The following is a 57671-nucleotide window of genomic DNA, read 5'->3' as shown; positions in this document are numbered from 1 at the left end:
AGCAGATAGATGTCCCACCAGAGTGCGACGATTGCACGATCTCATACACCTCCGGAACGACCGGGCGACCGAAGGGCGTGATCACCACGCAAGCGAATTATATCGTTGCGAACGGATTCTTGAACGCGACGTATTGGCGAGTGTCCGCCGACGATCGTATCTTGGTCACGACCCCGTTGGCGCATCGAACTGCCTTTGCGCGGGTTGGCAATATGGCCGTCCTGGGCGCGACCCTCTACATCATGCCCCGTTTCGATGCGGAGGAGGCGACCAGGATCATTGAGGCTGAGCAGATCACGCTCATCTCCATCGTTCCGACCGTCGGCCGAATGATGCTGCCGTCCATTGAAGCCAGTTCGGACCGGTATCGCTCCCTCCGCGTCCTTGTGGCGACGGGGGAGGCGTTTCCTGTCGAGGCCAAGCGACGATTGATGGCGGCGCTTCCGCACCTTCAAATCTTTTCTTTCTTTGCGATGACGGAGGCGGGCGCGCTGGCAATGCTCCAGCCGCACGATCAACTCAAGTACAGCAGCTCTGTCGGGCGCGTCACGCCAGGGGTGGAGCTTCGGCTAGTCAACGAAGCGGGCGAGCCAGTGCGAACGGGTGAGGCCGGAGAAATATGGGTGCGGTCGGGACTCCCGGGCCAATATCTTCTATTCAGGACATACTTCAGACAGCCGGACGCGATACGCGACGCGTTTCAAAATGGCTGGTTCAAGACAGGAGATATCGGCCGTTTTGATGAGGAGGGGTATCTCTACATCGTCGATCGAAAGAAGGACATGGTCCTTTCCGGCGGATATAACGTGTATTCCAAAGAGGTCGAACTGGTCCTTCTGCGTCATCCGGGAGTGGCGGACGCCGCAGTGATCGGTGTGCCCGACGAAATCTATGGGGAATCCGTCGCGGCGTTTGTAGAGCTCGATCCCGGAGCCGCCGTATCGGCCGATGCGCTGATTCAGCGTTGCGCGGAGGAACTCGCGAGCTATAAGAAGCCGAAGCACGTCGTGTTCGTGCGTGAACTACCCAAAAACAGCACGGGTAAGGTCTTGAAGACTGAACTACGCAGCGCTTTCAAAAAGCCTCAGATCGTTTAGACAATCCACATCGCCGACATGCCAGAAAACTCCGCAGCAACGAAGCAAGGTTCCTCCACTGTCGAAAGTAGAGGAAAGCTTCAGCAAAGGCACATCGCTGGCGTCGTTTACGACCTGATCGCGGAGCGGGGCATTGAAAACGTAACAATGCGGCAGATTGCCGATGCGGCAAATGTCAGTCTTGGCACGATCACCTATCATTTTCGGTCAAAAGAAGAGCTGATCGCGACGGCGCTCGAGTCAGGTTATGCGTTGCCTGACGACTGGGATCAGTACAAGGGCTCGCCGGCTGCCCAGCTTCGTCGCATCGCATTGTCGTATATTGAGCAGATGCCCGCGAACCGATGGTGGCGCTTCTGGATCAACTCGGTCGCGATGAGTACCCGAAATGCCGAGCTTCAGACGATTCAATCCAAACGCTTCGACAAGCAAAGGCGTTTCTGGATCAAGCTGATTGCGGAGGGGCAAAAGGCTGGCGAGATCAGATCGGATCTTGCCGTTGAAGAGACTGCTGATCGGATGCTCGTCGAGGTTCACGGCCGCATCATTCTTCAACTCGTGAAGCCCGGCTCCAAAATGAGAAATGCTGCGCGCGACGCGATCAATAAAATGATCGATGACGTTCTGACAAACGCATAACTCGCACGCTTTCATTAATCGGCTAGGACGAAAACCGTGCGCTCGCGCGTCTATGCCTGCGCGGATCATATTGTCGCACGCTGGTACGATATGTCGTACAACCGTACGATTTTGCATTGACAGGAGGTTTTCTCCCCGTACGCTAAGGGGATCAATCGCGATCAGCCGTTCAGGAAGTGCGGTATCGGTTGGCGGTCTTGGTCGTTGTTTGAATCTGGGCAGATGCGCTCTTACCAAGCGGGGACAAACATGACCAAATCGTACGCGATATTCGTCGCGATCATGCTTGCGTTGTCTGTAAGTGCAGAAAGAAGCTTGGCTGCGGAGAAAGTTCGAGCGCTCATTCCTGTGCGCAACATCGATGAATCTCTCGCTCCGTTTCCGGTGGCCAAGTATCTGGGCTACTACGCGCAAGAAGGTCTCGACGTCGATTTGCTTGCTGTCGGCGGGTCGAATGAAGTTGCTATTCAGATAGCTGCTGGGAACGGCGACGTCGGGGAAGCAACTCCCGCGCAAGCGGTGATTGGGATGCAACAGAACGCAAGCGCGCCGCTCGACTTGCGGTACTTCTACAACGCGGGCTATCGGAATATTTGGTCGATCTCCGTGCCCGCGGACAGTCCAGTAAAAACGATTGCTGATTTGCGCGGCAAACAGATTGGAGTGACCGCGTTAGGAAGCGCCGGCACCACGTATGGAAAAGCTTACATAAGATCTGGGGGACTGAATCCAGATACTGATGTGACGTTTGTACCAATAGGGGCGGGTCCCCAGGCTGCGACCGCGATCCAACAGAAAGTGGTAGATGCAATCGTCTTCTGGGACGCCGCCAATGTGCGTTTCGAACTGAGCGGGATTAACCTGCGGCCGCTCAAGCTCGACGCCAAGCTCGAGGCGCTGCCGGATGTTTCGATCCTGGCGCGTAACGATGTTATTCGCGACAAGCCAAAAATGCTGGTCGGTTTCGCGAGAGCTGTCTCCAAGGCGCTCGATTTTACATTGGCAAACCCGGCCGCGGCGGTCTTGATCACTTGGAAGATGTATCCGGAAAGTCGACCAAAAGAGAAAGATCCTCAAAAGGCCTTGGCCCAAGGCCTGAAGATTAGTCAGTTGAGAATGGCCGGGTGGACCAATTCAAAGACAGGCGGCAAGAATGGTCTCTTTTTGGAGGACGATTGGAAGAACCTCGGTGCCTTTTTGCTGAGAGAAAAACAGATCACTCAACCGGTGCCGACATCGCGCATGTACACCAACGACTTTATCGACGAGATCAACAAATACGACAGAGCGGCCGTTGTACGGCAAGCAAAAGAATTCGATCTGAAATCGGTCCAACAATAAACCGCCGCGAAGGAGCAGGGCGCCTGCCGACAGGAACAGTCGGCCGGCGTATTTACTTCCAGCCTGTGGGCGAATGCCGGTTACTCGCATCCAGCAACCAGAGCGTTGACTTCTTGGAATTGTGTAAGCCGGTATATCGCTTCGTGTGAGTATTCGGCCCATTACGGTCAAGCGGCGTGAGCACCGCGGTGAGCTGCTTTCCATTGCGCTCAATTTTGGGCGCTAAGCTACAGATCGTTCCGTACGCGCGTCTTTCTGTTGACTGAATAGTCAACTTAAGATAACAATTGATTAGCCAACGAGGATCGTCAGATGACCCGTCATGGGCGGCGGTGTCCACGTTAGGCTCGCGGCGCCGATGCTCTGCGTCTCGAGCCGCAATCAGATCATTAGGAGAGTTAAATGGCTGTCGCACGTCACCCTCGTCCCAAGGAATTAGAGTCAGCCTCCCTTGAGGCAATTATGGACCGTTTTGTCGCTCGTTACGCGGACCGGCGCGCTGACTGGGCGGCTTTTGAAGACGCCAAGATCGAGGGCTTCAAGCGTGCGCAGCATCGATTTATCGGTGCAGGCGGTTCCGGCAAGCACGGAGACAAATCGGCGATCCCTCCGGGAAACTTCACGCTCTCAATCATGTTTGTGCCTCCAGGGCAGGGAAATGCGGCGCATACGCATGAGGTGGAAGAGGTCTTCTTCGTTCTGCAGGGGCATCTCGATGTCTTCGTTCAAGATGAAGACGGCCGCAAAATCGAGAAGCGTCTTGGACCATGGGAGTGCCTTGCCTGCCCGGCTGGCGTCATTCACGGCTACCACAACAATAGCCTCGAACCGGTTTATTTCCAGGTGATGCTTGGCCGCGGCCGGCCTGAAACGATGGGCTATGCCGACGACGAACTGTATAAGCGTCGTGATGCTCACCTGGCGGCGTCCTAACTGAGGCTCCTGATTGGAGGCTTCTGCTGACGTGTCCTTACGCAGCAGACGCCTTTCAAGTGATGGCGGACCGTACTTGGTACAGCACGGATGGTCGTGCAAACTGCGGTTGGAATCGCGACCACAGTATCTTCAGCCTCCTGACATCCGGCGTCCGGGTTGAGAAGGCAGAGCAATCATGTGACGCGAGACGCACATGAGCCGCATTGAGCATGATTTTCTCGGTCAGCGCGAGATTGCTGACGACCTCTACTATGGCGTTCAGACCGTCAGAGGTTTTGAAAACTTCAACATTACCGGCGTTCCGATGAGCCATGAGCCCTTCTTTGTGAAGGCTTTTGGTTACGTCAAGGCTGCAGCGATGGCAAATCGAGATCTTGGGGTCTTGGCGCCGGATATTGCCGCAGCGATCCTGGAAGCCTGCGACCGGCTCACCAACGGAACCGTGAACGATCAGTTCATCACCGACCTTGTGCAAGGCGGTGCCGGCACTTCAACCAACATGAATGCTAACGAGGTGATCGCCAATCTCGCGCTGGAAACGCTGGGCCGGGAGAAGGGCGAGTATCAGTATGTCAGCCCGAACGATCATGTGAACTATGGTCAGTCGACCAATGATACTTATCCTACAGCGCTTCGTCTGGCGCTGATCATGCGGCTTGAGCCGTATCTTGCTGCACTGGGAAAGCTGCAAGATGCGTTCTTTGACAAGGGAAAGGAATTTTCACGCGTCCTGAAGATGGGCCGGACCCACCTTCAGGATGCCGTGCCCATGTCTCTGGGTTCGGAGTTTCGGGGCTGGGGAACGACCATTGGAGAGGAGATTGACCGTACACGAGAGGTTCAAAAGCTGCTCCGAGAGATAAATCTTGGAGCGACTGCGATCGGTACGTCCGTCACCGCTGTCCGCGGCTATCCTCCCCTGGCGGTGAGACATCTAAGCGATCTGACGGGCCTTCAGTTCGTGCTCGCGAACGATCTCGTTGAAGCGACGTCGGATACGGGAGCTTATGTGCAGCTCTCGGGCGCTCTGAAGCGAACAGCGAGCAAACTGACAAAGATATGCAACGATATCCGGTTGCTGAGTTCAGGGCCACGCTGCGGATTGAATGAAATAAACCTGCCTCAGCTGCAACCCGGTTCTTCAATCATGCCCTGGGAAGGTCAATCCGGTCATTCCCGAAGTCGTGAACCAGGTCAGTTTCCTGGTCATCGGTCTCGACACCACAATTTCGCTCGCGGCCTCGGCGGGACAATTGCAGCTCAATGTGATGGAGCCGGTGATCGCTTTTTCGCTATTCTTTTCCATTCGCACCATGGAACGAGCGGTGACGAGCCTTCGCGATCGTTGCATCGGTGGAATAACGGCCAACGAGGAACATGCGAAAAATCTGGTTCTGAACTCTTTAGGCATCGTCACGGCATTGAAGCCCTTGTTCGGCTATCGCGTTTGTGCCGAAATCGCCCGGACGAGCTATTTGGAAGGAAAGTCGCTTCACCAGCTAGTCGTGGTGGAGCGAAAGCTCATGTCTCAACAGCAATGGGATGAAATGCTGAACTTTGAACGATTGGTCAATCTAGACTTTTCATAGCTTGACACGCGCAGAAATCATGCCTGTTTGACGGCTTCTGCAAATCTTTCGAAGAATTGATCAGCAAGCTTTTTTGCCGTGCCGTTGATGAGGCGCTGTCCGAGCTGAGCCAGCTTCCCGCCGATTTGCGTCTCAACCTCATAGGAGAGCAACGTGTTTTCGCCGTGATCGGCGAGGCGAACCGAGGCAGCCCCCTTGGCGAAGCCCGCGATGCCGCCGTCCCCGGTACCGGAAATCCGGTATCCTTCCATGGGCGAAATATCAGACAACGTCACTCGACCTTTGAACTTCGCCTTCACAGGGCCGATCCGATTGATCGCGACCGCCTCAAACTCGTGCTCGGACAGGAGATTAAGCTCCTCGCAACCCGGGATGCACGATTTGAGCGTGTCGGGGTCGTTAAGCTTATTCCACACTGTCGCGCGGGAAGCCGCCAGCTCAATTGTCCCGCTCATCGTCATCGGCATTATCAAGGTCCTTGTTTAAGTGAGGGACGGTGGCGTCGAACACCGCACTAAGAAATGGGCACGCCGCGGATGTAAGCTCAAGCGAGCTGAAGTTCGACGGTGGTTCGATCCGTGTCATTACGCAGGGATCAACCCACTTCGCTTTTTAATAGTTTGAACCAGGCTAAAAGGAGCGAGGACTGAGGTCTTGGGGTTGGCTTCAAGCGTCTTCGATCGAATTGTCGTGGAGAGTTCTCCGAATTCTCCGCGCGCAACGTATGAATGTAGATTGCCTTCAGCGTTCGGATCGACGATCAAACGGACGCGTGTCTTGTCAAAGCCTAGTCCTGCCAGCGCGATAGCGGCCACGACATTTGCATTTTGCGGAAATATCAGTGCAGCTGTCCGAGCTTCGCAATCAATAATGGTATGAGGCTCAGTCACTCTGTCCAACTGCACGATCTTCTCGGCAGCCGTTCCCTTCCACGCCGCGGGGGCGTTTCGTCCAATGTATTCGACAGATGAGAGGCCTGCCTCTCGCGCAGTGCTGAGCGCGTCTATTCCACCGAGAGCTCCGCCGGGAATCAGCAGCTTGCCGCCGCTTGAACTGGCAGACCGAAGCGCTGCCTCCAGTTCAGGATCAGCCAGCGCACCAACGGACACGACGAGCAGATCAGTTCCGCGGCGCAGGACGGTTTCGCCGAAAGTTCGCAGTGCGCCATGACCGGCGCATTCCACCACGAGATCTGGTCGTGCCGATAGTAGTCCCTCGATATCGTCGACCACTGGCTTGGAGCAAATGTCGGCTCGGGGCAACGAAAGGATTGCACAAGTCTCGATTTCCGGCTCGGAGTTCAATTGCGAGATGAGAAATCGTCCGATCGCTCCATATCCGATAACTGCAATCCTCAAGGGGAAACTCCACGGTCGAGGTCAGCTATATGTTGACGATACAGTCAACATGATGTCAAGCTCTCAAGTCAGATGTCGAGCGCTCGCCAGTCGTGCGCATGAGAGAGCAGGAATATAGGAATGAAGATGGCTGAGAGTTCTGTGCGCGCGCCTGTAACGAAGGACGGTCGCTTCTCGGTTATCGATCCCTGGACTCAAGTAGCTGCATTTGATGTGCAGCCGGGCGGAAACGAGGCGGTTGATCGGACGGCAAAATCCGCGCGGTCAGCTTTCCAGGCATCTATCAAGGCATCTGCTCATCAGCGTGCATCCTGGCTGGTCGCTGCAGCCAAGGTCCTCGAGGGCGAGTTCGATCGCCTTGTGGCAATGACAATCTCGCACATCGGCAAGCCGCGCCGGGCCGCGGAAATGGAGGTGAAGCGCAGCATCGCGTTTATTCAGGCGTGCGCGCAGCATATCCACAGCATTGGCGGCGAGGTCATCCCGCTTGATGCTGTCCCTGCAGGCAAGGGATTGTTCGGATTTGCGCGGCGCGTGCCGTACGGCGTCGTGGCCGCGGTCACGCCGTTCAATGCGCCGTCCAATTTGCTGGTTCAGAAAGTCGCGCCGGCGCTCGTGACTGGAAACGCCGTCATCATCAAGCCAAGTCTTGAAGGCACGCAGATCGCGGAAGTGATTGCGAAGGCATTTGTCCAGGCGGGTCTTCCGGAAGGGCTCATTCACGTCATTCCGGGCGACCGTGACGAGGCGCTTGCACTTGCCGCGCATCCGGACGTGGATGTCGTTACCCTGACGGGAGGAACTGCGGCGGGGGACGCTTTAGCGCGCGCGGCAGGCGCGAAGCGCTTCCTCGGCGAACTTGGCGGAAATTCAGCGAACATGGTGGCCGCAGATGCGAATCTCGAGGACGCCGTTGCGCGCCTCATTCCATCATCTTTCGAAGCAAGCGGTCAGCAGTGCATCTCGACCCAGCGGATCATCGCGGAGACGTCGATTTTCGATAAGTTTCTCGAGCGCTTCGTCGAGGCGTCCAAGCGGCTCAAACTGGGGGATCCCAGACTGCCCGAGACCGATCTGGGGCCTGTTGTAAATGCGCGCGCTGCAGCCCGAATAACCTCTATGCTCGATGATGCGCGGGCACTTGGTTGCAGCATCGTGAGCACTGGTGAAAGCGCTGGATGCCTCATTCCGCCAACGATCGTCGTCGATCCTCCTCCAGAGGCGCGACTGGTTCGCGAAGAGGTTTTTGGTCCGGTGGTGGTTGTCATGCGGGCTGACAGCCTCGACCATGCAATTAAGATCGCCAACGAATGCGAGTTCGGACTGCAGGCGTCGTGTTTCACGACGAGCCTGGCGTCGGCAATGCGGGTTTCGGAGGAGTTGAGGGCGGGTTCCGTCTGGATCAACGAAGCAAGCCGCTTCCGTCTCGATAACTATCCCTTCGGAGGCGTTGGCAGGTCAGGCGTGGGCCGCGAGGGGCTCCCATACGCCCTTGAAGAATACACGCAGCCGAAGTTTACCGGCGTCAGGATTGCCTGACGCTGGATCAACGAGCCCAGGACGGCGGTGTTTCCTGCATAAATTGAAGGCAGGCGCGACCTAGTTCGTCCCGGGCAGTGTTGAAGTGGGCAATGATCGATGTGTGATTATGCCCCTTCATCCACTTGAACGGCGGAGCGCGTCCCTTCGTGGCGGCTAAGCGGTGGGCGAGCTCGAAACAGTAAACGTCAATGAGAGGATTCTCAAACTCGGCGCAGGCCACGAAGGTGGGCGGGCTTTGAGCGTCGATATGCGAGACCGGCGATAGATCATCGTAAATTGATGTATCCGGACCGTAATAGGCCATGACGCGTTTGGCGTTCGGATTATCGTCTCGCGCATCAGCGCGGACTCTCCCGCTGACGATCAGAACACCGGCAAGGCCGTGGCCAGCAGTTGGTTGCAGCCTTTTATCGTAGGCATAGCTCCCGACATGAGCGCCTCCCGCGGAATGGCCCATGAGGAATATGCGCTTCGGATTGACGTTAATCCGGCTGGCGTTGGCCCGAACCCAGCTCACGACTTTCGCGATGTCGAACGTTGCTTCTGGATACTGAATCTCGGGCGCAAGGCGATAGCCGACATTAACGCCGACGACGCCGTGCCGGGCGAAGTAATACAGCACGTTGGCGTAGATCTCAGAGCTGCGATGCCGGCTGCCCTCGGTGAAAGCCCCGCCGTGCACGAAAATGAGAGCGGGTCGTTTTCCGACGGCGCCTCTCGAGGGAGTAAACATCTCAAATTTCTGCCTCTCATGCTCCCCATAGGAGATAGTCTCGACAGCGATGTTGTCCTTCGGCGACCACTTGAGCACGTCGGTGAACTTGTCGATCATCAACTGAATGTGGCCCTTTGTGTCGGAGGCCCAAACCGGGCCGACCTTTGCCATGAGGTCGGACAATTCAGACGGTATCGTCGGCAGCACAGTCATTCTGCACTCACAGCTTCAGAAGTTTTCGCGCGTTTTCCCCGACGAGTTTACGTTTGTCGTCCGGCGATAGTTGAAGTTGATTGATCCACTCCATGCCATCCTGGTTCGCGACGTAGGGGTAATCGACGGCGAACATGATCCGGTTGATGCCAAGCTCGAGCATTGTGCACATGAGCGCGGGCGTGGAAAAAAATCCGCTCGTCGTCACGTGGAAATGTTCACAAAACGTCTTGCGGAAATCGAGCGGCCTCTGGCCGGGGCGGGCGAGCGCCTGATTGATGCGCCATAGGAGGAATGGCAGCGTCTCTCCAAGGTGCCCGAGGATGATCTGGAGCTTTGAGTATTTCTCAAGCGCTCTGCTCAAGATGAGCCGGATGGCAACGGTCGCCGTCTCGACTGTGAATCCCCAAGCCGGGCGGATAACGGTCGGAAATTCATTCGCGTAGTCGTCGTAGTAAAGTTTGGTGACGTCCGAATTTGGAACCGAGGGATGCAGATAAATCGGAACGTCAAGTTTTTCCGCGACCTCAAAGATTGGCCAGAACCGCTTATCGTCGATGAACAGGCCGTTTGTTAAGCCGTGAATCATCGCCCCCTTAAAGCCCAGTTCCCTGACGCATCTCTCCAGCTCCAACGTCGCCTGTTCTGGAACCGGAGTCGGAAGGGCTGCAAATGCTGCAAAGCGGGATGGATATTTGGCGCAAGCCTCGGCGAGGCGATCATTCGTTCGCTTTGTCAGGTCGACGGCGATCTCTGGCGGTAATTTTTGTGCAGCCGGTGCGCCGTGGGAAAGCACCTGGATATCGATTCCGGCCTCATCCATCGAACGGAGTCGAACGTCGCCGATCTCCGTCAATAGATCCTGGACGTGCGACTTGTTCTCGCCACTGGGAAAATGCCTTGCCAATTCAGCATCCCAATAGTGCTCTTCAATGGCAATGACTGGCGCATTGTTATGCATTGCAAAATCCCACTTTTATGCTCTCATGCGGTTTGACGCAGGCTACCCATGTGTTGACCGAATAGTCAACAATCCATATAATGATCTGGGATTGCCTGGTCACTAACAGCCGTCAGCTTAGGTAGGCGCTGGTGTATCACTTTGAGGAGGCCGTAAGCCGATGGTTGTTTTTCGCTGGGGGGCACAATGAAGCCGCCGATTCTGGAGTATGCCGCGCCCACTTCTGTCGACGAAGCTGTGAAGTTGCTGGCATCAAGCGATGGGAACGCGAAGGTCATTTCCGGCGGACAAAGCCTGATGCCAATGTTGGCCTACCGTCTCGCGTCGCCGAACCTCCTCGTTGATCTCAAGCATCTCAAAAATCTGAACGAAATTACCATCGATGAAGATGGAGTGCGATTGGGCGCGAAAGTGCGCTGGTGCGATATCGAGGCAGACAGGCGACTTTCTGTCAGTCATCCTCTGCTTGCAGAGGCGATCAAGCACGTTGCGCATTACCAGGTTCGGAATCGGGGAACGGTCGGTGGATCTGTCGCTCATGCGGATCCTTCGGCTGAAATGCCGGGAATCGCGCTCACGTGCGAAGCGCAAATGACCATTGTTGGTCCGTCGGGCACGCGGACTGAGGAGGTCGCCGATTTCTTTGTGGGGCCGCTGCAAACGACTCTCGAGCCGGATGAAATTTTGACAGAGATTCGGCTCCCAGCCTGGAATGCGAAGCGAAAGTGGGCGTTTCTAGAGTTCGCCCGGAGGAAGGGCGATTTCGCCATGGCGGGAGTCGCTCTCTATTACGATCTCGACGAAAAGAATCAGATCGTTGGCGCTCATGTGGGGGCCATCGGCATTGCGGATCGGCCGATTCGTTTAAACGAAGTCGAGGCTTTGCTGAACGGAAATCCTCTGACCGAAGGCCTAATCGCCGCGGCCTCTGCGAAGGCAAGACAAACCGTCGATCCGCCATCCGACATTCACGCGCCGAGCGAGTATCGAGCGGCCCTTGTCTCGACACTTCTGGCGCGTGGCCTGAAGAAAACGGCGATTTAGGAGTTGGTTATGCAAATCGAATTCGATCTCAACGGCAACTCCGTAAAAGCCAATGTCGAGCCGCGCACGACACTTGCCGACTGCATCCGAAACAATCTTGGGCAAACCGGAACGCATCTCGCGTGCGAGCACGGTGTGTGTGGAGCGTGCACGGTGCTGGTCAACGGTGAGGCTGTACGCTCGTGTCTGATGCTGGCCGTTCAAGTCCAGAACGACAGCGTGGTTACCATAGAAGGGCTCTCGGGTGACGAATTGTCGCCGCTGCAAGCCGCATTCCGCAAGCACCACGCGCTGCAATGTGGGTTCTGCACACCAGGCTTCATCACGACAGCGCACGCGCTGCTCAGCCACGAGCCGGACGTCGATGAAGAGCGAATTCGTGATGTCCTCTCCGGCAATCTCTGCCGGTGTTCGGGATATATCCCCATTGTCGAGGCCGTCTTGGAGGCGCGCAGCTCATACCGGAATGCAGGTGGCAAGTCATGAAAGTATCAAATTCCTACATCGGCCGCCCGATGGAGCGCGTTGAGGACTTCCGCTTGGTGCGGGGCGCTGGCACTTACGTCGCTGACGTCAACAGGCCACACCAGCTCTATGCGGTAATTTTGCGAAGCTCCACTGCTCACGGGATTATCGAGTCGATCGATACTCAAGCCGCTCTCGCACTCGAAGGCGTTCACGCCATCCTGACGGCTAAGGATTTCGGAAATACGGTTCCGCGGATTCCGTTGAGGTTGCAGCCATTGCCGCAGCTTGAGACCTTTCATCAACCTGTGATTGCCGACGGCAAGGTTCGCTATGTCGGTGAGCCGGTCGCCGTGGTGGTTGCTGAAAGCCAGGCCATTGCCGAGGACGCGCTTGAATACGTTCGCTTGGACATTGAACCGCTGGCCCCTGTCGCCAATCGTGCTCATGCAGAAGCTAAAAAGTCACTGCTTTTCGAAGAACACGGTTCGAACGTTGCCATCACCTGGAAGGCCTTCCGCGGCAATGCGGACCAGGCCTTTAAGACTGCCGATTACGTTCGGCGTGAACGGTTCAAGGTACAACGGCACGCTGCGATGTTCATGGAGCCACGTGGCTTTGTGGCAGAGTGGGACAATGCGGCCGGCAAATTGACCGTATGGGGAGCGGCGAAGACCGCTTGGTATAACCGCCGTACTCTCGCTGCCCAAATGGGCCTCGATCTAGAGGCGGTTGATCTGATCGAGGTGGATGTCGGCGGCGGTTTCGGATCTCGCGGAGAATTCTATCCGGAAGACTTCCTTATCCCGGCCGCAGCGAAGATCGTCGGCCGGCCCGTTAAGTGGGTGGAAGATCGGCGCGAGCACATGATGAGCGCTAATCACGCGCGCGATGTGGAGTGCGAAGTCGAGTTCGCCGCAACACGCGACGGCAAGTTCATTGGGCTGCGAGGAGAGGCGTGGTGCGATACCGGAGCTTATGTCCGGACGAACGGTTCGGTCGGGCCGCGCAACATCGCGCAATACATGAGCGGTCCGTATTGTTTTGAGCACATCGATATCAAAAGCTCGATGTTGACCACAAACAAGACGCCCTGCGGAACGTACCGAGGCCCGGGCCGCTATGAAACAGATTTCATTCGCGAGAGGATGATTGATTTGGCCGCTCAAGACCTGAACATCGACCGTGTCGAAATACGCCGGCGAAATCTGGTGGCGGATGCTCAGATGCCTTATCCGCTTGCGTCGATTACCCCCTACGACAGTTCGACGGATCTCGACAGCGGTGACTATCAGGCGGTCTTTGATCGCTGCTTGCGCGAATTCAAATGGGAAGAGAAATCCAAGCTTCGCGGGCAGCTTATCGATGGCTACTATCACGGCCTGGCCGTGGGAAGCTTCATTGAGGGGGGCGCGGCAGGCCCCAAGGAAGAAGTTCGACTGGTGTTGGAGCCCGGTGGATTGCTGACGGTCTACATGGGATCGTCTTCGGTCGGGCAGGGGCTGGAAACCATCATGGCGCAGATCGCTGCGGATGCGATGGAGATCTCATACGAGAAAATTACGATCCTTCACGGCTCCACGAGCTACGTGAAGGATGGCTATGGAGCCTATCATTCTCGCTCAACCGTGATGGGAGGATCTGCAATCCTCGTTGGTGCTGAGAAGTTAAAGGACCTCATCCGAGAAAAGGCGGCCGCTCGTTTTGGATGTGCGCCAACTGAAGTGTCGCTCGTTGAAGAGCGGGCAACTTTCCGACAATCCAGCATACCGTTCGGTGAGCTTTCGGAAGAGCCGCTGGAGATCGAAGCCGAATTCCTCAACAAGAAGTACACATGGGCTTACGGCACCCAGGCCGCCCACGTCGGGGTCGATCCTGGCACCGGTCACGTCAAGGTCCTTGACTACATGTCGGTCGAAGACGTGGGGCGCATGATCAACCCATTGACCCTTCACGGACAGGCCATCGGCTCCATTGTTCAAGGTCTCGGCGGCGCCTTCCTCGAACATCTCGTTTACGACGATGAAGGGCAGCTTCTGACGGGTTCCTTCGCCGATTACCTCATGCCAACGGCGTCCGATTTCCCCAAGATCCAATCGATCACGGTTGAACTGAAACCCTGCCCAAATAATCCCTTGGGCGCCAAGGGCGCGGGAGAGGGGGGCCTTATCCCTGTGGGCGGCTTGATGGCAAATGCTATTGCCGACGCGCTGTCCCATCTCAACGTGCAGCCTATGGAATTGCCGCTGTCGCCGCCGAACGTCTGGCAGTTAGCTGAGAATGCGAGTGCGGGTGTTTCGCTGGCTTAGAGCGTTTTTGTTTGATTTTCGCGAGCGTTTACGCTCTCTCGTCTTATGGTGAGGGCACGCTCGCGTCCAAAGAGGCATATAGGCCTTAGGATACGGAGGAGTTTTCACTTCAGCTATCGAAGATAAGGGAGACCGTCTTGGCGCGTCGAAGTAGCGATCCAGCTCGTGTTCGAGAAAAGATTCTGAAGCTCGCCATGGAGGAATTCGGTCGTATTGGATTCGAAGGGGCGCGCGTTGATCGGATTGCTGAGCGGTGCAATCTCAGCAAGAACATGCTGTACTACTATTTCAAGTCCAAGGAGGGATTGTTCGTCGCTTCGCTTGAAAAGATGTACGAAGCGTTTCGTGATCAGCAGCGGGATTTATCCATCCGCGCAAGCGATCCAATGTTCGCAGTGGAGCAGCTGATCGAGCACACGTTTGTTGCTCTCGAAAGCAATCCGAATCTTATTCGGCTGCTCAACGAAGAAAATAAGCATCGCGGCAAATACATTCGAAAGTCGAAGCGGATTCGGGATCTGTACAATCCGCTTGTCGAGACCCTCAGTTTCATTCTCGATCGCGGGCGGAAGGATAAGATATTCCGGGCGGATCTCGATCCCACGCTGGTTTATCTGACGCTGTCGTCGCTATGCTATCACTATCTCTCAAATCAATACACCTTGGAAATTGCCCTTGGCCGTGATCTCAGTTCTGTCAGTTCGCGCCAGCACTGGGTCCGTCACGTGACAAACGTTGTCCTGCAATTCTGCATCTTCGATCCCGAAGATATGTTGCGCCAAAAAGCTGGAATGAAATCTCTCGAAATCGATGCGCGCGAACGACGCAAGGTCGAGTCTTGAAAAATAAGACTGTGCGCGCAGCACAAATCGAGTGCAGTGCACGCCATTCCGAGAGCTGCGCTCCGTTCCGCTAACATCCGCATTTATGATTGAAGGCCAACTGGTTAGATGAGGTGACGACAGAGAATTCTGTCGCCTCTCGCTACATTTGGTCGTGTCGAATTTGCAGAAGCTACAACAATTAGGCAATTCGCGTTGCGTGTTGCCTGAATGCTTTGCAGCAAAAGACATTTGTAGCTAGACAAATCCTAGAAATCCCAGTTAACTTCCTGGTCAACAGAGACCAAATCGTCGCGTATGTGGCGCGACAGATTAAGGCGAAGTGGATTAGGGATGATTGGTTCGAGCGCCCAGCTGAAAAACAGGGATGGTGAACGCGTTGCTGATATTCCCGGGAAGCCGGCAATGATCAGAATCGCTAATTTGGAAAAGCGATTTAATACGCGCTCAGGTGAGACGGTAAATGCGCTGACGAAGGTCAATCTCGACATTCGCGAGGGCGAATTCATTTCGGTCGTGGGGCCGAGCGGATGCGGCAAGACGACGCTGCTGCGCATTTTGGCGGGACTGGAGCAGGCGACGTCGGGCGTGGCGGAATGCGCGGGCGCGCAGATTACCGAGCCGCGTCCCGATGTAGGAGTCGTCTTTCAGCAGGCGACGTTGTTGCCATGGAATACAGTGCTCGAGAACGTTCTGCTTCCCGCAAGGCTCCGGCACGATAAATCTGAAGCTGTTGTTACGCGCGCTCGAGGACTCTTGTCCTTCATGGGCCTGCAGGATTTTGCGGAAAAATATCCGTTTGAACTGTCAGGCGGCATGCAGCAGCGCGTGTCGATTTGCCGCGCTTTGATGCGCGAACCGCGCATCTTGCTCATGGATGAGCCGTTTGGTGCGCTCGATGCAATGACCCGCGAAGCCATGAACATGGAGCTGATGCGAGTTTGGTCGGAAGAGAAGAAGACCGTCGTCTTCATCACCCATAGCATTCCGGAAGCCGTCCTGCTTGGCGATCGCGTCGTTGTCATGTCCCCGCGGCCGGGAAGAATATCGGAAGTCATCGACGTTGATGTCGGTCGTCCCCGCAGCCTCCAAACGATGGCGACGCCGCGGTTTGGCGAGCTCTGCGATCACATCCGTACAATCTTCGGTGCACAATCAATGACGGCGACCTCGCTATGAGCAAAACCTCATCAAACAAAAACCGGCTTCAATCGATTGTGCTCGCGGTTGTGCTTTTAGCCGTCTGGGAAGGTGCATGTCGCCTGTTTGATATCTCGCCGATCGTCCTGCCGGCGCCGAGTTCGACCGTTGTGCGCCTCTACGCTTTGTTTGAAAGCGGTACGATCTGGCCTCATCTCTGGGCAACGCTTTTCGAAATCTTGCTAGGGTTTGTGCTCGGCTGTATCGTCGGCCTAGTCGTCGGCGCGATGATATCCCTAATCCCGGCGTTCGAGCGGCTCGTCTATCCCTATCTGGTTGCTCTTCAGACGCTGCCCAAAATTGCCATAGCGCCACTCTTCATCATTTGGTTCGGCTATGGATTGACTTCGAAAGTCGTCATTACGGCTCTTGTCTGCTTCTTTCCTGTCCTCGTCAGCGTCATCGCCGGATTCCATTCACCGGATAACGATCAGTTGGACATGATGAAGGCGTTCGGCGCGACGAAGTGGCAGGTTCTCGTTCGCCTGAGAATTCCTTCAGCGTTGGTTTTGATCTTTGCCGGATTGGAGATTGCTGCAGTGCTCGCAGTCATCGGTGCGATCGTGGGAGAGTTCGTTGGTGCGCAAGTTGGATTGGGGTATCTCGTTGTTACGCTGAATTTCAGCATGGATGTTCCGGGCGTCTTTGCAGTTCTCGTCGTCCTGTCGGTGATCGGTTTGGCGATGCATGGCCTCATGCGCTACGCGGCTCGTCGTTACATTTTCTGGATCCGTCGTAGCGAAGCGCCGGTAATGACTTAAGCGATCCTAAAAGGAGTCGGATATGCCGATTAGACGTTCCCTGCGGCGCCTGTTTCTTTCATCGATGATCGTTGCTGCTGCTGTGTGTGACTTCAGCGCCGCAAACGCACTCGAGAAAGTCCGGGTACTGATCCCAGTCCGCAATATCGATGAGGCTTTTTCACCATTCGTCGTCGCGAAGGAAAGGGGGTATTTCGCTTCCGAAGGTTACGACGTTACGTTGATCGCCGTCGGTGGCTCCAACGAATCGGCAATCCAGGTCTCGGCGGGAAATGCGGAAGTCGGCGCCGCCTCTCCAGGCGAAGCTCTGGTTGGGGTTCAGTCCGGAAAGCTCGACATTCGGTACTTCTACGGGCTCTACTACTCGAATATCTGGTCGGTCGCCGTGCTACCTGATAGCCCAATCAAAGCGCTCAGCGACCTGAAAGGCAAGAAGCTGGGCGTCCAATCAATGGGAAGCGCTGGCACGACCTTTGGCCGCGCGTTTGTACAGGCCGCCGGCCTGAATCCCGACAAGGATATTTCCTTTCTGCCGATAGGTGTGGGAGCGCAAGCCGTTACGTCGATCCGTGAGAAATTCGTTGACGGCCTCGTCTACTGGGATGCCGCGCTAGCCAAGTTCAAGTTCTCAGGCCTCGACCTTCGCGAACTACCGGTAGCGGAAAATCTGCGCTCGCTACCGGATGTCGGATTGCTGGCCCGCAGGCAGACGATCGAGAGCAATCCGAAGATGCTAACGGGAATTGGACGGGCCGTTGCAAAGGGCTACGACTACTCAATGGCAAATCCGGAAGCGGCGGTTCTGATAACTTGGAAAGCGTATCCCGAGGCCGCATCCAAAAACCCAGATAGGGCCGCAGCGCTTAAGGAAGGGGTAATCGTCAATCAGGCGCGGCTCGGCATTTGGAATACGCCTAAGATTGGTGACAAGCACGGCACGTTAGTCCCTGACGATTGGAATCGGCTAATCAACTTCTTCGTCGACCAGAAGGTCTTACCGGCTCCCCTGCCTATCGATCACGTTCTAACGAACAAGTTTATAGATGGTATCAACAACTACGATAGAGCGGCCATTATCAACGATGCGAAGAAGGAAGACAGCTTCAAGCTTCAGGGCGGTTGAGGATCGTCACGCTCGGCCATGTTAAAATCTGGCGTGGTCTTCAGGCCCGGTGGGGTGCAGTTGGTTTCGCTATCCCATCATGACGAACGGCAGGATCGCCGCCGCACCAGCAATCGCGTGCCAAGGCGGCTAATCGCCAGAGCGCGGGGTAGCGCGCCGATCGCATAGCCGATCTAGGCGCCGCGCAAAGACCCGCACCGTGCGACGCCGTGCCCTTCGTTGGCCAGAACCGGTGCACGATCTCCTCGCCAAGCTTTTGCAGGTTTCCGGTTATGAGAACGCGGTTGAGCAACACCCCGTTGAAACGGTTGGCGCCGGAGTTCTGCAGTCCCAGGCCGAGGGCGAGAATGATCGGGCCTGAGGCGACGTCCGCGAAATTGCAAAGTTCGCTAACAGCATCGCGATGACAGCCAGCACCATCCATATCCGCGTGCCCGCGCGATCCGCGAGCCATGCCAAAACGACTCCAGTGAGGAACACAAGGACGATAAGTCGCGACTTCAATGCCGAGAAAGATCGTGTTGCCAATCATGGGGCCGGCAAAGGCATTGAAGTCGATATGTCCGATGGCGTCGGCATATCTGGGCGGTGAGGAAGAGAGGGATCGCCCGAAGCATTGGACGCTCAAAGCCGGTCGGACGCCAGAAGGCGGTCCAATAGGACACTGTGAGCGATTTGACGACCCAATTCATCATCGCGAGGTCGGCCGCGAAGCTGACCGTTCTGAGGCGGCCCAAACGCGGCTAAGTGTCTCGTATTCCGAGACGCCCATCGGGTGATCGATAGGCGGATATTGAGCTAGGTTGCGCTGCAACGCTTCCAGCTGCCCGACCAGCCCGCCGCGCAGTGTCTCAAATACTCGCCCGAATTTTTGAAAAGTCATCTAGTGTCTCCGAAGCAATATTCCCAATGGCTGCGGCTCGGGTCAGTTCGTTGACGGTTTTGGCGAAGGGACTGTCCAACGGTCACACAGCAAACTGCCTTCGTTCTGACCGCAGATTTCGCTGCTCCCAATTCAGGTAAGCGAGGGTCTCCCCCTCGGAACCGCGCGACCCATATATTGCTAGATCATGTTGACGGGATCCAGCCTGACCACCTGCTTCATTCCAAGGCCAGGCAGCACAACAGCCCAACGTTAGGTGGTCAATTTTGGACGCCGATCTCGCGGCTTAGGGGGTCAATAGAGGTGTATCAGCCGCGCCCGCGCCGTCGCCGCAACCCTGACCAGCTCCGACCGCGCGAGCGCCACACTGTGCCGTGGGCAAGCTCAGAAAGGTAAGCTTGACAACAAACCGCAATTAAAGGGCCGAATGACATCCTCGGACAGCCAACAGCGCGATGCCCATGACCCACATTGGCGCCACGGGCGGTATGAATCACCCGATGACCCCGCCGGTCGCGGCGATGCGGGCCAGATGGAAATCGGTGTCACCGAGCTGGTGATCGATCATAGTCAGCCGCTTGAAGTAGTGGCCGATGCGATATTCCATGGTAACCCCAATGCCACCATGCAGATGAACACCGCTCTGGCCTACGAAGCGCGCGGAGCGGCCGATCTGCACCTTGGCCGCCGCGACCGTCTTGGCGCGCTCGTCGAGATCGATGAAGCTCGACGCCATCGAGGCCAGGTAAGACATGCTGCGCGCGGACTCCAGCGCGGTGAACATGTCGGCGGCGCGGTGCTGCAGCGCCTGGAACGAGCCGATGGCGACACCGAACTGCTTGCGTTCCTTGATATATTCGACAGTGATCTTCAAAGCCTCCTCCATCGCGCCGACCGCCTCGGCGCACAGCGCGATGCGGGCGTCATCGACCACTTGGTCGACGATGGGCAGACCGTCCTCGGCATCGCCGATCGCCGCATCAGCGCCAACCTTGACATTGTCGAGCTTGATGTCGGCGGCGCGGCTGCCGTCCTGGGTCTCGTAGCCGCGGATATCGACGCCCTTGGCATTGGCGGGCACCAGGAACACGCCGACGCCCTTGGCGTCGCGCTGGCCGCCGGCGGTGCGGGCGGTGACGATAATGGTGCCGGCGGTGTCGCCATGACCGGCGACGAATTTCTCGCCGTTGAGCACATAGCCCGAGCCGCTCTTCTTCGCCGATGTGGTGACATCGCCGAGATCGTAGCGCGAATCGCGCTCCAGCTGGGCGAAGGCCAAGGTCTTGGAGCCGTCAATGATCCCCGGCAGATGGGCTGCGCGCTGCTCGCCTGACCCACGGCGCAAGAAGCCGCCGCCGAGCACTACCGTGTCGAGATAAGGCTCGATCACCAGATTGCGGCCGAGCGCCTCCATCACGATCATGGTCTCGATCGCGCCGGCACCGAAGCCGCCGTCATCCTCCGAGAACGGCAGGCCGAGCAGGCCCTGTTCAGCGAACTTGCCCCAGATCGTTTTGCTGTAGCCCCCCTTCTCGGCGCGATATTTCTTGCGGGCCTCGAAGTCATAGGACGATTTCAGCAGCCCGTCGATGCTGTCCTTGAGGAGGCGCTGCTCCTCGGAAAGATCAAAATCCATTTTCTTTTCTTTCGGATCGCGCGTGACGCGCGTGGTGAGTGCTTGAAGTCGCAATTGCGAGGCGCTCTTGCGCTAGATCAATCCAGTCTTCGCTCGCGGCCTCTGGGTTGCTTCGTCGCTGCGCTCCTCGCAACGACGTCGTTTCGCCAGATCACAGTCCCAGCACCGCCTTCGCGATGATGTTGCGCTGGATCTCGTTGGAGCCGCCATAGATCGACACCTTGCGGTAGTTGAAATAGGTCGGCGCGATCGGCGACGCCCAGTCGTCATTTGTGCTGCGCGCATTGTCTTGCACGAATGGCAGCGCGAACGGACCGGTGACCTCGAGCAGCAACTCGGTCAACGTCTGCTGGATTTCCGAGCCCTTGATCTTCAGGATCGACGAGGCCGGATCGGGCTTGCCCTTGCCATGTTTGCCCTCGGCAGCGACCACCCGCATCTGCGTCAGTTCCAGCGCCTTCAGCTCGATCTCGGTGGAGGCGAGCTTTTGCCGGAACAGGGGATTCTCGATCAGTGGTCTGCCGCCGGCCATGGTCTGAGAGGCCAGCTCCTTGATGCGGCCGATCCGCGCCTTGGAGATGCCGACGCGGGCGATGTTGACGCGTTCGTGGCCGAGCAGGAATTTGGCGTAGTCCCAGCCCTTGTTCTCCTCGCCGACGAGGTTCTCGGCTGGCACCACCACGTCATCGAAGAAGACCTCGTTGATCTCTACCCCACCATCAATCATCTGGATCGGGCGTACGGTAACGCCCTTCGCCTTCATGTCGATGAGGATGAAGGAAATGCCCGACTGCTTCTTGGCGCGGGGATCGGTGCGGCAGAGGCAGAAGATCCAGTCGGCATGCTGCGCCAGCGTGGTCCAGGTCTTCTGACCGTTGACGATATAGCTGTCGCCCTTCCTGTTTGCCAAAGTCTTCAGCGAAGCCAGGTCCGAGCCGGCCCCGGGCTCGGAAAAACCCTGGCACCACCAGTCATCCATGTTGGCGATGCGCGGCAGATAATGCTTCTTCTGCGCCTCGTTTCCAAACGTGTAGATGACAGGGCCGACCATGTTGACGCCGAACGGCAGCGGCGCCGGCGCGGGATATTTCTGCAGCTCCTCAAGGAAGATATATTGCTTCACCGCATCCCAACCGGTGCCGCCATATTCCACCGGCCAATGCGCTACGCCCCAGCCCTTTTTGTTGAGCGTTCGCTGCCAGCTCACCTGCTCATCCTTTGTGATGTGCCGGGTTTCCAACAGCTTCTGGCGCACCGCAGGGTCGACATTGTCCCTGAAGAAGGCACGCACTTCGTCGCGAAACGCGACTTCCTCGGGAGTGAAGCTCAAGTCCATCGTGAAACGACTCCAGATTAGGCAAACGAATATTTGTCCGCATCGCCGCACTTGCCCCATCTCGGCGAGGCGGGAGTGAGGCTCTGCGCCTCTTGTCGATGCGCGATGACAGTCTTAGTGCGGCATCACCGCCACTGGCTCCCGCCGGATCCAGAAGATGTATCGCCGGCCCGCGAAGCGCGTGATGCTGTGCAGCGTCATACCGATTGCCGAAAGGATGATCAGAACGGCGAATACGCCGGTGATGTCCAGATTGAAATTATAAGTCATGATCAGGTAACCGAGGCCCGCCTGCGCGCCGACAAACTCACCGACGATGGTGCCGATCACCGCCAGCACTGAGGCGATCTCAAGACCGGCGAAGATCAGCACCAGCGCGGATGGAATCCGCAGGCGCACCAAGGTCTGCAGCATCGTTGCCCCGTAGGCCTTCATCATGTCCAATTGATCCCGATCGGTGGCATGAAAACCGGAGATCACGCTCACAAGGATCGGGAAGAAGCAGATCAAGGCAGTGATGACGACTTTCGAGGTCAGGCCGTACCCGAACCAGATGACCAGAAGCGGCGCGACCGCCACTTTCGGGACCGTCTGCAACGCCACGAGATAGGGATACACGAGCTTCTCGACCGCTGGCACCAGCGACACCAGCGCCCCCACCACGAGCCCTGACGCGATGCCGACGCCAAACCCGATCAGAACTTCGGTCAGGGTGACCATGAGGTGCGGCCACACCGATCCTTCGGCGAACATTCCGTACAAGCGAACCACAATGCCGCTCGGCGCCGGCAACACCAGCGGCGAGACGTGGCCGTAGCGGCAGATGCCTTCCCAGACCGCGAGCAGGACGACCGCGAGGCCAAACACCTGATAGCTGGGGGACATCAGATTCAGACGCGCGTTCTTCATAGCGAGGTCACCATCGGAGCTTCGGAACCGAAAATGGTTCGGATCTGGTCGCAGATTTCACCGAACCGCTTGTTTGCCATTGTCTTCAGACTTCGCGGCCGTGCGATATCGACGTCGATGATCTCGGAGATTCGGCCAGGCCGGGGCGACATGACGACCACGCGGTCTCCGAGCAGAACTGCCTCGGGAATGCTGTGCGTGATGAAGAGAACCGTCTTCTTCTCCTCGGAGCAGACACGCATCAGTTCGACATTGAGCGATTCACGCGTCATGGCATCGAGCGCGCCGAACGGCTCGTCCATCAGCAGAACCTTCGGTTCGCGCATCAGCGCACGACAGATCGCAACGCGCTGCTGCATGCCACCCGACAATTCGAACGGATATTTTCTGGCGAAATCGGTGAGCCCCATGAAGGTCAGCAATTCTTCCGCACGGCGCTGCGTTTTCTCGGAGCGATCGTTCTTCAAGTGAGGCGACAGCAGAACATTGTCGAGCACCGTATTCCAGGGCAGCAGCAGCGCCTGTTGGAAGACGATACCGGCATCGGATCGGGGACCGCGAAGGCGATCGCCGTCGAATCTCACTTCGCCCGAGGTGACCGACGACAGGCCGGCGAGAATGCGAAGCAGGGTCGTCTTGCCGCACCCGCTCGGTCCGACAACCGAGACGAACTCGTTTTCCTTGATGTCGAGATTGACCTTGGCCAATGCCGTCACGACGTCACGCGAATGCGTGACGAACTTTTTTTCGACGTTCTCGATCGTGATGAGCGTCCGGCTGCGGCTCTGCACCGGCTCATCGGACGCGCTTAGGGGCGAAGTCAACATGAATGAATCTCGTCACTGATTGATGGTCCTGCACGCTGTTGTCTCGACCGGGAGCTGCGATCGAAGGGCGGCTCACTGCAGCGACTTCAGATCGAACTCTTTCGCCTGTTTCACGATCGCTGCACGGTCGTAATTGTTGATCTCGCCGACGAATTCAGCGGTAAACATGCGCGATGCGGGCACTGGCTTCGCGATCTGCCCGCCCTGCAGCAGGAAGTCGCTGAGATCGTTCCAACGAGATTCGATGAATTCACCGCGCCTGTCGCCCAGTTTGGCATCGGTCCAGCCGTCCCACGTCGTCGTCATTTTCAGACCGCGCTCGAGCTTCTGCTCTGGAGTGCCTTCCGCGGGCTTGCTCTCGGGATAGATTTTCCAGGTCATCAACACGCACGCCGGACGATTGGCGAGGCAGAAATCCAGGCCCTTCGCCAAAGCGCGGGCGAAGCCGACGAGAAGCTTGGGATTCTTTTTGATGGTTTCGTTCGTGGCCAGCAGCGATACGTCGGGCAATGTCGCGAGCTTCTGTTCGATCGGCAGTTGTCGGACCGGCGATCCGGCGATGCCGAACGTGATGTTCGCAGTTTCCCAGAAGACGATGGCGTCGATCACCTTCTGCTTCATGGCGGTGATCGCCTGGCCGCCCGCCCCGATGGGGATGAAGGTGACGTCGCGATCGGCATTGAGACCGGCCGCCCGCAGATACGCCTTTCCGTAGTTCATACCGGCGCTGCCCAGCGCCGTCACGCCGATGCGCTTCCCCTTCAGTTCGGCCACCGAATTGACAGGGCTGTCGGCCGGCACCGAAATCGACCAGATGTTGCGATATTCGACTGCGGAAAAATATCGCAGATCCAGCGGCGCGGCGCCGGCGCCATCCTGCATACCGATCACCGCCTGCGCCGGGCTGGCCCAGCCGATCGGTGCGTTTCCGGTCGCAACCTGGATCGCCACCTCGTTCGAACCCGCAGCCAGCACGTAGGAAGTGTCGATCCCCTCCTGTTCGAGATAGCCGAGATATTTTGCCGCGATGAAAGGCGCGATCGCCTCATTGGCGTTTCGCTGCGGCAGCAGGACATTGATCTTTTCAGCGGCTGCGGCGCTCCCGGCCACGACGCAGGTGAAAAGCGTAAGGAAAAGCGCGCCAAGCTTATTCATGTTCTGAAATCCTCCCAAGCTGCATTGGTTGACATTTCGCAGAACGCTAAACGGGAAATCGCTCGTACACAAGCGCTATGCTCTCCTACAAGTGCAAAACCTTTATCCAGAACGATGTGACATTTTGTGCAGGCAGCAGCTGCTGTTGTGGAACTGGTTGCTCGCCCGGTCGGGGGGCGAGCAAACACGGCATGCTGTCGCCGGCTGTGACCGGTCAGCCGGCGGTCCTTGCCACATTCAGCGAAGCAAAAGAGGCGCCCTCGCTGGCGAGGCTCGCAAGCAGCGCGGTGGGTTTCAAGGCCGGCTCGTTCAAGCTCTGCGCGTAGAATTCGAGGCGCTCGACGATCGTCTTGAGGCCGACGAGATCCGCATAGAACATCGGACCACCGCGATGGATCGGCCAACCGTAGCCGTACAGCCAGATCACATCTATATCGCCTGGGCGGGCGGCGATGTTCTCTTCGAGAATACGCGTGCCTTCATTGATCATCGGATAGATCATGCGCTCCAGGATTTCCTGATCGCCGATGGCGCGGCGGGTCAGGCCGAGGCGCTTGCACGTTTCCTCGATCAGCTTTTCGACCTCGGGATCCGGAATCGGGGCGCGCGATCCCGGCTCGTACCGGTAATAGCCCTTGGAGGTCTTCTGCCCAAGGCGACCGGACTCGCAGATGGCGTCGGCAATATCCCAGCGAATGCCGCGGTCCTGGCGCGATCGCCAGCCGATATCGAGCCCAGCGAGATCGCCCATGGCGAAGGGGCCCATCGGAAGGCCGAACCGCGTGAGCACGGCGTCCACCTGGTCCGGAAGCGCGCCGCTCTTGAGCAAGGCCTCTCCCTGCAAGCCGCGAACGGCCAGCATACGGTTGCCGACGAAGCCATGGCAGACACCGACCACGACCGGCGTCTTGCGGATCCGGTTAGCCATTGTCGTTGCGGTGAGCAGCGCATCCGGGGCCGTCCTTTCCGCGCGCACGACCTCACAGAGCTTCATGACGTTGGCCGGCGAGAAGAAGTGCATGCCCAGCACGTCCTGGGGGCGTTCCGTGACAGCGGCGATCTCATTGATGTCGAGATAGGAGGTGTTGGTGGCCAGCACCGCGCCAGGTTTGGCATGGGCATCGATGGCGGTGAAGACCTCCTTCTTGATCGCCATCGTCTCGAATACCGCTTCGATCACAAGGTCCGCGTCCCTGACATTGTCGAGGCCGATCTTGCCGTCGATCAGCGCCATGCGCTTGGCCGGCTCGTCCGGCGCAATGCCGCCCCGCGCTGCCGTTGCCTCCCAGTTTTTCTGCATCATGGCAAGGCCACGGGTCAGTTGCGCTTCCCCGGTCTCGATCAGGGTCACCGGAATGCCGGCATTGGCAAAGGACATGGCGATGCCGCCGCCCATGGTGCCGGCGCCGACAATGGCCACGCGCTCGACCGGCCGCGGCTTGACGCCCTTCGGCAGACCCCGAACCTTGACTGCTTCGCGCTCCGCAAAGAAGGCATGGCGCTGCGCCTTCGACTGGTCGTCATTGACCAGTCTCAGGAACGTCTCGCGCTCCTTCTTCAGCGCGTCGTCGAACGGCGTATCGAGCGTCCAGCTCACTGCTTCCGCGCAAGCCAGCGGCGCATTCACGCCGCGGTTCTTCTTGGTGGCCGCTGCAGCGGCGGCAGTAAAGAGCGAGCGATCCGCCCTTGCGGCAACCAGCTTGGAATCGTCATTGCGCAGCAGCCGCAGCGGGCGCTGTTCCGCCACAACCTTCTTCGCGAATGCGATCGCGCCGTCCGTCGGGCCCTCGACGATCTCGTCGACCAGGCCATGCTCGAGCGCTTCCGATGCGCTGATCGGCTCGCCGCTCACGATCATCTTGACCCCGAATTCCGGACCGACCGCGCGCGGCAGCCGCTGCGTGCCGCCAGCGCCTGGCAGCAGGCCGAGCTTGACCTCGGGCAGGCCGAGCTTGGCGTCCGCCACGGCGACACGGAAATGACCGCCGAGTGCGAGTTCGAGGCCGCCGCCGAGTGCAGTGCCATGGATGGCCGCGATCACCGGCTTGGCGCAGCCTTCGATAGCCTCGATCACCTCGTTGAGAGCCGGCGGCTGCGGTGGCTTGCCGAATTCGGTGATATCGGCGCCGGCAATGAAGGTGCGACCCGCGCAGGCGATCACGATGGCCTGAACCGCGCTATCCGCATTCGCGGCCATGACGTTCTCGAGGATGCCACGACGAACAGCCGCGCTCAGCGCATTCACCGGTGGCGCATCGATGGTGATCACCGCGCAATGACCGGTCACCGCAAGTTTGACGACTTCGCTCAATTCAAGTCTCCCATCAGAACTCAACAGGCGCAAGCTTGGGAGCCCGGTCCTGATGACCGGGCCTCGCTTCGCCACGATTTTCTCAGCGCTCGGATCAGTGGATGATCTCGAACAAGCCGGCGGTTCCCATGCCGCCACCGACGCACATGGTGGCGACGCCATACTTGGCCTTGCGGCGACGTCCCTCGATGAGAAGATGACCGGCCAGCCGGGCGCCGCTCATGCCATAGGGATGGCCCATGGAAATGGCGCCACCATTGACGTTCAGCCTGGCAGGATCAATTCCAAGCTTGTCCCGGCAGTAAAGCACCTGAACGGCGAAGGCTTCGTTCAGCTCCCACAGGTCGATGTCGTCGATGCGCAGACCGTGACGCGCGAGGAGCCGCGGCACGGCATAAATGGGACCGATCCCCATTTCGTCCGGCTCGCAACCGGCTGACACGAAGCCCCGGAAAATGCCGAGCGGCTTCAAGCCACGCTTGGCGGCTTCCTTGTCGCTCATGATCACCATCGCGCTCGCGCCGTCCGAGAGCTGGCTGGCATTCCCGGCCGTGATGCTGCCGCCCTCGCGCACAGGCTTCAGCTTGGCGAGCCCTTCCAGCGTCGTATCCGGACGAGGTCCCTCATCCTGAGCGAGCGAGACGTCCTTCAGGCTGGTTTCCTTCGTCTCTTTGTTGGTGATCGACATCGTGGCCGATAGCGACACGATCTCATCGCCGAACTTTCCGCTCGTCTGGGCCGATGCGGTCCGCATTTGGCTATCGAAGGAATATTCGTCCTGACGATCTCGCGAGATTGCATAACGCTTTGCGACCACCTCGGCGGTGTCGAGCATCGGCATATAGACGTCAGGCTTCATCTGCATCAGCACGGGATCGACCGCGCGATAGGTATTGGCGTGCTCGTTCTGCACCAGGCTGATCGATTGGCCGCCACCGCCGACGGCGATCTGGACACCGTCATGGATCACCGACCGTGCGGCGATGGCGATGGCCTGCAGTCCTGATGCACACAGGCGATCGACGGTCGTGCCCGACACCGAGACCGGCAGGCCTGCGCGCAACAGCGCTTTGCGGGCGATATTGCCGCCGGTCGTGCCCTGCTGCATCGCCGCTCCCATGACAACGTCTTCGATGTCGCCAGGATCGACCTCGGCTCGCGCCACTGCCGCCTTGATGGCCGCACCCAGCAGGGTGGCACCATCGGTGTTGTTGAGCGCGCCACGATAGGCCTTCCCGATCGGGGTACGCGCAGTGGATACGATAACAGCATCAGCCATAGAATGATTTCCAGTTTAAGCAGAACGAGATGAGAGTTGATCGCGCAGCGCTTGCCGAGACAGCTTGCCGACATTGGTACGGGGCAGTTCGTCGATGAACTCGAGCGCCGCCGGCAATTCGTGCTTGCCGATCTTGCCGGTCAGGAAGGCGCGCAGGTCATCGATGCTGAAGCCCGCGGCGTCCGGCCGGAGCGTGATATAGGCCTTGGCCGCCTCTCCGCGATATTCATCGGGAATGCCGATAACCAGCACTTCCTTGACATCAGGATGGGTGTAGATCGCCTGTTCGATCAGCTGCGGATAGACGTTGAACCCACCCGAGATGATGAGATCCTTCTTGCGATCGACGAGATAGAACCAGCCATCCGCATCCATGTAGCCGATGTCGCCGGTGAGGAAGCGATCGCCGATGAACCATTCGGAGCGCCCTTCGTGCCGGTTCCAGTAGCCACGCGTTACGTTCGGCCCGCGGATACGCAATTCGCCGACCTCGCCGACGGGCAAGACGCGATGAGGGTCGTCATGCGCCACGATGTCGATCTCGATGCCCGGCAGCATCAGCCCGATCGAGCCGGGCTTATCCGGCCCATTCGACGGATGCGTCGTGCCGGGTGACGCGGTTTCCGTCATGCCCCAGCCGCTCCGCAGCCGGAGGCCGGTCTTACGCTCGAAGATCGCGGCGACCTCGACCGGAAGCGGCGCCCCGCCGGAACTGCAATAGACCAGCGACGACAGATCGCGGCGGTCCAGATCAGGCAGGCTGGTGATGGCGATCCACATGGTCGGCACACCCGGAAACACCGTCGCGCGCTTGACCTCGATATCCCGCATGATCTCCTCGAGATCGAAACGCTGATGCAGGGAAATCAGATCGCCGTAACGCAGCCGCTTCATCAGGATGAGCGTCAGGGCATAGATATGGAACAATGGAAGCGCACAGATGACACGCTCGGCAACATTCCGCTTCGCCCGGAATGATCGCGTCCAGACTTCCCGGATCGAGACCGCGGCGGTCAGATTGCGATGCGTAAGCATCGCACCTTTCGGCAAGCCGGTCGTCCCCCCGGTATATTGAAGCAGCGACACGTCATCCAGTTCGACGGCCGGCCAGGCCGCGGGGAGCCGAGCCCCGGCGATGAATTCGGCGTAGGTGACGATCGCAGGCCGCTTGTCGTAGGACGCCAGCTTATTCTTCGCCTCGCCCCATGCCTCATCTTCGCAGACGATGATGCGGTCGATGATGCCAGCCTCGAGAAATTCGAGCGCTCGGGGAAAAATCGACGACAGGTTGCTGGTCACGACCAGACGGGCGCCGCTATCGGTCAGCTTGTGCTTCAGCGTGATCTCGCCGGCGAGCGGACTGAGATGCACAATGCGCGCGCCGGCCTTGAGCGCGCCGAAGAAGTTGATCGGATGATCGGGCGTGTTGCCGAGAAAGAGCCCGATGGTAGTGTCGCGCGCAAGGCCGTCCCGCAGATAGGCGGCCGCAGCCTGTGCGACCTGTGCGTTCAGTTCCCGATAGCTGATCTGACGGTCGCGAAATTCAATCGCCGCGCGATCGCCGAATTTGCGCGCCGACTCCTCCAGCAACGCCGGCACCAGGCCGACTTCGATCGGTTCGTCCCAGCGGACACCCTCTGGATAGAATTTCTCGCCTGCATATTGCACTGATGTTCTCCGTGGAGCGTCACCCCGGCAATGCCGGGTGATGGAAATGGGAATGTCGCGCTAGACCTGTTTTGTAACGGCAGCTCTTCTTCGCCACAGCGTGGCAAGGATTGGGCCAACGACCGCCACGACGCACAGTGCGGACAATGTCGCGCTGATCGGCCGGGTCACGACGATCGACAGATCGCCGCCGCCGAGAAAGAGCGACGGACAGCGATGCGTCCATTCCGGGCGAGCTGCGAACAACGCGCGTTAGGCCTCCCAAGGGTGCCAATTGCGTTACCTCTCCAGACATTATGTCTGGACGATATTTTGACAATCACTCGTATGCAAGCGTAAAACTTGTTCACAAGCGTAGACCTTGCAAGCAAGTGCATTCACGGTGTATCGTCCTGAAAGCACTGGCTGTCAGCCAATGTGCTTGGTTCGTGCCGGCGAGCATGCGCTGACGCATATGGCACTGCCGTGACTTGCCCGCTGCAGCCGCTATGGCTCCCACGAGACTTGCGGAAGACTGCGAAGGGTTCATTTCGAGCCCTCGTCGATACTCGTTTTGGCTGACGCTCTCTGTTCAGAGGACGCAAAGCCGCTCAAGACTGAAGGCACCGCGTGACACAGACTGCTAAAAAAATGATCCAACCCGTAACTGCTGCGGACGAGCCAGAGCGCTACGTGCTCGACGACCAGCCGGGCTTTTTGCTACGCGTAGCCTTGAAAACGCATACTGCATTCCTCACGGCAAAGATGATCGAGGGTCTGACCGCGCCGCAATTCTCGACTCTCGCGAAACTGCTCGAGGTTGGACCTTGCTCGCAAAACCATCTTGGCCGCCTCATCCACTATGATTCCGCGACAATCACCGGGGTGATCAATCGATTGAAGACCCGGGGCTTCATCGAAAGCATCGTCGACCCCCTCGATCGCCGCCGCATGGCGATCGACCTGACTGACTTAGGCCGGAGGGTGGCGGCCGACGCCATCGCGACGATCAGGGAAATCTCACGGGAGACGTTCTCGCCGCTTTCGGCGGCGGAGCACGCGGCGCTGACGATATTGCTGAAAAAAGTGATCCGCAGATAGCCGTTGTCCGGCATCCTTCGCCAACAGAAACAGCGGGCCAGCTCCTTGACGACCGACAGACAGATGGAGTTGTCTCTGGATCAACTCCAGGCACGACTTTCTCGCAATCACATGGCTGCCTGGATGCAGCTCTCAGTCGTGTCCGCGGGGGCCGGCCAGATCATATTGTCTGCTCCGTGGCGCGAGGAATTCATTTCGAATCCGGACCATCGCTTCGTTCACGGCGGGATTCTTGCGACGCTGTTGGATACCGCGGGGTCTTACGCCGTGGCGACCTTGCTCGGGCGGCCAGCTCAGACGGTCGACATGCGGGTGGATTTTCTGCGGCCGGCGTTTGAAGCCACACTGACCGTCGAAGCCAGAGTTTTTCACTACGGACGTAATCTGGCGACCGTCGACGCGTCTGTGCTCAACCCTCAGCGCACAGCGCTCGCAGCCGGCCGGATGGTCTTTCTCACTGCGGATCACCGCTCAACTCAGACATAGTGCTTGCGGAAGCCTAGAAGCGCGGTTTCAACAGGGCGTTGATGATCCACGGGAAGCCAGGCTCAATCGCGGGGTCATTTTTTCTTAGTTCGCTGATACGATTGACCACGAGTTCGGCTTATCGACGATCACAAATGTGGACCGGAACCGGCTCAGCGGCGTATGATTTTCTTGAGGATTTCGGTAAGTGTTCGAAATTCTTCCCGGGTCAAGGGAGCGAACGTCTCGCTTGAAATCTCACCGACAGTTTCGATTGCGGCGTCCGCTACTCGTCTGCCCTTGTCGGTCAAATCGATCTCCCGCCGTCGCGGATCTAAAGGATCCTCGGAACTCTTTATAAGGCCGCGTAATTTGAGACGATTAACAACGCCGGTAATGGTAGCTGAGTCGTAGTGTATCAGGCGTCCCAAATGGTTTTGGGAACAAGGTCCGACCTCCCTCAATTTCGCCAGCGTTGAGAATTGGGGCGCCGTTAATTCTTCAATCATCTTCGCGGCAAAGATGGCCGTGTGGGTACGGAGCGCGACGCGCAACAAGAAGCCCGGTGCGTCATCCAGCCTGTATGACTGTACAGCTTCTTTTGGTTTTTCCACCGAGCGCCGCTTCGTTTTCGTTTGCACGACTTTCGTCCCCTTGCGGTACGTTGCCACAACTCATTGAGAAAAGTTCGACTGATCGGCTCCGAAGTCCTCGGCGCCGATCATTTGTCAACATTCGTTGAACTCAGGAATCCATCTTTGTTGGTCAGAGACCGACTTTATCGTCCCACCGCTGGGCTGAGGTGATCCGGCACCGGCTGCCCTTTTTCCGGCCCCTCGGTCGTCTGGGTGCCCGAAATCTACAGCCTTGAGGACTGAAACCCGTGCGGCGGTCAGCATTTGGCCGCAAGCCGCTTGTCCGAGCTCCGCCCTCATTTGCGGTGCGGCGCACATAGACAATGTGTACATCCGCAACATGCACAAGGCGCTCAAAGCGGATGGCATGGAGCGCGACCCCATGACCTTCCGTATCCACGACGGGCCGCCGGAGGCGCCTGTCATCGGCCATGTCGTCGATAAGTATCTGTCCGACGAGCTGGGCGAAAACCTGACCGTCGTGGTGGACGGAATCGACGGCCGAACGCACCATGTCGCTGACATCGACCCGGCCCGCGTCGAGGATGCGCGGATCGGTAGTATCGTCGAGATCGGCCCGTCGGATACCGCGGGCCGGCCGCCCGACCGCGCCATTGCAGCGATCGCCGAGGATGGCATCTATCGGCCGAGCCGCCATTTGGAACAGGCGAAGTTTGAGGGGCGCGTTCCCGGTGGCGACCACGAGGGCTATGTCGATGCTCATGTGCGCCGGTTGGAGGCGCTACGCCGCGCCGGCATCGTTGAGCGGATCGACGCCGACCAATGGCGCATCCCCGATGATTTCGAGAGCCGCGCCGCCACCTACGACGCCGGCCGCAACCGGCAGGCCAATATCCGCGTCCTCTCGGCCGCCCGGCTGGAGCAGCAGATCGCCGCGGACGGCGCGACCTGGCTCGACCGGCAGCTAGTGAGGCCCGACAACTCCGACCTTGCTCCGACCGGCTTCGGCCAGCAAGTCCGCGAGGCGATGGACCGCCGCCGCGAGCATCATATCGACCGGGGCGACGCCACACGCCAACAGGACGGCCGAGTCTCCTATCGGAGCAACCTTCTCGCCACCCTGCGCGAGCGCGAAGTTGCCCATGCAGGCGCTGAGATGGCGGCGAGCAAGACGCTGCCGTTTCGGGCGGCAACGGACGGCGAGACCGTCAGCGGCAGGTTCACCGGGACCGTGCAACTATCGAGCGGCAAGTTCGCCGTCGTGGAAAAGAGCCACGAGTTCACGCTTGTCCCGTGGCGGCCGGTCATCGACCGCCAGCTCGGCCGCGAGGTTATGGGCATCGTGCAGGGCGGATCGGTGTCGTGGCGGTTGGGGCGTCAGAGGGGTCTCGCTATTTAGGTATCGCCCTGAACAGCACACTCCGGTTTAAAAGACGGATCGATCATGTCTGTAAAAAATGTTGAGAAAAACGCCGATGAAGCCGCGATTTAGCCGTGAAGCTGTAATTTCTGCCATTGCGCGCGATTTCGATAGACCCTCGGAATGCGGACCCATTACCGAAGGTGAAGAGTCGCAGACCTTCGCCATTTGTGTCGGAAGCGAGGACTTCGTGCTGCGCGTGAACCGCACTGCAGCTGGATTTCACAAAGACGCCTTCTGCCATAGCCGTTTCGCTTCCCGTGATCTCCCGATCCCTCAGGTCGTCGCAATAGGCGAGATTGAAGACCATACGTGGTGCGTATCGCGGCGAGCACCGGGCGTCACTTTACAGGACTTATCCATCGAGACTCTGCCCACAGTGGTCGGCCCAGTCTCGCAGGTCATGTCGGCCATGGCTGAGGCGATACTTGATGGAACCGAGGGCTTCGGCCCGTTCGATCCGAGCGGCATCGGACGGCACGCAAGCTGGCAGGACTTCATAGCTGCCATCACTGACGAAGCGCATTACGATTGGAAGCTGATCGAGGCCGTTGTGGATCGTCGGCAGATCGATGGGCATTTTCGCTTGCTTAGCGAATTCATGCCACGGTGCGCCAATGTTCGCCGGCTCGTACATGGCGATTTTGGTTCCAATAACGTATTGACAGACCAGGGGCGTATCACCGCTGTAATCGATTGGAGCGAAGCCCTATTCGGCGATCCGATCTATGACGTGGCCAACATTTTCTTCTGGCGCCCCTGGCTTGCCTGCATGGAGGCACAAGCGCACCACATCGAGACGCGGCAGCCTGAGTTCCTGCAAAACGCTGAGGCCCTGCGCTGTTACCAGCTCCACATTGGCCTTGTTCAGATCTTCGAGAGTGCAAAAGCAGGGAACGCCGAAGATCTCGCGTGGGCGATGGCGCGCTGTGAGGAGATTGCCACGCAGGATGAGAAAGTGAGAATCGCTTCGCCGCGCCGCCAAGAAACTTGATCTCGGCCTCCCATCGTTTGGTCACGGACTGGGATATTGGCTGGACCAGCACAAAATTGGGAAGGGCTTGCGACTGCTGCCCTACGGGCATCGAGTGGACATGCGAAAAATGCGCTGTAGGCATCTGATCTCTATGCGGGCGTCACGCACGGGAATGAGCGAAGCGTGGCTTTGCTCGCGCGTGCGGGCTTCTCTCCTGTCGCTGATTTCGAGAAGTATATCCGCTATCATCTGCCACTCATTACCTAATGGGAGCAATGCGGTGTCGCGGAAATCTCAGTTTTGCGACAAGATCGCGGGCCGTTCGCAATAGGCATTCAAGGATCCTCATATGCGTGCCGATCAGGTGGACTGAAAGGCCGCAGCGCAATCTCGTGAATCCAAACACGAATGTGCAAATTCGCCCGTCCGCAAAATGGCTGCCGCCGCACGTGCGTTGGCAATGAAGCGGATGAACAAGATCAGGATTTCATTGCCAGAGCGGGCTGCAGTTCTGTAATGGCACGCAGCAACTCGCGAACGGCAGCATCTACTGATTGTCCATTCTGCCCGGTGATCAGTCGGCCATCTCTCACTACTTTAGAGGAATAGTCCGGCCCACACTCGAACAGAGCTCCAAGCTTCCGAAATTCGGTTTCGAGGAGATAGGGAACGATAGAGGCGACGCCGTTAGCCTCTTCTTCGGAGTTGGGCGGGCAGCATAACCGCATACCTTTGGTCAGCGGCGTTCCATCTGGTTTTCTAGCGCCGATTAGGCCAGCCTGACCGTGACAGATGGCACAGAGAATCGCACCATTGTCGTAGGCGGCGCTCACAAATGCGGCGACCTGTTCTGATTGTGCTAGATCCCACATTGTGCCGAAGCCGCCTGGAAATGCGATGACAGCGTAATCATGAGCTTTGAGCTGATGAACAGCGAGTGTGGCATTAATTTTGTGTTGCTCGAAATCGGATCGAAGAAATCTGTCCGTGTCGGCTGATTTCTCTTCGTGGGATATGCCGTGTGGATCGAATGGAGCTGCTCCGCCTTTTGGTGAAGAGATATCCACGTCAAAGCCAGCATCTGTCAGCGCCCAATATGGGGCGCTCATTTCATTAAACCAAAACCCGCTCGTACGGCCAGTATCTCCAAGATCGGCATGAGAGGTCACGATAATTACAGCTTTTGAATTCATCCTAGGATTCCTGTTTCGACTTTTCGTTGGTAGCCATTTCCTTAGCCCTACAGCCCAAGAAAACGGGGGCGGTGACGAGGATCGGGCTCAATGCTTCCCAACATCATCCAGGTCTATGTGCTGTTGTCAGCGGTCGCTCCAGTAGTGCCACGACCATTGCAGCGAACAAGGCGAGCAGCGCGACGCTCAGCATCATGGCCAATAGGGCATGGGTGGCTGCCTCGGGTAGGAGAATTCCAGCAATGGAAACAATGACCGCGCCGCCGCCCTAGCCTGAGTAACCAATATCTCAACCATAGAAATGAGCAGCTTATGTCCTGGAACGGCTTCAGGGCCTGATACGAAGGCATTCTGCACATCGACTACGATCAGGGCGTCAACTGCGTTAATCAAGATCGGGATGGAAGCCTGCATTGGCGTCAAAACTTCACGACCGAGAAGAAGATGAATCTCGGCTCGGTTTTCAAGCTCTGGTATGCCTCCGGGAACAGAGACCTGGCGCGTGGATCAGGCTGCGGTTCGCTTACGACATCGATCTGAAATCCAGCCGACTTCAATGCATCGAACATGACATGCAGCGGCCGATGCCAGAAGCGCATCGTCATATCCCTGCCACCGCGTTGCCACGTGTCTTTGAAGTTATAGGTCTCGAAGTAGTTCTCACGACCGGCCAACTGGTGATCCATGAATGGATGATGCGTGGAAAAAACCAAGCGGCCGCCTTGGGGGAGAAGACGGTTGAATTCCGAAAGGGGTCGTGACCAGTCGGGCAGATAGTGCATGACGAGCGAAGCGAGGATCAAATCGAAGGAACCATCGTCGAAGGGCAGTGGTTCGTTCAGATCCGCCACCAATAATCGGGCCAGACCCTCGAGGCGACGTTGTGCGATTTCGAGCAAGCCCGCGCTTGCGTCGATACCGGTCAGGATTGCTCCTCGGTCGAGGAGTACCGCGGCATGGGCTCCCCCGCCGCATCCTGCATCGAGCACCCGGAGCCCAGCAACATCACCAACCATAGAAAGAATGGCGGGCCGTTCGTAATAGGCATTCCAGGCATTGTTCTCGTTGTCAGCGTCATAGGCTACGGCAAACGCGTCATAATCATTCTCCGGCGTGGCGGTCTTCATGCAGTCCATTCCTCTTATCGACACTTTCTCTCGGAATAATATTGCGTGTTTCGGCTTTGATCTTCTCCCGATGAACAAAAAACATCGAATTCATTTCAGAAGAAAACTGGTTTACGTAGAGCTCAGCCCAACTGCGTCAACCAGTCGTTTGTTGACCCATAAGCTGTTTCGATCGCATGTCGCAACCAAGCCCGTTGCTCATCCGATAGCAGTGGCAAAGCGGCCTCGAAATCAAGCGTGTCTTTCTGTCGTGGGGCCTGCGCTTTGTAGAAAAGCTGAACCTCGGGCGCGAGAAAGAATGGTGCTTCCTTGTCAGCCGTCCCCAAAGCCTGAATCGGTTTTGTAACCCTCGCACAGCGCCGTGACCGCCATTCTCTGCCTTCGCTCTCGTCGAGCATAACCTGAAAAGACCAAGCCGCGGCATGGTTTGGTCGGCACCAAACGTCATGAACATCATGGCCAAGCACGCTTCCCATTGGCCATGGACGCAAGCGACCAGGCGGATCAGCGACCCAACAATCCCAATCGGAAAGATAGTACCTCAGCGCCGAGTGATCCTTGTGAAGCACGAGGACATCGATATCGGCATGTGATCGAAGTTGTTTCCCGACGAAATGCTCGATCGCGTAGCCGCCTGCGATCCACCAAGGGAAACTCGCGTTCTGGAATACCGTGGCAACTTCCCCGCAGTGCAACGGTTCCCAAGGCTTTTCATGCTCGTTTCGAATTTGATTGTCTCCCGACGCGGATGAACAACAAACATCACGTTCATTTCAGAACGAAATTGGTCTACGTTGGGATCAAATGAGGCTCCTCGTACTCCGTAAGAAGTGCAATTACCTGTTAGTGTAGGTGACTTGCGGTCTGCCGCGCATCAAGCCGCCTGTTCTCCCAATTGTCCTTGGCTCTGCCAAGATACGCCTCGCGCGCATAGGCTAACACTTCCGTCATTGGCTCTGGCAAATGAGGCATCGCCCATGTAGCGGCGGCGTCCTTGGCAATGAACTTCCCCGTGGTTGCCGTCTGCCACATCCGGGCAAGGGTCAGCAGGACATTTCGTTCGTCACCATGCAAGCCTTCGAGGAGCGCAGGAAGGGCACAGCACATCGCACGGCGGACGTGGTCGGCCGAAACTTCCGGCAGCAGTTCAGTAGCGACGGGACCGAACAGGGGGTGAGCCTCCTGCCGGGCTTGCGCCAGCACCAGCGTGATTTCCGGGTCGGACACCGACATCGGAATTTCACCAGCCTCAAAGGCGTCCCGCACCCACTCGCCATAGATGAAGTCAGCCCTCGCCGGAAACTTCGGCGCGGCGAGCTCAGATTTCTGGAATAGCATCACCTCGATGCAGCGCGGGCCGCCGGGACTGGCGGGATGGCGACCGGAAATCCGCAGCAAGGCAGCCAGAAGGCTTTTGCGCAGCGCTTCTGTCATGGAGCGATCAATGACGACAAGGAGGTCAATATCACTCTGCGGTCGCAGACCACCGGAGACCGCCGACCCATGCAGATACATTGCCAGCAAGGCGTCCTCGAAGAGCCCGCGAACGGTGTCCAATACCGCCCGCGCTTGTTCGGGGATTTCTGTTGTTGCTTCCTGCATGTTTCGTCCTGAATGGAAACTCGTCTTCCCGAATACCGTGGCAGCGCCCTATCGGATCCGGCGACTGCATTCTTGATGTTGGATGTGGCCCCTCACGATCTGACCTATGAGATTCGCAAGCTGGCTCCCGAAGCCGAAGGCCAAGGCGAGCGGCAACGTGTTGCGACGAGATATTGTCTCGGTCTGCACTGTAGAACAGCGTGCGAGACTGAAGCGCTGGATGGCGTGACCAGCCCGCCGTTGTAGCAGCACCCAGGCCCTGGCCTCTGAAGGCTTTCGCTGTCACCAGCCCCGAGTTCGGCCCCGTCATCCGACAGCCGTGCGGCAAACGCGACCGATGCGATCTTGCCATCGACGGCAGTGACGCACCAAGGTTCCCAGAAGTCCGCGACATCGCGAAAGCCGAGCTCGAACAGGCCGTCCGGTACACCCTCCGCCGCCCACGACCCCATTAGGTCCTGGCCCTGTGCGGAGTCGCTGCCGATTAGGCGAGCATCACTCATGTAGGAGAGCGAATGCGGCAGTTCGTATATCAGGCCGAAATCATGTTCGACAGGGCCGTCTCTGTTGAACATCGACAGATAGCGATCGAGATGCTTCGGGGTCACCGGACGAGTGAATGTCGGCTCACTCGCGGCGAGGCTTTCCAGCTCTGCGTTGACATGGTCGGCAAATCGAAGCGCGTCCCGAAGATGTTGCCCTCGGTGCATCCAGCCAGCCAGAAGCGTGGTCCCGGCGAATTATCAGGGTCATTTTCGCGCTCGATCCGCCCGTCATTTCTCAATCGAAATAGAGTGCGGTAGTCGATGTTGGGCCAGTCCATTCCAAGCAGCACTAGACTTCTCTCTTATGCGACGGTCGCTTGTGGCAAATATCTCAGCCATCATTGAACCTTAGGACTTCATGGGACCCGCTAGTGCGTCCGGCTCACCGACATTTTCTTCTCTCTCATTCCGTCAGGCGATAGGCTCCGCTTCGTACAGCCTTAGTGACCGCGGCAAGAGTTTCCTCCCGAGTAAACGCATCTATCGGCAGGGCATGCCGTTCAAGCTGACCGAGCGATGAGAGTTGCTTGTGAAGTTCCGTGATCGGACCAGGATCAGTCAACGTGTCGCCGCCTCGCTCCTGGCAGCGCCGAATGGCCACGTCGAGAAGTGGGCGAAGAACCACGTAGTGAACAGGCACCGAGATTTTCTTGAACGGAGCGAGGAACCACGGTCCGACAATCCCGTCCACGATGACAAAATAGCCGCCGCTGGCATAGCCTTCGGCGGCCTGCGCTAGCACGTCGAGCACAACGGTGTTCTGGTCATGCGCTTCCGGCAGATAGGGCTGGATCGCTCCATTCTTGATGAAATGCCAGAAGTCGTCGGAATGAAGGTGGACCTTCGACGATCCTGGCTCTCCGGCGAGAGTCTGCGCCGTCGTGGTTTTACCGGAACCGGGAGGCCCGGTCAGAATGAGTATTTCGCCAGTGTGCTTCATACGCTTCTACCCTCGCATCGAGCAGGCCAATTGAAAGCCTGCGGATCGCGGCCCGCACCGCCGTTCATTCACTCTTGTGGCTGTCCAAGACTGAGCTTTGCATGCCGCATCGCCCTTGTCCGCGAGTGCTTTCCTGGAAGCGATACCACAGGAAGCGACCAAGCCGCCGCAATGTCGGAATCGCCAGCATGGCTTTGATGCTCATACGGCCCGCAAACGAAAAGCGGTCCAGGTACGATCGATCATAGGCGGGCACTTCCGCAATGAACTTCATTCGCGGCACCATCCTTTCCAGGTCATGCGGATCGTCGATGCCCCAATGAAGTGTCGCGCCCGTCGCCCTGACCGAGGGCTGTCGCTGGACGAACCAGACGCCAAGCCGGCTGAAGGCATCGAATGCCATCTCGCCGGTGGGAAATCGTTCAACAATGGCGCTGAAAAGTCGCTGTACTTCGTCGTTTCGGAGATACATGACGAGGCCCTCGGCCACGACCATGACCGGTCGATCCGCCGGCACCCGTTCGAGCCAGGCCGGCTCGATAACGGACGAGCCGACTAGCTCGCAGCCGAAGCGGTCCGGATAGAGGCGTTGCCGGAGAGCGATGACCTCCGGGTAGTCGACGTCGAACCAGCGCACGCCTGTTGGCGGATCGATACGGAACACGCGCGTATCAAGACCGCATCCAAGATGAAGGACGCAGCCCTCGGGATGCGAGGCAATGAATGTCCGGACCCAATCATCGAGCGTCTTGGCTCTGATCGCGATACCGACCATCATGTCGCCGGTGACTTTCAGCCTGCCGAAATCATAGTCGATCCGCCTGACGGCATCGGCGGCGAAGCTGTCCGACAGAAGGGTATCCGGAAGTTGGCTCTCTCCAGCCTTCGCGAAGAGCGTGATGAGAAGCGTTTCCTTTTCCTTCGTGAGGCTGATTTTGCCCGACTCCATCTATGCGAATTCCTTCGTCCTCGCAGCTGCTGCTTCCAGGGACATGAGTGCATGCACTCGCGAGTCCTGCATCCCGCACCAGACCATCGGTCTACCATACCGACTGACGGTCTATTTTCAAGATGCAATCATTGGGCGATCCGCGATTGCCTCAATTAGACCGATAGTCTACCATACCGACCGATGGTCTTTCGTCGCAGTGGAAAGCTGAATGCCGCGAGTGATCAAGCACCCGGATGTACGCAGGTCGGAAATCCTGGATTGGGCGCAGCGTGTTTTTCTGTCGCGCGGCTACGATCATGCGAGCCTCAACGAGGTGATCGCCGAGGCCGGCCTCTCCAAGGGCGCGTTCTATCATTACTATTCCTCGAAGGAGCAGCTCCTCGAAGCGCTCGCAGGCCGCTTCGCCCAAGGTGCCTATGAAGCGGTGCGCGGTGTGCTGCAGGATGCCAGTCTCGATCCCCTGGCGCGCCTGGTGGCCTTCGTTGACAGATCATGGAACCACAAGATCGAGCCCGCGCCGGTCCAGTGGCGGCTGTTCGAGACCTTCTATCGACCAGAAAACCTGGTTCTGTATCAGCGCGTCACGCTTGCATCGTCCGCCCTGTTTAGGCCAGCTCTTACGCAGCTCATCGCCGACGGCGTCGCCCGGGGCGTCTTCGATACGTTCGATGCGGAGAGTGTAGCCGACCTGCTCTTGAATCTTCCCGCGAGCACCTATCCCATTCTTGCCGAGATCATTGCGTCGCCTCCAAAAGGCCGAACGGACGAACTGGTCGATATGCTCGATCGTCGCCTGCGCTTGTACGGAATCGCCATCGATCGCGTTCTCGGTCTGCCGGACGGAAGCGTGCCACTCGCCAACATTCGGCATCTGCGAACGCTCGTCGACGCTCGAGACCGCCGCGACAATCCTTCGCCAAATCCAGTATCGTAAGAGCGAAGACGTTGCCCGGCTGTTCAATCTAGTCAGCAGCAACGAGGGCATGGCTGCAGGCTTATGGTGGCTCCGGGAAGAGCGATCCAACGAACGCAGTTCGAAGCTGATTTTGACAGTTCTTCAAAGAACGCGAGCTGAAATGCTTGATTGTCTCGATGTTTCCGGGCGGGACGCGGGAGAAGTCCGTTGAGCGGAGGCAGCAAAGGATGTTTGACGATCCTTGTGGCCGCAGCGGCAATCATAGCAATAGGCTGGTGGGCATTTAGCGGCGAGACAACCACACTTAGATCTCGGCTCACGCTTGTGGTGGAAACTCCGGAAGGTGAGCAATCTGGTTCGGGCGTGAGTCAATTGACTATCCTCGCCCCGGGCCCTGGAACAGGGCAATCGGGTTTTCTTCCTTGAGCAGGGTGGGGGAAGAAGGCGAGGCCGTGGCCGTTGATCTGAAAAGTTTCGCGGCGAGACAGGCAAGGGAGTATGGTCGAAGGACGACTACACGGCCTATCTCGAGGAGTTGAACCGACGCAAACCTAAGGGGGAGCTGTCGTTCGCGCAGCTGCCGGTGCTGGTGCGATTTCGCGATCTGTCCGATCCGAGCAGCGTGGTCCAGGTGAATCCATCAGATCTGGCCGCGAGTTTCGGCCCTGGGGTGAGACTCCAGCGTGCATTTGTCGAAATCACTGATGACCCACCAGCGACGGGAATCGAAGCTCGGCTGCCATGGCTGGCCCGTACCAGGTCTTCGCCAAGCCTATTCCCACGGCCGCCGGGGCCCCAACTGTTGTCTGAAGCTTCCACAGTGGAGCTGCTCAGTTTCGACGCTTTCCGGAGAAAATTTCCAGGACCGACGATCTCGTTATGTATGCCATCATGGCGATGGACGCATGCAATCGCGGGTACAGCGCACAGCATCATCTAATATCGCCTGTAAGACAAGCGGATGATCGAGGATGATCGACCGATCATAGTTTACTGTAGGTTGTCGCATCGAGCGTCTTTTTTGTACTTTTCTCTGACCCAGCTATTGGGACTCGACCAGGTTAAGCTCTACGACGGATCCTGGACGGAATGGGGAAGCCTTGTCGGATACCCGATTGAAATCGATTGAGACTGGCGCCGCCCTTTTTTTGGTCAGGCTGGAATCGGATCTTTCCATCCATATCGCCCGGCTAGGGGTGAGGAGAGTTTCATGAAGGCATCGAAGTTCAAAGGAGTCGGATCAGCTTCGTGCTGAAGCGGACGGACGATGGCACGGCCGTCGGAGAGGTGTACCGGAAGGGGGCAAGCAGGCGACGTTCCACGACTGCCGCTTGCGCTATGATGACTTCCGCACTCAAGCGCCTTGGAAGAGGAGAACGCCGGGCTGAAGCGGATCGTGCTGGCCTCTCGCTCGACGAGGCGATGCCTGCAGGAGACGATGTCAAGAAAGAAGGCGCTCGCGACACTCACCTGCGAGTGCTTATTTCCTCAGGAAGGAGTTGGAGTCCGGCCCGAGGATGGACGGACAGATCAAGCGAGCCGGATTTTCACGGAGAGCAGATTATTGGGATATGGAGGGAGCATGGGGCTGCTGCGAACAGCGTGGACTTGGCTCACAAGCATGGGTCTCCGAGGCGACGATCTGTAATCGAAAGGCCGGACTCGGCGGCATGGACGTTTTGAGGCGAAGCAGCTGAGGCCCTTGGAAGAGGAGAACGTGGAACGAAGGAGCGTCTGGCCGCAGATGCGTAGCCGCCGTTCGCGAACTCCTTTTAAAAGAATGGTAGGGCCCATGGTCAAGCGCGCTGCGGTGGCGCATCCGGAGGCCGTCATCAGCCTATCAGAGTGGCGGGGTCTTTGAAGCGCGTAGCGGATTATTGAGCGAAGCGGCAAATAGGTGTCGTGCGGGCACCGAGAGCACCTCGTGCAAGACAAAGTCTGAATAACGTATAACATTCGGTATTGACTTTCGGCAGTTCCGATGGTGCTCTGTTGGGCAGCGACCGCGACCGGCATGGTGTGCAATGAGCTTTATCCTCTACGAAAACAAAGTGTCGACCTGTTCGCAAAAGGTGCGGCTGACATTCGCCGAAAAAGCCATCTCCTATGAAAGCCGACAGATCGATTGGAATAAGTGGGAGCATCTTTCTGACTGGTACCTCAAGCTCAACCCGAATGGCGTCGTCCCGACCCTGGTTCACGATGGGCGGGCCATCATCGAATCGTCGGTGATTTGCGAGTATCTTGATGAGATCCATCCTAAGCCGAGTTTGGGGCCATCCGATCCAGTCGGCCGGGCCGAAATGCGCGCCTGGATGAGATATTTCGAGGAGGTGCCGACCGCTGCCATTCGAGCGCCTTCGTACAACGCTGTCTGGGTAAAGACGCTCAAGAGCGGACAATCTCGCGAAAAGTTCGATGAAATGACCGAGAAGATGCCGTTGCGAAAGCACTTCTATCGGCAGATGACAGATAATGGATTCTCGGACGAGCGAATTGCCGAATCGAAAGAGCGATTGAGGAAAACGCTGGAACGAATCTCCGCCGCCGTCGAGACGACATGCGCATTCATTCTCGGCAAAGAGTTGTCCCTTGCGGATATTCTGGTCATCCCATGCATCGTGCGAATGGACGATCTTGGCCTTGCCGAATTGTGGTCCGATCTGCCGGCCGTCGACGAATGGTACCAGCGGGTGAAGAGCCGGCCATCGTTTGGTATCGCCTATGCCCCGGGGGCTAGGCTGGATCCGGACACATATGTCAGGCAAGTGCTTCAGGAGCGCTGATCGGCAGTCGAGACGTGATGGAGGACTGGTGTGCCTTTCGCGATGGCTCCGGACGGGGCAGAACTCTATTGGGAGCGCCACGGCGCAGGGCCTGTGCTCGTCCTCGCCGCCGGTCTGGGAGGAGTAGGCAGTTACTGGAACGTCAATCTGGCGGAGTTGTCTTGCCACTATTCGACTTATGTCTTCGATCAGCGGGGGACAGGTCGTTCCTCGCCGGTCGCGGTTCGATCCGTCGAGGAAGTGGCGACCGACCTTATTGCGATCCTGGACCATGCTGGTGTCGAGCGCGCGCATATCGTGGGGCACTCGACCGGTGGCGCTATCGCCGTTTCAGCCGCGCTGGATTTTCCAGAACGGATCAATTCCCTCGTGATCTATGCGAGCACCACGTGCGGGGATCCGTACCGGCAGAAGTTGCTGAACCTGCGGGCCGAAATACTGAAAAATCTTGGTGTCGAAGCTTATGCTAGCCTAAGTTCCCTGTTGTTGTATCCGCCGTACTGGATCAATACTCATGCGAAGGCGATTTCGGCCGCCGAAGCCAACGTACGAGCCCAGCTTGGTCCTCCGGAAGTCCAAGCGAGTCGGCTTCGGGCAATCTTGAATTTCGATCGACGTCACGAGCTCGGTCGACTTTCGTTGCCGGTATTGGTGCTCTGTGCCGATGACGACATCCTCACGCCGCGCTATTTCTCGGAAGAATACGCCCGGCTGATCCCGGGTGCGAGAGCCCACTGGGAGCCTAGGGGAGGGCACGCGCTGTCGCAAACCGAGCCGTCGAGGTTCTCGTCCGCGGTGCTAACATTCCTGAGGGATGTCGACCGACCGGCATGATCAGGGGAGCTTGCCGATCTGTCGGGATTCGTTCGCGGTCTCGATCCGATCGATGAAGTTCCGGACGACGCGATTGAATTCATCCGGTCGTGTCATGGACAAGGCGTGTCCTCCGTGCGGAATGATGATGCATTCCGAGTTCGGAATCCTGTCGGCCAGCGCGCGGGAGAAATACGCCGGCGTCAGGACATCGTCCGCGACGCCGAGCACGAAGGTCGGAATTGAAATTCTTGAAAGCTCCGCCTGCCTATCAAAAGCGAGTATGCCGTCGATCCGGCTCGCTGCGATTTCGACCAGAGGGAAATCCGAAGCAGTCCGTCGGTCGGCCAGTTGGAGCCGATCCGACTCGTTGTTCACGTACCACGCTGGAAACAGAAAGATCGCGCTCGCCTTTACATAGGCCTCAACGCCCGCCGTGAGCGCCAATGTTCTTCTGGTTTCCAGGATGCGGGTCATGAAGGGGTCGGCCTTCGTCCATGTGGCGTACAGCACAAGGCTCAAGAGCCGATCCGGATGATCAAGCGCCAGGCACTGGGCCATCGCTCCGCCTGTGGAGTGACCAACGACGTGGGCCTTCTCGATTCCGAGACGGTCCATTAATCGCAACAGGTCCGACGTCATCTGATCCACGGAATAATTGATCCGCGACTGCGTGCTGCGGCCGGTCCCGCGGTGATCATGGGTGATCACGCGGTACTGCGCGGAGAAGGCGTCCACGTTCGGGGTCCAATAGCTACCGACCCCGCCAAGCCCCGGGACAAGCAGAAGCGGCGTTCCCGCTCCCGACTCCTCGTAAAAGATATCGACGCCGTCCTCGATGCTTACAAAAGGCATGCGACTCAACTCCATGCGTGGCTGCGTGCTTGTGGATGAAATCACGGGCGGACGACAATGTCACATTAAACGAACAATATTCGTTATTGACATGCGGATGAAAAATGCCTTTGATCCGGTAAGTACGATCCGTCACTCCAGGAGCAACGCACCATGTCAGGCGAACAAATCAACCCAGCCGAGCTTTCATTCCTGTTTCGCCAGGAACTTGAGCTCTGTCGGGTAAAACCCGGTTCACAGGTGGTCCTGGTCACCGATTTGACCACGCGGGCTGATTATGTGCAGGCGGCATTTGCCGCGGCTGATGAGATTGGAGCCAAGATTTTCGAGGTGAAGATTTCGGCGCCCTTCAACCCCAACATGATCGCAAGCCAAGGGGGAGGCGACACGATCTCTGGCCTACCTGGTGCGATCCAGGCGATCCATTCGGCCGATCTTGTGCTGGTCTTCCACGTCGCGCTGGGCTCCCACTGGATGCAGGAAGCGCGGAGGAAGGGCACGAGATTTCTTCTCGTCATTGATGGCCCCGATGAGCTCAAGCGTCTGATGTCGCCGCCTGGCTTGAAGGAAGCGATTCTCTATGCGCGCGATCTTTGCAGACGCTCCAAGGAATTGCGCGTCACGAGTGCGGCCGGGACCGATTTTGTCGCGAAGCTCGGCGAACTCGATACCGTTTGCCAATATGGTTATGCCGACGAGCCGGGTTGTGTCGATACCTGGGGTGGAGCGCACTTCTCGACCTGGCCGAATCCTGGCTCCTCGGAAGGCACGGTTGTCCTTAGGCCGGGCGACGCCTGGATACTTCCCTATGTGCGCTACTTCGAGGGTGAGGTTCGGCTGACGATCGAAAAGGGCCACATTCGCAAGATCGACGGTAGCGGCAGCGACGCGCGGCTGATGCGTCAATTCATGAAGGAGCACCAGACGTCGGTGGACGATCTGCGGCCGTACGCCGTCTCGCATCTCGGCTGGGGTCTCAATCCGAACTCATATCTGGATCAGATCGCCCTGCACGGCCATTCGATCAACCGGATCGCCAGCCATACACGCGCCTGGCCGGGAGTATTTCTGTTCTCGACTGGACCCGATGATCAGGGCGGAGGCAAGAACAACACGCCAGCCCACCTTGACCTGCCGATGTTCGATTGTACCGTGGCTTTCGACGGCCGCGTCGTGATCAAGGACGGTGAGGTCATTGATGAGAAGATGCTTGTCAAGCCGAAGGACGGCTCGCGGCTTGCAGCATAAGCGCAGCAACATGAGCTGGACGCCCCTCATTCCCGCCGGCTCGTCGGCGCCCGTTGCTCCCTATTCCTTCGGCGCGAAATGCGCCGAAGGTTGGATCTATACCGCTGGGATCGTCGCGATTGACGAGAAGGGCGCAACTATCGGGGCCGGGGATATCAAAGCGCAGACTCGCGCCGTGCTCTCCACCATCGAAGGCATCCTGATATCCGCGGGAGCCTCAATCAGGGACATCGTCAGCATGCAGATATTCATTAGGGATTACGGCGACTACGCCGCCATGAACGAGGTCTATCGGGAAATCTTCCAGCTCGCTGGCGCAGCGTTTCCGCCGCGATATTGCATTCGCGCGGATCTTGTGAAACCCGATTGGCTGATCGAAATGGCTGCAACTGCCCATATAGGCTGACCTCGTGCGGATCGAAGACTATCCAGATCAGGAGCCATTGACCGACTTCGGTCGCTCCTATCGCGACGAATGCCTGCGGTTGAGCTGGGGCATCGAAGGTCAGGAACATGCCTATGGTTCGGTCGATCCGAGCCAGGCTTTGCTCGTTTTTCCCTGCCGAAAGCCGAAAGGGCCGGTTCTCGTTTTTCTCCATGGAGGAGGCTGGACCAACGGCTATAAAGAGGCGATGGCGTTCCTGGCGCCGCCGCTGAATGACAGGGGAATTACGCTGGTCAGCGCCGGGTATCGTCTTGCCCCCAAACACACGTTCCCGGCAAATACCGACGACGTGGCCGATGTCGTGGCAGCCGTCTACGGCCTGGCGGCCCGATATGGCTACGCCAGGGGGAGCCTCTTCTTGGGCGGCCACTCGGCAGGCGGTCACCTCGCAAGTCATCTGGCGGTGCGGAGCGATTGGGCGTCGGCGCGTGGATTGCCGCCGGATGTCGTCAAGGGATGCTTACCGATTTCCGGGAGCTATGACTTCACGCCCGGCTCTGGATTTTCCGTGCGTCCGCGCTTTCTAGGTCCCGTAACCGATTTGAATGAAGTAAGAGCAAGCCCGCTTTTCTGCGTCCAGCCCTCGCAGACACCATTTTTCATTTCCTTTGGTGCCAACGATTTCCCGCACTTAATCCAGCAAGCCCAAAAGTTCGCGATGGTTCTCCGTCACAACGGTTATCCCGTCGATGTCCTGGAAATCCCGGAAGAGGACCATCTCGGCGTGGCCTATGCTGCGGCGCGGGAAGACAAGCCATGGCTCGAAGCGGCAACCGCCTGGATCAGCCGGCTGACACGGGCCTAGCTACCGACCTTTGTTTTCACGGTCCTCGGGAATTTTCTTTGCGTTGCGGTTTACCCCTTTGATGCCGGCCGGCGGAGGATCAGGGTCCTCTCACTGCTTTGCTTGACCTGCGCGAGCTCGCTGGCGCGACCAACCTGATGCTCGCCGGCCCCGGCGCGCACGGGCATCATTACCGCTACCGCATTGATAGCAGCGCACCTCGACGGCCGCTCTGTCACACTATTCGACATGACGGACCTCGCCCAGAACAACGGCGCCGTCCATAGCCATGGCCGCGTCGCCGACTTGCCAGAGGCAATCCTGACGCCGCGGTCGGGCATGGCGAGACGACCAGGCCGCTAACTTCGTTCTGGTGGCGGCGGTCGGCAATGAAACCGCTGCAATCTTGGCGCCCAGCCGGTCGCGTGCGGTGGTCAACACAGAATTGACTGCGAAAGCTGGGTCCAGTCCAACCGCGACCCCAGCATCGACGGGCGCGCGATGCTCGATCGCCTTGGTGCGCTGACCGATCGAGGAGGGATCGTGCAGGTGGAGGGCAACTTCGCTTCCGGCCAAGCTGATGGGCGACGCCATACTGATGACGTCACTGCTGCTGGATGCCGCAGCGCAGCAGGGACTCCTAGCGACGAGGGTCCCGCTCGTGGAAGCTGCTATCTTCTCGTTCCATTAGCTTGCGGCCGTAGGTCCGCATCCACTCTGCAAGAGCCTCGAGCGATGTGATCAGCTCTTGGGCAACTACGACGCCTCATACTCCACACGCGGAGGAACCTCGCCGTAGATCGTACGACGAACCACGCCACGCGCTTCAAGATGAAGTAAGTGCTTGGTGAGCTCCTTCTGGGTAATCGGGTGCGCGGCGCGCTGGAGTTCACGAAAGCGGATCGGGCCGCCGCTGATGATCAGCCTGTACAGAATCGGGATCGCGCATTTGCCTGAAAGCAGATTGACGAAGGCGGCCAACGGGCAATCAGGCCGGTTGCGTAGCGCCTTCGGCTCTCGCTTGGTCACTGATGGCTCCTCGTGCGCGCTGGTATGCAAAAGGTGCCTACTTCCCTTTTCATACTATGCCGATCTAGCTGTTGTCTTGAGCCAACTACAAGAGGACGACATGAGCGATCTGCTTCCCGACGAGGTGCTTGACCGGGTGTTTCGGAAGGCGCGCACCTTCAATAGCTATATCAATCGACCGGTGACGGACGACACGATTCGCCAGTTCTACGACCTGCTGAAATGGGGCCCACCTCGACAAACCAGCAGCCGCTTAGCGTCGTCTGGTGCGTGAGCGGAGGGGCCAGAGAGCGGCTCGCTGCGCTCTGCTATCCTGGCAACGCCGAAAAGGTCCGCGCATCTCCCGCGGCCGCCGTGCTCGGAATGGAACTCGATTTCGTTCGCCATCTTACCCGCCTATTCCCCCACACGGACGCTCGAAGCTGGTACGGCGATCAGCGCCTGATCACCGAATCGGCGTTCCGCAATTCAACATTGCAGGCTGCATATCTGATCAACGCTGCGCGGCTGATTGGCCTGGACTCGAACCCAATGTCCGGCTTCGACGAGGACGGCGTCAACCAGGCCTTCTTCGCCGGCACGACCGTGCGCGTGAACTTCATCACGACACTGGGTTACGGCGATCCCACCACGCTTTACCCCAGGGCGCCCCGGCTCGAATTCGAGGAGGCGAACACGTTGCTCTAAGCCGATAACAGAAAACGCGCGCAACCGTGCCATGCCTCCGGTGAACCGATTACTTGAGGTCTTAGCATGATCTGACGCGCACCCTCGATCGAGCGATCTTGTCGAGCGCACCTTTGGTCGCGGGAAGTGAATAGCTCGAAATTGGCTGGCGGGCTCACGGCCAAAACCTGCCCTTGCCTACGCTCCTTCCGAATTTTCTCTCGCCTTGCGCGACTGAGCGACGTCGAGCTTCCAACAGCGGATGGCGACTCCGACCTCTTCCTGAAGGGAGCGGCGTCCCTGTCCGCGACCAAGATCCGCGTGTCACGAGGGCGCTCGAAGATGGAGAGTGCGTTCGAGCAGCTTTACGGCACAGGTGACGAGGGTCGGTCCCTCGGACTCGGATTGCAGGATCACGGTCCAAACCACCGCAAGCCGCGCCAGCACAATCGCCGGGGTAGTGAGCGTGGTGTGTTGCGGGAGGCGAACACGAACGCAAGTGAACCGCTGACGACGTATCGCAGGGGCCAACATATTTGCGCGGCGCGGTCCCAATTGCAATCTCTAGTAGGGAACGTGGGAACTCTCCAAGGGAGAAACCGAATCAACCAAGGAAGTACGATGTGGGCCACAAGGCGGGTAGGTTCGTAGTCGCGATCAAGCCCAGTAATCCGGTCGATGTGCTGGAGGTCCCGCAAGAGGACCGTCTCGGCAAGGCCTATGCTGCTTCGCGGGAAGACAAGCCATGACTCGAAAGCGGCAACCGCCTCGACCAACCGGTTGACACGAATCCAGCTATATCAGCCGACCTTTGCTTTCACAGCCTTCGGGAATTTTCTTTGCGTTGCGGCTTGTGCCTTTGATGCTGGTCGGCCAAGGATCAGGTCGCAGACAACTTCGACTGAGGCATCGACGCGGGACGTGTTCGGATTGAGATGTCCGTTGATCACGAACCCGTCGAAAGCCATGACAGCCAGGTGCGCGATCGAGCTGGTATCCACCATCTGTCGTCGTTCGTCATCGATGCAGTTCGAGATCAGAGTCTCGATGCGCTCTCGCATATGCGTCAAAACAATGGGCCGGTAACCCTCATCGGTTGTCGATACTGCAATAGCCTGGATGAAGTTGTTGAAGAACGAATTACGCTCGAATGGAATATCCCGCCACAAGCGCCCAAGTGCGTGAGCCAGCCGCTTGCGAGGATCGCGAATGCTTCGGGCTTCGGCCTCGATCTGGGCGATGCGCTCGCCGATCCAGGGCTCGAAAATCGCAAAAGCGATATCGAGCTTCGAAGGGAAATAGACGTAGATGTTGGCAGTAGATAGCCGCGCTCGCGCCGCGATCTGCCCCATTGTTGCTCCGACGTAACTCCGCTCCTCAAATAGCCTCGACGCGGCGTCAAGGATACGGGCTTTCACTGCTTCTTTTTTGACCTGTGCCATCTTAAAAATGATCATCGTTCGTTATTGACAACCGAATGACGTTCGGTATCGTTACGACCATACCAGATATGCGCTGACCGGCGCATCTCTCTTCACCTCCTAATGTGGATAGGTCCGGTGCAAAAGACGGCGAGGGAAACGACCATCGACAACCGCGCGCTTGATGTCGGGGCGCAACACATCGTTTCGCTGGAGCGGATTAGCAAGCGCTTCGGTGCGACGCCCGCGCTGAGGAGTGTGTCGTTGCAAATCCGGGCAGGAGAGGGCGTCGCGCTGCTCGGTGAAAACGGAGCCGGTAAGTCGACGCTGATCAAGATCCTCGGAGGCGTGTATCAGCCGGATGATGGTATCATCCGTGTTGGCGGGACGCCTCGTCGGTTTGCTGCGCCGGTGGAAGCATTGCACGCCGGAATCGTGGTGATTCCTCAGGAATTGCAGATCGCTCAGCATCGATCCGTCGCAGAGAACATTTCGCTCGGTGATCTTCCCTACCGTTCGGCGGGAGGATTCCTTCGGGTGCTGGACAGGCGGCGACTTGATACGGTCGCGACATCTGTCCTGGAGCGGCTTGGCAGCCGGATTGATCCTTCGAGACGCGCGGGGACGCTGACTTTCGCGGAGCGGCAGCTCATTGTAATCGCGCGCGCTCTCACGAATCGCGCCCGTGTCCTGGTTCTCGATGAACCGACAGCTTCATTGGGAGACAAGGATAGCGAGCGCCTCTTCGATGTTCTAGATGCTCTGAAGCGAAATGGCGTTGCGATCATCTACATCACGCACCGCCTCCCGGAAGTGCGGCGGATTGCCGCACGCTGTGTCGTGCTCCGCGACGGCGCCGTGGTTGGCACTTTTTGTAATCAAGGGTTCAACGACAACGCCGTTACATCCCTGATGACCGGCGGCTCTTCGATCGGAGAGATCCATCGACCAAAGCCGGCCGAGGCGGGCAGGGCTATCGTCGCAACCCTGGGTCATTCGGAGGTCACAGTAAGCCGGGGAGAAATCGTCGGGCTTGCCGGATTAATTGGCAGCGGTGCGACACGGCTGGTCCGCGGCCTGTTCGGAATTGGCGAGCCGACGAAGATTACTAGCTCGAATCAGAGGGCGACAGAAATTGTCAATCCTCGCGCTGCATTAGCTGCGGGCCTCGGCTTCGTACCGGGCGAGCGCGGACTGGTTGCCTTTCCAAATCTCACCGTCGCGGAAAATATCGTCCTCCCCCATCTCGCGCGATACTCGAGCCCGCTTTGGCTTCACGGCGCAAGAATAGATGCTGTCGTCAGAAGCCTGATGCGGAAGCTGGATGTCCGGCCAGACAATCCGCACGCCCTAATGCGGTCCTTGTCCGGGGGAAATCAGCAGAAAGTGCTTTTCGCCAGATGCCTGCTTCGCGAACTGAATGCCCTGGTCCTTGATGACCCGACAGCCGGTATCGACGTGGCGGCCAAGGCCAGAATCCACCAGGTCATAGCCGACTTCACCTCCGCGGGCGGAAGTGCCTTCTTGTCTTCGACCGATATGCCGGAGCTTCTCGGACTTTGCGACCGAATTCTGGCCGTACGAAAAGGGCGGATCGTGTCTGAAATATCCAGTGCCAATGGCTTCGATGAGAATGCCATCCGTTCAGCCATGGGGAGTATTCAATGACTGATATAGCCGAGAAACAGCCGGAGGTTGCTCAGCGGACGCGGTTTGTGCGTCTCAATCTGCTCGACCATGTGCCGTTACTTGTGTTGATCGTAGGCTGCATCATTGCGACGCTCTTGAGTGACAGATTTGCCACGCCAGGCAATCTCACCAACGTACTTCTGCAAGCGTCGATCTTCTCAATACTTTCGATCGGAATGACGTTCGTCGTGATCACGGGCGGCTTCGACCTTTCGATCGGTTCGACGGCCGCCCTGGCCAGTTGTGTTGCCGCAATCGTCATGATCGAGACGAATGCCTGGCTTCTCGGCGTCTCCGCTGCCGTCGCGGTGGGCCTCGTTATCGGCTGCGTCAACGGGGCAATCATCTCGTATTTGAAGGTCAATCCCTTCATAACGACCCTGGGAACGATGGTTCTTGTACGCGGTGTCGCGCTGCTCATCACGGGCGGGGCACCCGTCGTTGGCGATGAAGGACTGCCTGCTTCGTTTCTAGCGTGGGGAACTGGACGCTTCCTAGGAATGCCGAACCTCGCATGGATCGCGATAATTCTGGTTCTTGCGTTCACCTGGACCCTGCACCGGACGCCATTCGGCGTGCGCGTGTTCGCGGTTGGCGACAATCGGCAAGCGGCTTTTCTCTCCGGGGTGTCCGTGCCGCGCATCCTGCTTGGGGCGTACTGCATCTGCGGAGCGCTCTCGGGTGCGGCGGGCGCCCTGCTCACCACACGATTGCAGTCTGGTCAGCCGACCGCCGGCGAATTCTATGAGTTGACTGTCATCGCAGCCGTCGTTCTCGGAGGCGCTTCGCTCAAGGGCGGCGAAGGCCACTTGCTCAAAAGCGTCATTGGCGTCCTCATCATGACGGTGCTCTCGAACGCGCTCAATCTGATCAACGTCGATTCGTATTGGCAGCGGCTGGCCATCGGCATCGTGATCGTCATAGCGGCCGCGATCGACCAGCTCCGACATCGAAACGTTTAATCTTTAGCCACGCGAAACAAACAAAGGGGAGGATTGGGATGCGTAAACAATGGTTGCTTGGTCTGGCGATGGCGGCTCTTCCGCTCGTTTCAGTCAACGCTTCTGACAAACTGACGATCGGCGTCTCGTTGGCGGACGATACGAACCCGTTCTATCTGGGTATCAAGCGCGGAATCGACGCACGGGCGAAGGAGCTCGGGGTGAAGGTCGTTTATGTCACGGCCAATGAAGTCGTCTCGCAGCAGGTCAACGGGCTTCAGGATCTCGTCGCCCGCAAGGTCGATGCCATCCTTGTATCTCCCGTCGATACCGTGGCCGTGGCCGGTCCTTACGAAATGGCCGGCAAGGCGGGTATTCCCGTGATCTCGATGGTGAGGTTCTCGCATTCGCCCTACGAGAAGCGTGCGGTCACGATGGACTGGAAGTCTCTTGGCAGCGAAATTGGCGCGTGGGTCGCCGAGAAGATCGAGGGCAAGGGCAAGATCGCGATGATCGACGGTCCTGCGGGCGCCGAGTTATTCAGGGACATCGCGAGCGGATTTCGGGATGCGATAATCAAGCATCCTGATATCAAGATCGTCTTTCAGAAAGACGTAGCGCTGACGCGCGAGGAGGGCCTGAAGCAGGCTGAGGATGCACTCTCGGCGAACCCTGATCTAGCGGCGATCTATGGCGGCAACGACGAGATTGCGCTTGGCGCCGCGCAGGCCGTCGCTTCAGCGGGCAAGACGGGGAAGGTTGTCATTTCCGGTTTGAACGGCGTTCCTCCAGCCATCCGAGCCGTGAAGGAAGGAACGCTCTCCGTTACCTACGACCTAGATGGACCGAATTGGGGCGCGGTCGCTCTCAATACGGCCGTTGCCTATGCGCAGGGCAAAGTGCCGACAGACGCCGAAGTCGCTATTCGTTCGAAACGGGTCGATCCGTCGAACGTAAATCAGTTCTTGCCGCAGCAGAAATAGGCGGCGGCTTCCACCCGACCTCTGCTTTCTAAAATTCCGAGAGTGACTGCCAACATTCATCAAAATGGGGGATACCAGATGTTTGCGCGTTTGACAGCTATTTTCGCAGCTTGTCTGTCGTGTGTTTCGATTGCTTCTGAAAGACCATCGTTTGCAGCTGATTTGCCTGTGAAGGCGAAGGCCGCACCGCAAGACCTTTCCTTCTTGTTGATCGATAACCGGCTGACATTCTCCTGGATGCCGAAGGGGACCGACCCAGGTGCTTTCTCCATCAAGCCCAACGGAAGCATCAACGGCACCACGGCCAAGCAGGTGTATTCTCTCACTCACTTCGACATCTGGCAATACGGCACCAATTTCTTGACGATCTCGATGTTCAAATCGGACCACAACGACCCCGCGAACCCTTGCACAAATGCGGGCATTATCCAGACCAGCTTTACAAGCCCGGCGGTGCCTGCTTCCTGCGCTGGTGCGACTGAAATATACGGGCTATTCCGCTCGACCTTCGGCTGGAACGAACTCTTCGGTACCAACGCCTTCACGGCTGGGCCGCTGCGCAACGTCTCGTTTGAAGTCGGTATGGATGCTGGTACCGAGAACACTTATCTCGCTCCTGCGAAGCGTGATGTCGTCGCGGGCCTCCAGTTTGCTTTCGATCTCCCTTACAAAGGTTACTTTAACGTAGCTCCGTTGTTTTACTGGGAGTTTGCCAATCAGAGCGGCTACACTCAGTGCGGCTCCGGGTTCGCAGGCACGATGCCAGGCGTCACCTGCTTGAGCGATGGCAACAGAAGTTTCGACCCGACCTGGGCTGTCGAGACCAACTACTACATGGATCTCGGCTTCCTGCCTGAAAGCATGCAGTTCTGGTCGATCAGCGGCCGCGCGGGATGGTACGGCAGGAAAGGCTACGAGAACAATCCGCTCCCTGGCACACCGACTGCGGTCGAGTTCAACTCAGAGCCTATCCGACTGACTTTCGACGCCGGCAAAGCCATCTGGGGTGCGAAGTATACGCACTTCGTCGACGTCTGGATCGCATACCGTTACTGGCAGAACAAGTTCGGCCTCGACCACGAGAAAAGTGCCGTATGCAACATCGCGCCGGGGGTCAGCAACAATTCCTGCACCGAATCTACTATTTACTCAGGAATCACGGTGAAATTCTAGCGCCTGAAATCCGTGTTGATAAGCATAATGGCGCCGCTGCGCGTTGCGGCGCCATTCTTTCTAGCCGTCGTAACTGAAACGGCGAGGAGACTCGGCCTCGCGTCGTCGTAGCGCTTCGCGGTGGGGCCACGGTAAGAACACTCGCGTATCTATGTTTGAAGAAAGACAGACTCTCCAGGTGATGCATCGCGCTTAGCGCCCCGCACCGTCAAGGAAACCAACGCGCCGCCAAGCTCGGCCGGCAGCATGTCCGTGACCGAACGCTTCCGCCGGCTGGTTTCGGACGAGTGGACCGAACTCGCGACTAAATTCCGCAATGCGGCTGTGCCGAAGGCGGCGGGGTAAAGCGCGATGGGAAAACACTGCTCGACAAGCTATGGGACACGCACGTCGTCGCCGATCTCGGCGAGGGCTGGTCCCTGCTTCATATCGACCGGCACCTCCTGCATGATCTATCGGGCACGGCGGGATTGTTCGCGTTGGCGCAGCGCGGGCTTGCGGTTGCTAATCCCGAACTTGCTTTTGCGATCCCCGATCATGCCGTTTCGACGGCCTTGGGCCGGAGCGGCACGACCTTCGAGCCGGGTGCGCGACTATGGGCGGGGCTGAAGGAACTCTCGCACAGGGCCGGCATCCGTTATTTCGAGCTCGGCGAAGTAGAGCAAGGCATCGTGCACATGATGGCGCCCGAGCTCGGGATCGCGCTGCCCGGCGTCTCGCTTGTTTGCGCCGACAGCCACACCTGCACGGATGGGGTGTTTGTGCCGAAAACCTCATTCGAGTTGATGACGTGGTGGAATCGCCTGAGCTGGCGGAATGATCGGGCTGTTTTGCTTCGTTCTTTCCGCCCTGGCCTCGCCATTCAAGTCGAAGTTGCGGCTTGAAGC

The 57671-nt window shown here is 58.2% G+C and carries 53 protein-coding genes and 2 pseudogenes (1 of these 55 running past the window's edge); 31 read left to right on the top strand and 24 right to left on the bottom strand.

From position 1 onward, the window contains the following. The 5 genes and pseudogenes from AC5ZG1_RS29860 to AC5ZG1_RS29840 all read left to right on the top strand — a co-directional run. Nucleotides 1–1097: the 3' portion of a class I adenylate-forming enzyme family protein gene (locus tag AC5ZG1_RS29860; RefSeq protein ID WP_496134930.1), read on the top strand. The gene continues 433 nt to the left of window position 1, outside the view; 1097 of the gene's 1530 nt are visible here — the last part of the coding sequence; its start codon lies off the left edge, out of view; the stop codon is at nt 1095–1097. Between the two features lie 18 nt (nt 1098–1115). Continuing rightward, nucleotides 1116–1736 carry a TetR/AcrR family transcriptional regulator gene (locus AC5ZG1_RS29855; RefSeq protein WP_496134929.1) on the top strand — a complete coding sequence of 207 codons (621 nt, stop codon included), beginning with the start codon at nt 1116–1118 and terminating at the stop codon, nt 1734–1736. Between the two features lie 249 nt (nt 1737–1985). Further along, the gene (locus tag AC5ZG1_RS29850; RefSeq protein ID WP_496134928.1) at nt 1986–3077 is read left to right on the top strand and encodes an ABC transporter substrate-binding protein; all 1092 of its coding nucleotides are present in this window, start codon (nt 1986–1988) and stop codon (nt 3075–3077) included. A 402-nt stretch (nt 3078–3479) separates the two neighbouring features. Further along, a complete protein-coding gene (locus AC5ZG1_RS29845; protein ID WP_496134927.1) occupies nt 3480–4010 on the top strand; it encodes a cupin domain-containing protein in 531 nt (176 codons plus the stop codon). Nucleotides 4011–4206: 196 nt separating this feature from the next. Further along, nucleotides 4207–5602 (top strand): annotated as a pseudogene (locus AC5ZG1_RS29840) (aspartate ammonia-lyase). Nucleotides 5603–5619: 17 nt separating this feature from the next. Here the strand turns inward: AC5ZG1_RS29840 and AC5ZG1_RS29835 are convergent. Together AC5ZG1_RS29835 and AC5ZG1_RS29830 are read right to left on the bottom strand one after the other, a co-directional pair. Further along, entirely contained in the window at nt 5620–6069 is a 450-nt protein-coding gene (locus AC5ZG1_RS29835; RefSeq protein WP_282526716.1) for an SRPBCC family protein, read from the bottom strand. Nucleotides 6070–6186: 117 nt separating this feature from the next. After that, nucleotides 6187–6960, bottom strand: a complete 774-nt coding sequence (locus AC5ZG1_RS29830) for an aspartate dehydrogenase (protein ID WP_496134926.1) — start codon at nt 6958–6960, stop codon at nt 6187–6189. Between the two features lie 120 nt (nt 6961–7080). Here AC5ZG1_RS29830 and AC5ZG1_RS29825 point away from each other — a divergent pair, with 120 nt between their 5' ends. Beyond that, complete coding sequence (locus tag AC5ZG1_RS29825; protein ID WP_496134925.1) at nt 7081–8499, top strand: aldehyde dehydrogenase family protein; 1419 nt, start codon at nt 7081–7083, stop codon at nt 8497–8499. Nucleotides 8500–8506: 7 nt separating this feature from the next. On the opposite strand, the gene AC5ZG1_RS29820 is transcribed toward AC5ZG1_RS29825, so the two are convergent. Beyond that, nucleotides 8507–9430, bottom strand: coding sequence for an alpha/beta hydrolase (locus tag AC5ZG1_RS29820; protein WP_496134924.1), 924 nt, complete (start codon nt 9428–9430; stop codon nt 8507–8509). Nucleotides 9431–9437: 7 nt separating this feature from the next. Further along, nucleotides 9438–10391, bottom strand: a complete 954-nt coding sequence (locus tag AC5ZG1_RS29815) for an amidohydrolase family protein (RefSeq protein ID WP_496134923.1) — start codon at nt 10389–10391, stop codon at nt 9438–9440. A gap of 186 nt (nt 10392–10577) precedes the next feature. On the opposite strand from AC5ZG1_RS29815, the gene AC5ZG1_RS29810 reads away from it, so the two are divergent. The 7 genes from AC5ZG1_RS29810 to AC5ZG1_RS29780 all read left to right on the top strand — a co-directional run bounded on the left by AC5ZG1_RS29810 (nt 10578) and on the right by AC5ZG1_RS29780 (nt 18135). After that, nucleotides 10578–11435: an FAD binding domain-containing protein gene (locus AC5ZG1_RS29810; RefSeq protein WP_496134922.1), complete on the top strand. Its 858-nt coding sequence runs from the start codon at nt 10578–10580 to the stop codon at nt 11433–11435. 9 nt (nt 11436–11444) lie between these two features. Beyond that, entirely contained in the window at nt 11445–11921 is a 477-nt protein-coding gene (locus AC5ZG1_RS29805; protein WP_496134921.1) for a (2Fe-2S)-binding protein, read from the top strand. Beyond that, nucleotides 11918–14209 carry a xanthine dehydrogenase family protein molybdopterin-binding subunit gene (locus AC5ZG1_RS29800; protein WP_496134920.1) on the top strand — a complete coding sequence of 764 codons (2292 nt, stop codon included), beginning with the start codon at nt 11918–11920 and terminating at the stop codon, nt 14207–14209. Before AC5ZG1_RS29805 ends, AC5ZG1_RS29800 begins: the two co-directional genes overlap by 4 nt. Before the next feature lie 137 nt (nt 14210–14346). Further along, on the top strand, nt 14347–15051 hold the full coding sequence (locus AC5ZG1_RS29795) for a TetR/AcrR family transcriptional regulator (RefSeq protein ID WP_282526724.1): 705 nt from the start codon (nt 14347–14349) through the stop codon (nt 15049–15051). A gap of 333 nt (nt 15052–15384) precedes the next feature. Then, a complete protein-coding gene (locus tag AC5ZG1_RS29790) occupies nt 15385–16230 on the top strand; it encodes an ABC transporter ATP-binding protein (protein ID WP_496134919.1) in 846 nt (281 codons plus the stop codon). Further along, nucleotides 16227–17012 carry an ABC transporter permease gene (locus AC5ZG1_RS29785; protein WP_496134918.1) on the top strand — a complete coding sequence of 262 codons (786 nt, stop codon included), beginning with the start codon at nt 16227–16229 and terminating at the stop codon, nt 17010–17012. The genes AC5ZG1_RS29790 and AC5ZG1_RS29785 overlap by 4 nt, the downstream gene beginning before the upstream one ends. A 22-nt stretch (nt 17013–17034) precedes the next feature. Continuing rightward, nucleotides 17035–18135, top strand: coding sequence for an ABC transporter substrate-binding protein (locus tag AC5ZG1_RS29780; RefSeq protein ID WP_496134917.1), 1101 nt, complete (start codon nt 17035–17037; stop codon nt 18133–18135). Between the two features lie 40 nt (nt 18136–18175). Here AC5ZG1_RS29780 and AC5ZG1_RS29775 read toward each other — a convergent pair whose 3' ends face one another. The 9 genes from AC5ZG1_RS29775 to pimA all read right to left on the bottom strand — a co-directional run bounded on the left by AC5ZG1_RS29775 (nt 18176) and on the right by pimA (nt 30139). Beyond that, nucleotides 18176–18667: a hypothetical protein gene (locus tag AC5ZG1_RS29775; RefSeq protein WP_496134916.1), complete on the bottom strand. Its 492-nt coding sequence runs from the start codon at nt 18665–18667 to the stop codon at nt 18176–18178. Nucleotides 18668–19511: 844 nt separating this feature from the next. Further along, a complete protein-coding gene (gene pimD / locus AC5ZG1_RS29770; RefSeq protein WP_496134915.1) occupies nt 19512–20654 on the bottom strand; it encodes a pimeloyl-CoA dehydrogenase small subunit in 1143 nt (380 codons plus the stop codon). A gap of 151 nt (nt 20655–20805) precedes the next feature. Continuing rightward, entirely contained in the window at nt 20806–21990 is a 1185-nt protein-coding gene (gene pimC, locus AC5ZG1_RS29765) for a pimeloyl-CoA dehydrogenase large subunit (RefSeq protein ID WP_496134914.1), read from the bottom strand. Between the two features lie 114 nt (nt 21991–22104). Further along, nucleotides 22105–22899 (bottom strand): ABC transporter permease, encoded by a 795-nt coding sequence (locus AC5ZG1_RS29760; protein ID WP_496134913.1) that lies wholly within the window; start codon nt 22897–22899, stop codon nt 22105–22107. Further along, nucleotides 22896–23726 (bottom strand): ABC transporter ATP-binding protein, encoded by an 831-nt coding sequence (locus AC5ZG1_RS29755; RefSeq protein ID WP_496134912.1) that lies wholly within the window; start codon nt 23724–23726, stop codon nt 22896–22898. The genes AC5ZG1_RS29760 and AC5ZG1_RS29755 overlap by 4 nt, the downstream gene beginning before the upstream one ends. Nucleotides 23727–23798: 72 nt before the next feature. After that, nucleotides 23799–24881: an ABC transporter substrate-binding protein gene (locus tag AC5ZG1_RS29750; protein ID WP_496134911.1), complete on the bottom strand. Its 1083-nt coding sequence runs from the start codon at nt 24879–24881 to the stop codon at nt 23799–23801. A 214-nt stretch (nt 24882–25095) separates the two neighbouring features. Then, nucleotides 25096–27192, bottom strand: coding sequence for a 3-hydroxyacyl-CoA dehydrogenase NAD-binding domain-containing protein (locus tag AC5ZG1_RS29745; RefSeq protein ID WP_496134910.1), 2097 nt, complete (start codon nt 27190–27192; stop codon nt 25096–25098). Nucleotides 27193–27286: 94 nt separating this feature from the next. Further along, a complete protein-coding gene (locus AC5ZG1_RS29740; RefSeq protein WP_282526736.1) occupies nt 27287–28471 on the bottom strand; it encodes an acetyl-CoA C-acyltransferase in 1185 nt (394 codons plus the stop codon). 15 nt (nt 28472–28486) lie between these two features. Next, nucleotides 28487–30139: a dicarboxylate--CoA ligase PimA gene (gene pimA, locus AC5ZG1_RS29735; protein WP_496134909.1), complete on the bottom strand. Its 1653-nt coding sequence runs from the start codon at nt 30137–30139 to the stop codon at nt 28487–28489. Between the two features lie 609 nt (nt 30140–30748). On the opposite strand from pimA, the gene AC5ZG1_RS29730 reads away from it, so the two are divergent. Beyond that, nucleotides 30749–31219, top strand: a complete 471-nt coding sequence (locus AC5ZG1_RS29730; RefSeq protein ID WP_496134908.1) for a MarR family winged helix-turn-helix transcriptional regulator — start codon at nt 30749–30751, stop codon at nt 31217–31219. A gap of 3 nt (nt 31220–31222) precedes the next feature. After that, a complete protein-coding gene (locus AC5ZG1_RS29725) occupies nt 31223–31705 on the top strand; it encodes a PaaI family thioesterase (protein ID WP_496134907.1) in 483 nt (160 codons plus the stop codon). A gap of 152 nt (nt 31706–31857) precedes the next feature. On the opposite strand, the gene AC5ZG1_RS29720 is transcribed toward AC5ZG1_RS29725, so the two are convergent. After that, on the bottom strand, nt 31858–32325 hold the full coding sequence (locus tag AC5ZG1_RS29720) for a MarR family winged helix-turn-helix transcriptional regulator (RefSeq protein WP_496134906.1): 468 nt from the start codon (nt 32323–32325) through the stop codon (nt 31858–31860). Nucleotides 32326–32650: 325 nt separating this feature from the next. Here AC5ZG1_RS29720 and AC5ZG1_RS29715 point away from each other — a divergent pair. Together AC5ZG1_RS29715 and AC5ZG1_RS29710 are read left to right on the top strand one after the other, a co-directional pair. Continuing rightward, a pseudogene (locus tag AC5ZG1_RS29715) lies at nt 32651–33679 on the top strand (DUF3363 domain-containing protein); the annotation flags it as partial. Between the two features lie 76 nt (nt 33680–33755). Further along, on the top strand, nt 33756–34694 hold the full coding sequence (locus AC5ZG1_RS29710) for a phosphotransferase family protein (RefSeq protein WP_496134905.1): 939 nt from the start codon (nt 33756–33758) through the stop codon (nt 34692–34694). A gap of 461 nt (nt 34695–35155) precedes the next feature. Here the strand turns inward: AC5ZG1_RS29710 and AC5ZG1_RS29705 are convergent, their stop codons facing one another. From AC5ZG1_RS29705 to AC5ZG1_RS29680, 6 genes are all read right to left on the bottom strand, one after another. Then, a complete protein-coding gene (locus AC5ZG1_RS29705; RefSeq protein ID WP_496134904.1) occupies nt 35156–35869 on the bottom strand; it encodes a type 1 glutamine amidotransferase domain-containing protein in 714 nt (237 codons plus the stop codon). 419 nt (nt 35870–36288) lie between these two features. After that, nucleotides 36289–36996, bottom strand: coding sequence for a class I SAM-dependent methyltransferase (locus tag AC5ZG1_RS29700; protein ID WP_496134903.1), 708 nt, complete (start codon nt 36994–36996; stop codon nt 36289–36291). A gap of 122 nt (nt 36997–37118) precedes the next feature. After that, a complete protein-coding gene (locus AC5ZG1_RS29695) occupies nt 37119–37691 on the bottom strand; it encodes a nucleotidyltransferase domain-containing protein (RefSeq protein ID WP_496134902.1) in 573 nt (190 codons plus the stop codon). Between the two features lie 148 nt (nt 37692–37839). Further along, nucleotides 37840–38598: an aminoglycoside adenylyltransferase family protein gene (locus tag AC5ZG1_RS29690; RefSeq protein ID WP_496134901.1), complete on the bottom strand. Its 759-nt coding sequence runs from the start codon at nt 38596–38598 to the stop codon at nt 37840–37842. 948 nt (nt 38599–39546) lie between these two features. After that, entirely contained in the window at nt 39547–40083 is a 537-nt protein-coding gene (locus AC5ZG1_RS29685; protein WP_496134900.1) for an AAA family ATPase, read from the bottom strand. Between the two features lie 64 nt (nt 40084–40147). Continuing rightward, nucleotides 40148–41032 (bottom strand): class I SAM-dependent methyltransferase, encoded by an 885-nt coding sequence (locus AC5ZG1_RS29680; RefSeq protein WP_496134899.1) that lies wholly within the window; start codon nt 41030–41032, stop codon nt 40148–40150. A 211-nt stretch (nt 41033–41243) separates the two neighbouring features. Here AC5ZG1_RS29680 and AC5ZG1_RS29675 point away from each other — a divergent pair, with 211 nt between their 5' ends. The 4 genes from AC5ZG1_RS29675 (at nt 41244) to AC5ZG1_RS29660 (ending at nt 45571) form a co-directional block, all read left to right on the top strand. Beyond that, on the top strand, nt 41244–41969 hold the full coding sequence (locus AC5ZG1_RS29675; protein WP_496134898.1) for a TetR/AcrR family transcriptional regulator: 726 nt from the start codon (nt 41244–41246) through the stop codon (nt 41967–41969). A 943-nt stretch (nt 41970–42912) separates the two neighbouring features. Next, nucleotides 42913–43080, top strand: coding sequence for a rhodanese-like domain-containing protein (locus AC5ZG1_RS29670; RefSeq protein ID WP_496134897.1), 168 nt, complete (start codon nt 42913–42915; stop codon nt 43078–43080). A gap of 895 nt (nt 43081–43975) precedes the next feature. Then, nucleotides 43976–44737 carry a glutathione S-transferase family protein gene (locus tag AC5ZG1_RS29665; protein WP_496134896.1) on the top strand — a complete coding sequence of 254 codons (762 nt, stop codon included), beginning with the start codon at nt 43976–43978 and terminating at the stop codon, nt 44735–44737. A gap of 30 nt (nt 44738–44767) precedes the next feature. Beyond that, nucleotides 44768–45571: an alpha/beta fold hydrolase gene (locus tag AC5ZG1_RS29660; RefSeq protein WP_496134895.1), complete on the top strand. Its 804-nt coding sequence runs from the start codon at nt 44768–44770 to the stop codon at nt 45569–45571. Here AC5ZG1_RS29660 and AC5ZG1_RS29655 read toward each other — a convergent pair whose 3' ends face one another. After that, nucleotides 45572–46405, bottom strand: a complete 834-nt coding sequence (locus AC5ZG1_RS29655) for an alpha/beta fold hydrolase (RefSeq protein WP_496134894.1) — start codon at nt 46403–46405, stop codon at nt 45572–45574. It abuts the gene before it with no gap. Nucleotides 46406–46558: 153 nt separating this feature from the next. Here AC5ZG1_RS29655 and AC5ZG1_RS29650 point away from each other — a divergent pair, with 153 nt between their 5' ends. From AC5ZG1_RS29650 to AC5ZG1_RS29640, 3 genes are read left to right on the top strand one after another with little or no spacing between them, the layout of a single operon-like run. Next, the gene (locus AC5ZG1_RS29650; RefSeq protein WP_496134893.1) at nt 46559–47653 is read left to right on the top strand and encodes a 2,5-dihydroxypyridine 5,6-dioxygenase NicX family protein; all 1095 of its coding nucleotides are present in this window, start codon (nt 46559–46561) and stop codon (nt 47651–47653) included. 10 nt (nt 47654–47663) lie between these two features. Beyond that, the gene (locus AC5ZG1_RS29645; RefSeq protein ID WP_496134892.1) at nt 47664–48059 is read left to right on the top strand and encodes a Rid family hydrolase; all 396 of its coding nucleotides are present in this window, start codon (nt 47664–47666) and stop codon (nt 48057–48059) included. 4 nt (nt 48060–48063) lie between these two features. Beyond that, nucleotides 48064–48903 carry an alpha/beta hydrolase gene (locus AC5ZG1_RS29640; RefSeq protein ID WP_496134891.1) on the top strand — a complete coding sequence of 280 codons (840 nt, stop codon included), beginning with the start codon at nt 48064–48066 and terminating at the stop codon, nt 48901–48903. 219 nt (nt 48904–49122) lie between these two features. Here the strand turns inward: AC5ZG1_RS29640 and AC5ZG1_RS29635 are convergent, their stop codons facing one another. Further along, nucleotides 49123–49476, bottom strand: a complete 354-nt coding sequence (locus AC5ZG1_RS29635) for a hypothetical protein (RefSeq protein WP_496134890.1) — start codon at nt 49474–49476, stop codon at nt 49123–49125. 162 nt (nt 49477–49638) lie between these two features. Continuing rightward, on the bottom strand, nt 49639–49911 hold the full coding sequence (locus AC5ZG1_RS29630; RefSeq protein ID WP_496134889.1) for a winged helix-turn-helix transcriptional regulator: 273 nt from the start codon (nt 49909–49911) through the stop codon (nt 49639–49641). Nucleotides 49912–50011: 100 nt separating this feature from the next. Here AC5ZG1_RS29630 and AC5ZG1_RS29625 point away from each other — a divergent pair, with 100 nt between their 5' ends. Together AC5ZG1_RS29625 and AC5ZG1_RS29620 are read left to right on the top strand one after the other, a co-directional pair. Next, nucleotides 50012–50185: a hypothetical protein gene (locus tag AC5ZG1_RS29625; protein ID WP_496134888.1), complete on the top strand. Its 174-nt coding sequence runs from the start codon at nt 50012–50014 to the stop codon at nt 50183–50185. Then, nucleotides 50134–50598 (top strand): malonic semialdehyde reductase, encoded by a 465-nt coding sequence (locus AC5ZG1_RS29620; protein WP_496134887.1) that lies wholly within the window; start codon nt 50134–50136, stop codon nt 50596–50598. Before AC5ZG1_RS29625 ends, AC5ZG1_RS29620 begins: the two co-directional genes overlap by 52 nt. A 779-nt stretch (nt 50599–51377) precedes the next feature. Here AC5ZG1_RS29620 and AC5ZG1_RS29615 read toward each other — a convergent pair. Next, the gene (locus tag AC5ZG1_RS29615; RefSeq protein ID WP_496134886.1) at nt 51378–52019 is read right to left on the bottom strand and encodes a TetR/AcrR family transcriptional regulator; all 642 of its coding nucleotides are present in this window, start codon (nt 52017–52019) and stop codon (nt 51378–51380) included. Between the two features lie 117 nt (nt 52020–52136). Between AC5ZG1_RS29615 and AC5ZG1_RS29610 the strand changes: the two genes are divergently transcribed. From AC5ZG1_RS29610 to AC5ZG1_RS29590, 5 genes are all read left to right on the top strand, one after another. After that, nucleotides 52137–53666, top strand: coding sequence for a sugar ABC transporter ATP-binding protein (locus AC5ZG1_RS29610; protein WP_496134885.1), 1530 nt, complete (start codon nt 52137–52139; stop codon nt 53664–53666). Between the two features lie 197 nt (nt 53667–53863). Beyond that, nucleotides 53864–54649: an ABC transporter permease gene (locus AC5ZG1_RS29605; RefSeq protein WP_496134884.1), complete on the top strand. Its 786-nt coding sequence runs from the start codon at nt 53864–53866 to the stop codon at nt 54647–54649. Further along, nucleotides 54574–55611 carry a substrate-binding domain-containing protein gene (locus AC5ZG1_RS29600; protein WP_496134883.1) on the top strand — a complete coding sequence of 346 codons (1038 nt, stop codon included), beginning with the start codon at nt 54574–54576 and terminating at the stop codon, nt 55609–55611. Before AC5ZG1_RS29605 ends, AC5ZG1_RS29600 begins: the two co-directional genes overlap by 76 nt. A 78-nt stretch (nt 55612–55689) precedes the next feature. Further along, entirely contained in the window at nt 55690–56784 is a 1095-nt protein-coding gene (locus AC5ZG1_RS29595) for a hypothetical protein (protein ID WP_496134882.1), read from the top strand. A gap of 308 nt (nt 56785–57092) precedes the next feature. Continuing rightward, nucleotides 57093–57668 carry an aconitase family protein gene (locus AC5ZG1_RS29590; protein ID WP_496134967.1) on the top strand — a complete coding sequence of 192 codons (576 nt, stop codon included), beginning with the start codon at nt 57093–57095 and terminating at the stop codon, nt 57666–57668. Nucleotides 57669–57671: the final 3 nt, after the last annotated feature.

The organism is Bradyrhizobium sp. Leo78 (assembly GCF_059512425.1).
This window is presented reverse-complemented; position numbering and strand designations above follow the sequence as displayed.

Bases quoted from the DNA above. Each gene is read 5' to 3' on its own strand.
- AC5ZG1_RS29740 (WP_282526736.1), bottom strand. From the start codon at position 28,471: ATGGCTGATGCTGTTATCGTATCCACTGCGCGTACCCCGATCGGGAAG.
- AC5ZG1_RS29595 (WP_496134882.1), top strand. From the start codon at position 55,690: ATGTTTGCGCGTTTGACAGCTATTTTCGCAGCTTGTCTGTCGTGTGTT.
- AC5ZG1_RS29635 (WP_496134890.1), bottom strand. From the start codon at position 49,476: ATGGCGTCGCCCATCAGCTTGGCCGGAAGCGAAGTTGCCCTCCACCTG.
- AC5ZG1_RS29615 (WP_496134886.1), bottom strand. From the start codon at position 52,019: ATGGCACAGGTCAAAAAAGAAGCAGTGAAAGCCCGTATCCTTGACGCC.
- AC5ZG1_RS29820 (WP_496134924.1), bottom strand. From the start codon at position 9,430: ATGACTGTGCTGCCGACGATACCGTCTGAATTGTCCGACCTCATGGCA.
- AC5ZG1_RS29655 (WP_496134894.1), bottom strand. From the start codon at position 46,405: ATGCCTTTTGTAAGCATCGAGGACGGCGTCGATATCTTTTACGAGGAG.
- AC5ZG1_RS29800 (WP_496134920.1), top strand. From the start codon at position 11,918: ATGAAAGTATCAAATTCCTACATCGGCCGCCCGATGGAGCGCGTTGAG.
- AC5ZG1_RS29705 (WP_496134904.1), bottom strand. From the start codon at position 35,869: ATGAATTCAAAAGCTGTAATTATCGTGACCTCTCATGCCGATCTTGGA.
- AC5ZG1_RS29700 (WP_496134903.1), bottom strand. From the start codon at position 36,996: ATGAAGACCGCCACGCCGGAGAATGATTATGACGCGTTTGCCGTAGCC.
- AC5ZG1_RS29805 (WP_496134921.1), top strand. From the start codon at position 11,445: ATGCAAATCGAATTCGATCTCAACGGCAACTCCGTAAAAGCCAATGTC.
- AC5ZG1_RS29845 (WP_496134927.1), top strand. From the start codon at position 3,480: ATGGCTGTCGCACGTCACCCTCGTCCCAAGGAATTAGAGTCAGCCTCC.
- AC5ZG1_RS29760 (WP_496134913.1), bottom strand. From the start codon at position 22,899: ATGAAGAACGCGCGTCTGAATCTGATGTCCCCCAGCTATCAGGTGTTT.
- AC5ZG1_RS29850 (WP_496134928.1), top strand. From the start codon at position 1,986: ATGACCAAATCGTACGCGATATTCGTCGCGATCATGCTTGCGTTGTCT.
- AC5ZG1_RS29835 (WP_282526716.1), bottom strand. From the start codon at position 6,069: ATGCCGATGACGATGAGCGGGACAATTGAGCTGGCGGCTTCCCGCGCG.
- AC5ZG1_RS29750 (WP_496134911.1), bottom strand. From the start codon at position 24,881: ATGAATAAGCTTGGCGCGCTTTTCCTTACGCTTTTCACCTGCGTCGTG.
- AC5ZG1_RS29605 (WP_496134884.1), top strand. From the start codon at position 53,864: ATGACGTTCGTCGTGATCACGGGCGGCTTCGACCTTTCGATCGGTTCG.
- AC5ZG1_RS29815 (WP_496134923.1), bottom strand. From the start codon at position 10,391: ATGCATAACAATGCGCCAGTCATTGCCATTGAAGAGCACTATTGGGAT.
- AC5ZG1_RS29825 (WP_496134925.1), top strand. From the start codon at position 7,081: ATGAAGATGGCTGAGAGTTCTGTGCGCGCGCCTGTAACGAAGGACGGT.
- AC5ZG1_RS29650 (WP_496134893.1), top strand. From the start codon at position 46,559: ATGTCAGGCGAACAAATCAACCCAGCCGAGCTTTCATTCCTGTTTCGC.
- AC5ZG1_RS29780 (WP_496134917.1), top strand. From the start codon at position 17,035: ATGCCGATTAGACGTTCCCTGCGGCGCCTGTTTCTTTCATCGATGATC.
- AC5ZG1_RS29710 (WP_496134905.1), top strand. From the start codon at position 33,756: ATGAAGCCGCGATTTAGCCGTGAAGCTGTAATTTCTGCCATTGCGCGC.
- AC5ZG1_RS29665 (WP_496134896.1), top strand. From the start codon at position 43,976: ATGAGCTTTATCCTCTACGAAAACAAAGTGTCGACCTGTTCGCAAAAG.
- AC5ZG1_RS29790 (WP_496134919.1), top strand. From the start codon at position 15,385: ATGATTGGTTCGAGCGCCCAGCTGAAAAACAGGGATGGTGAACGCGTT.
- AC5ZG1_RS29680 (WP_496134899.1), bottom strand. From the start codon at position 41,032: ATGGAGTCGGGCAAAATCAGCCTCACGAAGGAAAAGGAAACGCTTCTC.
- AC5ZG1_RS29775 (WP_496134916.1), bottom strand. From the start codon at position 18,667: ATGATTGGCAACACGATCTTTCTCGGCATTGAAGTCGCGACTTATCGT.
- AC5ZG1_RS29625 (WP_496134888.1), top strand. From the start codon at position 50,012: ATGAGCGATCTGCTTCCCGACGAGGTGCTTGACCGGGTGTTTCGGAAG.
- pimD (WP_496134915.1), bottom strand. From the start codon at position 20,654: ATGGATTTTGATCTTTCCGAGGAGCAGCGCCTCCTCAAGGACAGCATC.
- AC5ZG1_RS29810 (WP_496134922.1), top strand. From the start codon at position 10,578: ATGAAGCCGCCGATTCTGGAGTATGCCGCGCCCACTTCTGTCGACGAA.
- AC5ZG1_RS29645 (WP_496134892.1), top strand. From the start codon at position 47,664: ATGAGCTGGACGCCCCTCATTCCCGCCGGCTCGTCGGCGCCCGTTGCT.
- AC5ZG1_RS29670 (WP_496134897.1), top strand. From the start codon at position 42,913: ATGATCGAGGATGATCGACCGATCATAGTTTACTGTAGGTTGTCGCAT.
- pimC (WP_496134914.1), bottom strand. From the start codon at position 21,990: ATGGACTTGAGCTTCACTCCCGAGGAAGTCGCGTTTCGCGACGAAGTG.
- AC5ZG1_RS29785 (WP_496134918.1), top strand. From the start codon at position 16,227: ATGAGCAAAACCTCATCAAACAAAAACCGGCTTCAATCGATTGTGCTC.
- AC5ZG1_RS29620 (WP_496134887.1), top strand. From the start codon at position 50,134: ATGGGGCCCACCTCGACAAACCAGCAGCCGCTTAGCGTCGTCTGGTGC.
- AC5ZG1_RS29690 (WP_496134901.1), bottom strand. From the start codon at position 38,598: ATGCAGGAAGCAACAACAGAAATCCCCGAACAAGCGCGGGCGGTATTG.
- AC5ZG1_RS29675 (WP_496134898.1), top strand. From the start codon at position 41,244: ATGCCGCGAGTGATCAAGCACCCGGATGTACGCAGGTCGGAAATCCTG.
- AC5ZG1_RS29855 (WP_496134929.1), top strand. From the start codon at position 1,116: ATGCCAGAAAACTCCGCAGCAACGAAGCAAGGTTCCTCCACTGTCGAA.
- AC5ZG1_RS29755 (WP_496134912.1), bottom strand. From the start codon at position 23,726: ATGTTGACTTCGCCCCTAAGCGCGTCCGATGAGCCGGTGCAGAGCCGC.
- AC5ZG1_RS29685 (WP_496134900.1), bottom strand. From the start codon at position 40,083: ATGAAGCACACTGGCGAAATACTCATTCTGACCGGGCCTCCCGGTTCC.